General features: G+C 66.0%; 53 protein-coding genes and 1 riboswitch (1 of these 54 running past the window's edge). Of the genes, 31 read left to right on the top strand and 22 right to left on the bottom strand.

Annotated elements, in window-relative coordinates:
- The 3 genes from rfaE1 to cysM form a co-directional block, all read left to right on the top strand.
- A protein-coding gene (rfaE1, locus tag ACI48D_RS19595; protein ID WP_435572926.1) for a D-glycero-beta-D-manno-heptose-7-phosphate kinase crosses the window boundary here: on the top strand, window positions 1–10 show its end. It extends 995 nt beyond the left edge of the window; 10 of the gene's 1005 nt are visible here — the last part of the coding sequence; its start codon lies beyond the left edge, outside the window; the stop codon is at window positions 8–10.
- Between the two features lie 107 nt (window positions 11–117).
- Window positions 118–528, top strand: coding sequence for a ComEA family DNA-binding protein (locus ACI48D_RS19590; protein WP_435572925.1), 411 nt, complete (start codon window positions 118–120; stop codon window positions 526–528).
- Window positions 529–710: 182 nt separating this feature from the next.
- Window positions 711–1613 carry a cysteine synthase CysM gene (cysM, locus tag ACI48D_RS19585; RefSeq protein WP_435572924.1) on the top strand — a complete coding sequence of 301 codons (903 nt, stop codon included), beginning with the start codon at window positions 711–713 and terminating at the stop codon, window positions 1611–1613.
- A 141-nt stretch (window positions 1614–1754) separates the two neighbouring features.
- Here the strand turns inward: cysM and ACI48D_RS19580 are convergent, their stop codons facing one another.
- The 5 genes from ACI48D_RS19580 to ACI48D_RS19560 form a co-directional block, all read right to left on the bottom strand.
- Window positions 1755–2099, bottom strand: coding sequence for a hypothetical protein (locus ACI48D_RS19580; protein WP_082439473.1), 345 nt, complete (start codon window positions 2097–2099; stop codon window positions 1755–1757).
- 447 nt (window positions 2100–2546) lie between these two features.
- The gene (mltB, locus tag ACI48D_RS19575; protein WP_435572923.1) at window positions 2547–3710 is read right to left on the bottom strand and encodes a lytic murein transglycosylase B; all 1164 of its coding nucleotides are present in this window, start codon (window positions 3708–3710) and stop codon (window positions 2547–2549) included.
- The gene (locus ACI48D_RS19570) at window positions 3707–5740 is read right to left on the bottom strand and encodes a transglutaminaseTgpA domain-containing protein (RefSeq protein ID WP_435572922.1); all 2034 of its coding nucleotides are present in this window, start codon (window positions 5738–5740) and stop codon (window positions 3707–3709) included. The genes mltB and ACI48D_RS19570 overlap by 4 nt, the downstream gene beginning before the upstream one ends.
- Window positions 5737–6750 carry a DUF58 domain-containing protein gene (locus ACI48D_RS19565; protein WP_435572921.1) on the bottom strand — a complete coding sequence of 338 codons (1014 nt, stop codon included), beginning with the start codon at window positions 6748–6750 and terminating at the stop codon, window positions 5737–5739. The genes ACI48D_RS19570 and ACI48D_RS19565 overlap by 4 nt, the downstream gene beginning before the upstream one ends.
- 30 nt (window positions 6751–6780) lie before the next feature.
- The gene (locus ACI48D_RS19560; RefSeq protein WP_435572920.1) at window positions 6781–7701 is read right to left on the bottom strand and encodes an AAA family ATPase; all 921 of its coding nucleotides are present in this window, start codon (window positions 7699–7701) and stop codon (window positions 6781–6783) included.
- A gap of 119 nt (window positions 7702–7820) precedes the next feature.
- Here ACI48D_RS19560 and ACI48D_RS19555 point away from each other — a divergent pair, with 119 nt between their 5' ends.
- The 3 genes from ACI48D_RS19555 to ylqF all read left to right on the top strand — a co-directional run bounded on the left by ACI48D_RS19555 (window position 7821) and on the right by ylqF (window position 10536).
- A complete protein-coding gene (locus tag ACI48D_RS19555) occupies window positions 7821–8750 on the top strand; it encodes a histone deacetylase family protein (protein WP_435572919.1) in 930 nt (309 codons plus the stop codon).
- Between the two features lie 190 nt (window positions 8751–8940).
- On the top strand, window positions 8941–9558 hold the full coding sequence (locus ACI48D_RS19550) for a hypothetical protein (RefSeq protein ID WP_435572918.1): 618 nt from the start codon (window positions 8941–8943) through the stop codon (window positions 9556–9558).
- Window positions 9559–9588: 30 nt separating this feature from the next.
- The gene (gene ylqF / locus ACI48D_RS19545) at window positions 9589–10536 is read left to right on the top strand and encodes a ribosome biogenesis GTPase YlqF (RefSeq protein WP_435572917.1); all 948 of its coding nucleotides are present in this window, start codon (window positions 9589–9591) and stop codon (window positions 10534–10536) included.
- A 45-nt stretch (window positions 10537–10581) separates the two neighbouring features.
- On the opposite strand, the gene ACI48D_RS19540 is transcribed toward ylqF, so the two are convergent.
- The 3 genes from ACI48D_RS19540 to ACI48D_RS19530 all read right to left on the bottom strand — a co-directional run bounded on the left by ACI48D_RS19540 (window position 10582) and on the right by ACI48D_RS19530 (window position 14607).
- Complete coding sequence (locus ACI48D_RS19540; RefSeq protein WP_435572916.1) at window positions 10582–11394, bottom strand: DODA-type extradiol aromatic ring-opening family dioxygenase; 813 nt, start codon at window positions 11392–11394, stop codon at window positions 10582–10584.
- Between the two features lie 67 nt (window positions 11395–11461).
- Window positions 11462–12394 carry a hypothetical protein gene (locus ACI48D_RS19535; protein ID WP_435572914.1) on the bottom strand — a complete coding sequence of 311 codons (933 nt, stop codon included), beginning with the start codon at window positions 12392–12394 and terminating at the stop codon, window positions 11462–11464.
- The gene (locus ACI48D_RS19530; protein WP_435572913.1) at window positions 12391–14607 is read right to left on the bottom strand and encodes a M1 family metallopeptidase; all 2217 of its coding nucleotides are present in this window, start codon (window positions 14605–14607) and stop codon (window positions 12391–12393) included. The genes ACI48D_RS19535 and ACI48D_RS19530 overlap by 4 nt, the downstream gene beginning before the upstream one ends.
- Before the next feature lie 125 nt (window positions 14608–14732).
- Window positions 14733–14971: riboswitch (cobalamin riboswitch) on the top strand.
- Window positions 14972–15057: 86 nt separating this feature from the next.
- On the opposite strand from ACI48D_RS19530, the gene ACI48D_RS19525 reads away from it, so the two are divergent.
- The 4 genes from ACI48D_RS19525 to ACI48D_RS19510 all read left to right on the top strand — a co-directional run bounded on the left by ACI48D_RS19525 (window position 15058) and on the right by ACI48D_RS19510 (window position 18947).
- Window positions 15058–17016 (top strand): TonB-dependent receptor, encoded by a 1959-nt coding sequence (locus tag ACI48D_RS19525; RefSeq protein WP_435572912.1) that lies wholly within the window; start codon window positions 15058–15060, stop codon window positions 17014–17016.
- Between the two features lie 170 nt (window positions 17017–17186).
- Window positions 17187–17849 carry a thiol:disulfide interchange protein DsbA/DsbL gene (locus ACI48D_RS19520; RefSeq protein ID WP_435572911.1) on the top strand — a complete coding sequence of 221 codons (663 nt, stop codon included), beginning with the start codon at window positions 17187–17189 and terminating at the stop codon, window positions 17847–17849.
- Window positions 17846–18175 carry a hypothetical protein gene (locus ACI48D_RS19515; RefSeq protein WP_435572910.1) on the top strand — a complete coding sequence of 110 codons (330 nt, stop codon included), beginning with the start codon at window positions 17846–17848 and terminating at the stop codon, window positions 18173–18175. Before ACI48D_RS19520 ends, ACI48D_RS19515 begins: the two co-directional genes overlap by 4 nt.
- A gap of 100 nt (window positions 18176–18275) precedes the next feature.
- Window positions 18276–18947, top strand: a complete 672-nt coding sequence (locus ACI48D_RS19510) for a thiol:disulfide interchange protein DsbA/DsbL (RefSeq protein ID WP_435572909.1) — start codon at window positions 18276–18278, stop codon at window positions 18945–18947.
- Between the two features lie 4 nt (window positions 18948–18951).
- Here the strand turns inward: ACI48D_RS19510 and ACI48D_RS19505 are convergent, their stop codons facing one another.
- Window positions 18952–20298 carry an ATP-binding protein gene (locus ACI48D_RS19505; RefSeq protein ID WP_435572908.1) on the bottom strand — a complete coding sequence of 449 codons (1347 nt, stop codon included), beginning with the start codon at window positions 20296–20298 and terminating at the stop codon, window positions 18952–18954.
- Window positions 20299–20596: 298 nt separating this feature from the next.
- On the opposite strand from ACI48D_RS19505, the gene ACI48D_RS19500 reads away from it, so the two are divergent.
- Window positions 20597–21466 carry a MipA/OmpV family protein gene (locus tag ACI48D_RS19500; protein WP_435572907.1) on the top strand — a complete coding sequence of 290 codons (870 nt, stop codon included), beginning with the start codon at window positions 20597–20599 and terminating at the stop codon, window positions 21464–21466.
- Window positions 21467–21572: 106 nt separating this feature from the next.
- On the opposite strand, the gene ACI48D_RS19495 is transcribed toward ACI48D_RS19500, so the two are convergent.
- A complete protein-coding gene (locus ACI48D_RS19495) occupies window positions 21573–21713 on the bottom strand; it encodes a hypothetical protein (protein WP_435572906.1) in 141 nt (46 codons plus the stop codon).
- Between the two features lie 73 nt (window positions 21714–21786).
- Window positions 21787–22194 (bottom strand): hypothetical protein, encoded by a 408-nt coding sequence (locus tag ACI48D_RS19490; RefSeq protein ID WP_435572905.1) that lies wholly within the window; start codon window positions 22192–22194, stop codon window positions 21787–21789.
- Between ACI48D_RS19490 and ACI48D_RS19485 the strand changes: the two genes are divergently transcribed.
- Complete coding sequence (locus ACI48D_RS19485) at window positions 22169–22927, top strand: SDR family oxidoreductase (RefSeq protein ID WP_435572904.1); 759 nt, start codon at window positions 22169–22171, stop codon at window positions 22925–22927. The genes ACI48D_RS19490 and ACI48D_RS19485 overlap by 26 nt on opposite strands.
- Here ACI48D_RS19485 and ACI48D_RS19480 read toward each other — a convergent pair whose 3' ends face one another.
- The 9 genes from ACI48D_RS19480 to xseA form a co-directional block, all read right to left on the bottom strand.
- On the bottom strand, window positions 22928–23617 hold the full coding sequence (locus ACI48D_RS19480; protein ID WP_435572903.1) for a response regulator: 690 nt from the start codon (window positions 23615–23617) through the stop codon (window positions 22928–22930).
- Between the two features lie 276 nt (window positions 23618–23893).
- Window positions 23894–24610, bottom strand: coding sequence for an arsenical resistance protein ArsH (arsH, locus tag ACI48D_RS19475; protein ID WP_435572902.1), 717 nt, complete (start codon window positions 24608–24610; stop codon window positions 23894–23896).
- Between the two features lie 2 nt (window positions 24611–24612).
- Entirely contained in the window at window positions 24613–25905 is a 1293-nt protein-coding gene (locus tag ACI48D_RS19470) for an arsenic transporter (protein ID WP_435572901.1), read from the bottom strand.
- A gap of 9 nt (window positions 25906–25914) precedes the next feature.
- A complete protein-coding gene (locus ACI48D_RS19465; protein ID WP_435572900.1) occupies window positions 25915–26394 on the bottom strand; it encodes an arsenate reductase ArsC in 480 nt (159 codons plus the stop codon).
- A gap of 9 nt (window positions 26395–26403) precedes the next feature.
- Complete coding sequence (locus ACI48D_RS19460) at window positions 26404–26748, bottom strand: ArsR/SmtB family transcription factor (RefSeq protein WP_435572899.1); 345 nt, start codon at window positions 26746–26748, stop codon at window positions 26404–26406.
- 126 nt (window positions 26749–26874) lie between these two features.
- Window positions 26875–27810, bottom strand: a complete 936-nt coding sequence (locus ACI48D_RS19455; RefSeq protein ID WP_435572898.1) for a copper resistance D family protein — start codon at window positions 27808–27810, stop codon at window positions 26875–26877.
- The gene (gene copC, locus ACI48D_RS19450; RefSeq protein WP_435572897.1) at window positions 27810–28175 is read right to left on the bottom strand and encodes a copper homeostasis periplasmic binding protein CopC; all 366 of its coding nucleotides are present in this window, start codon (window positions 28173–28175) and stop codon (window positions 27810–27812) included. The genes ACI48D_RS19455 and copC overlap by 1 nt, the downstream gene beginning before the upstream one ends.
- Window positions 28176–28267: 92 nt before the next feature.
- Entirely contained in the window at window positions 28268–28846 is a 579-nt protein-coding gene (locus ACI48D_RS19445; protein WP_435572896.1) for a superoxide dismutase, read from the bottom strand.
- A gap of 105 nt (window positions 28847–28951) precedes the next feature.
- Window positions 28952–30313: an exodeoxyribonuclease VII large subunit gene (gene xseA, locus ACI48D_RS19440; RefSeq protein ID WP_435572895.1), complete on the bottom strand. Its 1362-nt coding sequence runs from the start codon at window positions 30311–30313 to the stop codon at window positions 28952–28954.
- Between the two features lie 1239 nt (window positions 30314–31552).
- On the opposite strand from xseA, the gene ACI48D_RS19435 reads away from it, so the two are divergent.
- The 7 genes from ACI48D_RS19435 to ACI48D_RS19405 all read left to right on the top strand — a co-directional run bounded on the left by ACI48D_RS19435 (window position 31553) and on the right by ACI48D_RS19405 (window position 37788).
- Entirely contained in the window at window positions 31553–32158 is a 606-nt protein-coding gene (locus tag ACI48D_RS19435; RefSeq protein ID WP_435572894.1) for a MotA/TolQ/ExbB proton channel family protein, read from the top strand.
- Window positions 32158–32610 (top strand): ExbD/TolR family protein, encoded by a 453-nt coding sequence (locus tag ACI48D_RS19430; protein ID WP_435572998.1) that lies wholly within the window; start codon window positions 32158–32160, stop codon window positions 32608–32610. Before ACI48D_RS19435 ends, ACI48D_RS19430 begins: the two co-directional genes overlap by 1 nt.
- A gap of 66 nt (window positions 32611–32676) precedes the next feature.
- Window positions 32677–33708, top strand: a complete 1032-nt coding sequence (gene lpxK / locus ACI48D_RS19425) for a tetraacyldisaccharide 4'-kinase (protein ID WP_435572893.1) — start codon at window positions 32677–32679, stop codon at window positions 33706–33708.
- Window positions 33689–33862, top strand: coding sequence for a Trm112 family protein (locus tag ACI48D_RS19420; RefSeq protein WP_435572892.1), 174 nt, complete (start codon window positions 33689–33691; stop codon window positions 33860–33862). Before lpxK ends, ACI48D_RS19420 begins: the two co-directional genes overlap by 20 nt.
- Before the next feature lie 7 nt (window positions 33863–33869).
- Window positions 33870–34622, top strand: a complete 753-nt coding sequence (kdsB, locus tag ACI48D_RS19415) for a 3-deoxy-manno-octulosonate cytidylyltransferase (RefSeq protein WP_435572890.1) — start codon at window positions 33870–33872, stop codon at window positions 34620–34622.
- A 148-nt stretch (window positions 34623–34770) separates the two neighbouring features.
- On the top strand, window positions 34771–35427 hold the full coding sequence (adk, locus tag ACI48D_RS19410) for an adenylate kinase (RefSeq protein ID WP_435572889.1): 657 nt from the start codon (window positions 34771–34773) through the stop codon (window positions 35425–35427).
- Window positions 35428–35613: 186 nt separating this feature from the next.
- Window positions 35614–37788: a sodium-translocating pyrophosphatase gene (locus ACI48D_RS19405; RefSeq protein WP_435572888.1), complete on the top strand. Its 2175-nt coding sequence runs from the start codon at window positions 35614–35616 to the stop codon at window positions 37786–37788.
- Window positions 37789–37842: 54 nt separating this feature from the next.
- Here the strand turns inward: ACI48D_RS19405 and ACI48D_RS19400 are convergent, their stop codons facing one another.
- Window positions 37843–38379, bottom strand: coding sequence for a DsbA family protein (locus ACI48D_RS19400; RefSeq protein ID WP_435572887.1), 537 nt, complete (start codon window positions 38377–38379; stop codon window positions 37843–37845).
- Window positions 38380–38505: 126 nt separating this feature from the next.
- Complete coding sequence (locus ACI48D_RS19395; protein WP_435572886.1) at window positions 38506–39804, bottom strand: acetyl-CoA hydrolase/transferase family protein; 1299 nt, start codon at window positions 39802–39804, stop codon at window positions 38506–38508.
- Between the two features lie 140 nt (window positions 39805–39944).
- Here ACI48D_RS19395 and ACI48D_RS19390 point away from each other — a divergent pair, with 140 nt between their 5' ends.
- The 12 genes from ACI48D_RS19390 to ACI48D_RS19335 all read left to right on the top strand — a co-directional run bounded on the left by ACI48D_RS19390 (window position 39945) and on the right by ACI48D_RS19335 (window position 56622).
- Window positions 39945–40331 carry a VOC family protein gene (locus tag ACI48D_RS19390; protein ID WP_435572885.1) on the top strand — a complete coding sequence of 129 codons (387 nt, stop codon included), beginning with the start codon at window positions 39945–39947 and terminating at the stop codon, window positions 40329–40331.
- 85 nt (window positions 40332–40416) lie between these two features.
- Complete coding sequence (locus ACI48D_RS19385; protein WP_435572884.1) at window positions 40417–41205, top strand: hypothetical protein; 789 nt, start codon at window positions 40417–40419, stop codon at window positions 41203–41205.
- 196 nt (window positions 41206–41401) lie between these two features.
- Window positions 41402–42169 (top strand): 3-hydroxyacyl-CoA dehydrogenase, encoded by a 768-nt coding sequence (locus ACI48D_RS19380; RefSeq protein ID WP_435572883.1) that lies wholly within the window; start codon window positions 41402–41404, stop codon window positions 42167–42169.
- 104 nt (window positions 42170–42273) lie between these two features.
- Window positions 42274–44049: a gamma-glutamyltransferase gene (gene ggt / locus ACI48D_RS19375; protein WP_435572882.1), complete on the top strand. Its 1776-nt coding sequence runs from the start codon at window positions 42274–42276 to the stop codon at window positions 44047–44049.
- Between the two features lie 117 nt (window positions 44050–44166).
- Window positions 44167–48468 (top strand): two-component regulator propeller domain-containing protein, encoded by a 4302-nt coding sequence (locus tag ACI48D_RS19370; RefSeq protein WP_435572881.1) that lies wholly within the window; start codon window positions 44167–44169, stop codon window positions 48466–48468.
- 65 nt (window positions 48469–48533) lie between these two features.
- On the top strand, window positions 48534–49238 hold the full coding sequence (locus ACI48D_RS19365) for a response regulator (protein WP_435572880.1): 705 nt from the start codon (window positions 48534–48536) through the stop codon (window positions 49236–49238).
- A 111-nt stretch (window positions 49239–49349) separates the two neighbouring features.
- Window positions 49350–51452: an ATP-binding protein gene (locus ACI48D_RS19360; RefSeq protein ID WP_435572879.1), complete on the top strand. Its 2103-nt coding sequence runs from the start codon at window positions 49350–49352 to the stop codon at window positions 51450–51452.
- A gap of 25 nt (window positions 51453–51477) precedes the next feature.
- Window positions 51478–52068 carry a hypothetical protein gene (locus tag ACI48D_RS19355; protein WP_435572878.1) on the top strand — a complete coding sequence of 197 codons (591 nt, stop codon included), beginning with the start codon at window positions 51478–51480 and terminating at the stop codon, window positions 52066–52068.
- Between the two features lie 365 nt (window positions 52069–52433).
- Complete coding sequence (locus ACI48D_RS19350) at window positions 52434–53564, top strand: GNAT family N-acetyltransferase (protein WP_435572877.1); 1131 nt, start codon at window positions 52434–52436, stop codon at window positions 53562–53564.
- On the top strand, window positions 53561–54655 hold the full coding sequence (locus ACI48D_RS19345) for a GNAT family N-acetyltransferase (protein WP_435572876.1): 1095 nt from the start codon (window positions 53561–53563) through the stop codon (window positions 54653–54655). The genes ACI48D_RS19350 and ACI48D_RS19345 overlap by 4 nt, the downstream gene beginning before the upstream one ends.
- A 4-nt stretch (window positions 54656–54659) precedes the next feature.
- Window positions 54660–55889 carry a glycosyltransferase family 4 protein gene (locus ACI48D_RS19340; protein ID WP_435572875.1) on the top strand — a complete coding sequence of 410 codons (1230 nt, stop codon included), beginning with the start codon at window positions 54660–54662 and terminating at the stop codon, window positions 55887–55889.
- Window positions 55867–56622 carry a WecB/TagA/CpsF family glycosyltransferase gene (locus ACI48D_RS19335; RefSeq protein WP_435572874.1) on the top strand — a complete coding sequence of 252 codons (756 nt, stop codon included), beginning with the start codon at window positions 55867–55869 and terminating at the stop codon, window positions 56620–56622. Before ACI48D_RS19340 ends, ACI48D_RS19335 begins: the two co-directional genes overlap by 23 nt.
- Window positions 56623–56888: the final 266 nt, after the last annotated feature.

Genomic DNA, 56888 nt, shown 5'->3' with positions numbered 1-56888 from the left:
GCACGGCTGAGCGCTTGATCTTTTGTAAGCGCCGGACGTCAACGTCCGGCGCGCTGGTCCGTTAATACAGATGGGTGGCACCTGCCGCCCCATAATCCAACCAACGGAGATAAGCAGATGATCAAGAAACTGTTCCTCGCAATCGCTGCGCTGGCGGCATCGATGGGCATGGCATTCGCCCAGGTCGACGTCAACAAGGCCGATGCCGCAGCGCTGGATTCGGTGAAGGGCGTCGGCCCCGCCATGTCGAAGACCATCATCGCCGAGCGCGCCAAGGGCGAATTCAAGGACTGGGCCGATTTCGAGAAGCGCGTGAAGGGCGTGGGCGAGAAGCGCGCCGCCAAGCTGTCCGAAGCCGGCCTGCAGGTGAACGGCAAGTCGAAGGAAGGTGCGCCAATGGCCGCGGCTTCCGGCGCGCATTCGACCACGCCTTCCGGTGCGGCCAAGGGCAAGACCGAAGACAAGGCCGCGAAGCCGGCCAAGGCAGGCAAATCGGACGCGCATCCGAAGGCAGCAGCTGCCAGCTGATGCGTAGGGTGGGCACCATGTGCCCACGCGTGACGTTCGCGTTTTGCCAGCGTCACGCGTGGGCGGAGGGCCGCCCACCCTACATTGCCATAGATCATGTTCTGCCGATCCCGTCCAATACGCCATATTGCAACTCGGATTAGAATGGTGTTTTGAGATCGCGAGAAAGCAGAAGCAAACCTATGGCATACAAGACCATCCAGGACACGATCGGCAACACCCCATTGGTGCAGCTGGTCCGCATCCCGGGCGCGGACGCCGCGGCCCGCAATAACGTCATCCTTGGCAAGCTCGAAGGCAACAACCCGGCCGGCTCAGTAAAGGACCGCGCCGCGATGGCGATGCTGCGCGGCGCCGAGGAACGCGGCCGGATCAAGCCGGGCGATACCCTGATCGAAGCGACCAGCGGCAATACCGGCATCGCGCTGGCGATGGCGGCTGCGATCCGCGGCTACAAGATGCTCCTGCTCATGCCGGACAACCTGTCGATCGAGCGCCGCCAGAGCATGGCAGCCTACGGCGCCCAGATCATCCTGACTCCGAAGACCGGCGGCATGGAGTATGCGCGCGACCTCGCCGAGCAGATGCAGAAGGACGGCAAGGGCATCATCCTGGACCAGTTCGCCAACGAGGACAACCCGCGCGCCCACTACGAGACCACCGGTCCCGAAATCTGGCGCGACACCGATGGCCGCGTCACCCACTTCGTCAGCGCGATGGGCACGACCGGCACCATCATGGGCGTATCGCACTACCTGAAGGAGCGGAACGAGGCGATCCGCATCATCGGAGCCCAGCCGGAAGAAGGGTCGTCCATTCCCGGCATCCGCAAGTGGCCCGAAGCCTACCTGCCGAAGATCTTCGACCGCGCGCGCGTCGACCAGGTCGAGAACGTGACCCAGGCTGCGGCGGAACAGATGGCGCGTCGGCTAGCGGCCGAGGAAGGGATTTTCTGCGGTATTTCCGCGGCCGGGGCCTGCGAAATCGCCTTGCGCATTTCGCAGACCGTCGAGAATGCGACGATCGTGTTCGTCGTCTGCGACCGCGGTGATCGTTATCTGTCGACGGGTGTGTTCCCCGCCTGATTTCTTGAATGTCTTGCTCCCGGCGCGAAGTTTGGGCGCTGGGTGTCTCCCCTCACGAGGACGACCTGGTGCAGATGCAGTTGTCGATACTGATGACGGTGCGGCGGCACGTTCTGCCGCCGTCCGTAGTCGCGCCCACGCTTATTCTGCGCCGGCGCCGGCGTTGTTGTCCTTGTCTTTCGGCTTGAACTGCTTGTCGCTGATGCGGAATTTCGCACGGCGGTCGCCCATCAGGTAGCGCAGGTCGCGGATCGACAGGTCGCTGACTTCGTGCATGCGGATCAGCAGCGAAGCGCCGACCGGCAGGCGATGGTGGCGGATCTTCGAGATGACCGGCGGTGCCACTTCCAACGCGCGCGACAGGGCTGCGTCGTTCTTCAGGCGCAGGTTCTCGATCAGGGTGTCGAGCAGGCGGTTCGGGTTGTACTGCAGCAGTTCGTCATTCTCCGAATCGCTGTTCATATCAATGCCGACTTGGTTCGTCATGATGTCAATATTCCTATTTTTGGGTTGAAGGAGCTCGCTGGCGGCTTTGTTCTAAAACAAGGTTTCGAAAATATCTACTAAATTATACAACTAATTTCCAATTTAGTACTTAAGAGCAATAAGGTTCAGGCGTGTCTGCTCGGTTCGTTGTCCTGCTGCAACAATAGCCACAATGCAATTCTCTCACAAACTCACTAAAAAATTAATTGCTTTTTATTTAAACTTAAGTGTAAGGCAATTCTCGATGCGCTGCTGTACGTTTCCAAACGGAATGACGAAAAGCCAAGAATGGTGGGGGTATCGGGATGAAAGGTCTGTTTCCCCGCAGAACTAACCTGAGGAAATCAATATACCCCCGGGGGTATGTGCTTGTCAGTACGGCATTAACTCAGCAGTAACACTATTACGGGGTTACAAAGAGATACAAAGTTTCTAGCCGATCAAGCCTTAGAGGCCGCGCGCCAAGTGCACCGCACGGCCCAGTTCGACCACTGACATGGCATAGAAATAACTTCGATTGTATTTAGTGATAGCAAAGAAGTTAGCATTCGCTACCCAGTACTCGGCCGGATTGGCACCGTTCTGCAGATCGATCAGGCCGTACTGGCGCTGTTCCGGCAGGGAAGTGCGGGTCACGATGCCGGCGCCCTGCAGCTCAGATGGCTGCCAGCGCGCCTCCAGGCCGCCCAGCAGCGGCTGCCAGGCCAGGCTCGGCGCGACGTCCGCCGGGAACACGGAAGGCCCGGTGGCGTTGCGGTCCCAGCCGTGCGCAACCAGGAAATTTGCCACGCTGCCGATCGCGTCGGCGGCCGAGTTGCGCAGGTCGACGATGCCGTCGCCGTCGAAGTCGACGCCGTATTTCAGGATATTCCCGGGCATGAACTGGGGCATGCCGACCGCGCCGGCGAAGGACCCCAGCAGCGAGAACGGATCGATGTTTTCCTTGCGCGCCAGCAGCAGCGTGTTTTCCAGTTCGCTGCGGAAGAAGGCCATGCGGTCGAGCCGGTTCGGCGCTTCCGGATAGGCGAAGGCGAGGGTGGTCAGCACGTCCACCACGCGGAAGCGTCCGGTGTCGCGGCCGTAGATGGTCTCGACGCCGATGATGCCGACGATGATCTCGGCCGGCACGCCGTACAGCGCCTCGGCGCGCTCCAGCAGGGCCGCGTTCTCGTTCCAGAAGCGGACTCCGGCATTGATGCGGATCGGCTCGATGAAACGCTCGCTGTAGGCTTGCCAGTTCTTCGGCTTGCCCGGCGGCGCCGGCTTGACCAGTTGGACCGCGGAATCGATGAAGCGGGTCTTCGCCACCAATGCGTCGAGCTCGGCACGGTCGAAGCCCTGGCGGTTCACCATCTCGTCCTCGAAATCGCGCACCGCCTGCCATTCGCCGAAGTTGACCTGCTCGCCGTCGTAGTCGATGCGCGGACGCACGGGAGCGGCTGCCGCTACGGCTTGCGCGGCCTTGTCCTTGGCGGCCTTGGCTTTCGTCGCCTTGCCGGCCTTGGCGGTCTTTGCGGCCTTGGCGTGGTGGAGCGAGGAGGCGGCGGCGGCGTGGGACGCTTGCCCGGTGCCGATGGCGAAGGCAAGCAACAGCGGAACAAAGGATTTCATCGAACTCGGGACAGCAACTCTTTCAGGATAGTCGGCAGGCCGGCGCCATGCGGCTGTGGCTGCGTTGGCGGTGCGTAGCGCCAGGCACTGTAGCGACGCAGGAATTCGGCCGCGGCGGCCTTCGGCTCGGGGGCCAGGGCGGCACCAGCGACGCGTGCGGCGTAAGCCGTCGGCCCTTCGTCCGGCGCACGCGGCAGGCCCAGTTGGCCGAGGCGTTGGCACAAGGCCGAGTATAGCCGATCGACCGGGTCCTCCCGGCCTTGCCGCGACAATTTTCTTGCCAGCAGCAACACTGCGCAGGCGAGCGCGAACAGGGCCGCGCTGCGCCAGCTGAACAGCTTGTCCTGCAGGCTTTCCATCAATGCATGCTGGCGCTGCGGCGTGTAGTTCAGCACCCACTGGTTCCAGCCGTTGTTGGCGGCGCCGATCGCATACCGGACCCTGGCCAGCAGCGAATCCGGGTCCGGCTGCAGCAGCCGCCCCAGTCCCTCGAAGCCGAACGGCGCCGGCGCCGGCAGCGCGCGCGCCAGGCCGCGCTGCACGCGGTCCGGCGAGACCGCGGCGGTCGGATCGATCCGCACCCAGCCCTGCCGCGGCAGCCAGACCTCGCTCCAGGCATGGGCGTCGGACTGGCGCACGGTGAAATAGCCGTCGATCGGGTTCAGCTCGCCGCCCTGGTAGCCGGTCACCACGCGCGCCGGGATGCCGGCCGCGCGCATCAGGAACACGAAGGCGCCGGCATAGTGCTCGCAGAATCCGGAGCGGGTGTCGTACAGGAATTCGTCGACGGCTTCTGCTCCCAGCAGCGGCGGTTCCAGCGTATAGGAATAGCCGCCGGTGGCGAACTGGCGCAGCACCGCCTGCACCCGCCGCATCGGCTCCGGATAGTCCTGGCGCAGGCGCCGGCCGGCCGCCAGCGCCTTCAGGTTGCGGCCGTAGGGCAGCAGCAGCCATTCGAAGGCATTGTCCAGGGTGTCGCCGGCCTGCAGGCTGAAGTCCACGTAGGAAGCGAGGTCGTAGCGGATCCGCTCGCGCACCGGAGCGGAGGCCTGCAGTTCCAGTTCCGGGCTTGCGCCGGCGGTTCCGCTCGACAGCTGCGGCAGTGCGCCCGGCATCTCGAGCGCGAACAGCCAGCGCGTGTTCGACGGCTCCATGGTGATCTGGTAGCGCCGCGCTTCGCCGCGTACCGACAGCGACACCGCCTGCGGGGCCTTGCGGCCGCGGTAGGGGCGCGGCATCAGGCGGCTCCAGGTGCGGCCGTCGTAGGCGCCCAGCACCGGTCCGCGCCAGTACAGCTGCGGCTGGGCGGGCGGCGGGCCGTCGAATTTCACGCGGAAGGCCGGCGCGTCCGACTGCGCCAGAGTCGAGACCTGGCCCGGCGCCATCGTATCGGACAGGCCGCTGCGGGCGCCATGGGCATCGTCGGGCAGGCCCCACAGCGGTCCGTCTATGCGCGGGAACAGCACGAAGCCCAGGGCCGCGAGCGGCGCCGCCAGCGCCAGGATCTTCGCCCCCATCAGCAGGCGCGAGCGCAAGGGCGGCACCGCGCCGGTGAGCTGGAACGACAACTGGGTGGTGAGCAGGGCCACGATCGAGGCCAGCATCAGCAGGGCGGTGCCGATGCTTTGCGAGTAGAAGAAATTCGTCAGCACCAGGAAGAAGCACAGGAACACCACCACGAACAGGTCGCGCCGCGCATGCATCTCCAGCATCTTGAAGGCCACCAGCAGCACCAGCATGGCGACCCCCGCATCGCGGCCGAGCAGCGTGTGGTAGGTGTGCAGTACGCCCGCCATCGCGACCACCGCCAGCGGCACCAGCACCAGGTTGGCCGGCATGCGCCGCCCCAGCAGGGTCAGCAGGGCGCGCCAGGCCAGCGTGGCGCCGCACAGCAGCGTCACCCACAGCGGCAGGTGGGCGGTATGCGGCAGCAGCACCAGCACCGTGCTGGCCAGCAGCAGCAGGGTGTCCTGCTTGTCGCGCGAGAGCGGGGACGAGAAGCGCGGCAGGGGGAGACGGGAGGCTTTCATCGGTCCTCGCCGGCGCCGCCGTACAGCGCAAGGGCTTCCAGGCAGGCCGCCTGGTGGGCCGGGCCGAGCGCCGCCTCGATGCTCTGCCGGCCGAGGCGCAGCGCATAGGGCAGGGCGCGCAGCTCCGCCTCCAGCACCCAGCGCGCCAGGCGCGACAGTTTCGATTCCAGGTCGAGCCGGGGCGGCAGCGCGTCCAGGTCGAGCACCAGCTCGTCGAGCGCGCCGCCTTCGAACTGCTTGGTCACCAGCTGGCCGCCGAGCGAGGGGTCGAGGCGCGCGATGTGGCGCCAGGCCAGCTGGCGCAAGGGGTCGCCCGGCTGGTAGCTGCGCACGCCGGCGAAATCGTCGCTGCCGGCGCTGCCGATGCCGTCCGGGCTCGGGTAGCCGCTGACCGGCAGCGGCGGCGCGTCCTGCTCGGGGAAGGGGTAGACCAGCGCGCGGCTGTCCGGCTGCCAGTAGCTCCAGGCGTTGAACAGGCCGAGTGGGAAGCGGGTCGCCAGGCGCACGCGCGGCGCCTGCATCCAGCCGCGCCGGCTGCTGGCGCCGGACAGCACCACGGTGGCGCCACCGCCCGCCGGCACGTCGACCGCATGGCGCGGGTCCTGCGCGGTATCGACGTCGACCCAGACCGCGAACCGGCTGAGCCGTGTGCGGTTGGCCAGCAGCAGCTCGAACGGCGCCTCCTCGCCCGCGAACACGGCGCTGGCACGGCCCGGGCGCAGGTGCAGGTGGGCCAGGTTGCGGTAGGTATAGAACATGTCGACCAGCCCGCAGGCGGCGGCCACGAAGGTCAGGCCGAAGCCCAGGCCCAGGTCGTAGTTGACCGAGCCGATCAGCAGCGCCAGCAGCAGGGCGCCGAAGCCGAGGCCGGCGCGGGTCGGCAGGACATACACGCGGCGCTGGTTCAGCTCCACTTCGCCGCGGTCGCGCGCGGTGCTGCGCTCGCGCCAGGTGCTGCGCCGTCCGCGCAGCCAGCCGAACACCCGGGCGCCGAGCGGCAGTCTGGCCACGGCCACGGTCCTCATCTCATGCTCGCCATCTCAGACCGGCACCAGCTTCTGCAGCTGCAGCACCAGGTCGCGGCTGGCGCTGCCGCCGCCGATCGCCGACTTCAGCGGCCGCAGGCGGTGCGCGCACACCGGCACCAGCAGGGTCTGGACGTCTTCCGGGATCACGTGGTCGCGTCCTTCCAGCGCGGCCCAGGCGCGCGCCGCCTGCAGCAGGGCCAGGGTGGCGCGCGGCGACAGCCCTTCGGCAAACAGTTTGCCCGAGCGCGATTCCTGGGCCAGGGCCTGCAGGTAATCGATGAGCGGGCTCGAAGCGTGGATCGCGCGCAGCGAGCGCTGCGCATCCAGCAGCTCTTCGGGCCGCATCACCGGTTGCAGGGTTTTCAGCATCGCGCGCCGGTCCTCGCCCATCAGGAGGGCGCGCTCGGCGCTGGCGTCGGGATAGCCGAGCGACAGGCACATCAGGAAGCGGTCGAGCTGGGACTCGGGCAGCGGGAAGGTGCCGATCTGGTGCGCCGGATTCTGGGTCGCGATCACGAAGAAGGGTTCCGGCAGGGCGCGCGTGACACCGTCGGCCGTGACCTGGCGCTCCTCCATCGCTTCCAGCAGCCCGGACTGGGTCTTGGGCGTGGCGCGGTTGATCTCGTCGGCCAGCAGCACCTGGGTGAAGATGGGGCCGGGATGGAACACGAAGCCGTTCTTCTCGCGCTCATACACCGAGATGCCGGCCACATCCGCCGGCAGCAGGTCGCTGGTGAACTGCACGCGGTTGAACTGCAGCCCCAGCGTCAGCGCCAGCGCATGCGCCAGCGTGGTCTTGCCGACCCCGGGCACGTCGTCGATCAGCAGGTGGCCGCCGGCCAGCAGGCAGGTGAGGGCGAGGCGGACCTGCTGGTCCTTGCCCACCACGATTCTCCCGACCTGGCGTGCGGCTGAATGCAATTGTTTGAACATGAATGGCTTTTTCTCGTTGCGCCTGGGCGCATGGTAGATTAGCGCTATCGGCAATTTTTTCGGCCTTTCGATTCTATGCGAGAACGCCGATCCCATGTGATACGGATGAGCGCAGCACAATGAGTACAGCAATCTACAGCCACCCCGACTGTTCCCTGCACGAGATGGGCGACTGGCATCCCGAGACGCCGGCGCGGCTGCAGGCGATCGAGGACCAGCTGATCCTGGCGCGCCTGGACGGTCTGGTCGAACGCCGCGACGGCGCGCCGGCCGATACGGCGGCGATCCTGCGCAACCACAGCCAGGGCGCGCTCGACCTGGTGCGCGACAACCTGCCGGGCGCCGGCGAACACTATCCGCTCGACGGCGACACCCTGCTGTGCAAGGACAGCTACCGGGCCGCCCTGCGCGCCGCCGGCCTCGCGCTGGCCGCCACCGACGACGTGATCGCGGGTGCCGTCGACAATGCCTTCTGTGCGATCCGCCCGCCCGGCCACCACGCGCGTCCCGGCGAGCCGATGGGCTTCTGCCTGTTCAACAACGTCGCCATCGCCGTCCGCCACGCGCTCGAGGTGCACGGACTGGAACGGGTCGCCATCGTCGACTTCGATGTCCACCACGGCAATGGCACCGACGAAGCCTTCCACGACGACCCGCGCGTGCTGATGGCCAGCTTCTTCCAGCATCCCTTCTATCCGTACAGCGAGCCGACCCCGGTCACCGCCACCAGCGTGAACATCCCGGTGCCGGCCTACAGCGGCGGCGAGGTGGTGCGCAAGCTGGTGCAGGAACAATGGCTGCCGGCCCTGCATGCACACCGCCCGCAGATGATCTTCATCTCGGCCGGCTTCGACGCCCACAAGGAAGACGAGCTGGGCGGCATGGCACTGGTCGAGGCGGACTACGCGTGGATCACCCACCGGCTGGTCGAGGTCGCCCGCCTGTACGCCGGGGGGCGCATCGTCAGCTGCCTGGAAGGCGGCTACAACCTGTCGGCCCTGGGGCGCAGCGTAGCCGCGCACGTCAAGGCGCTGGCGGAGCTGGATTGAGATAACGTGTCCCCTGCGCCGGTCGAGTGAACCGACGCAACGCAGCCATATCTAACCTCGACGATAAACAGGACTGGGGTTCGCCAGGGACGTCAAACTGGCGGGCAAGGAGCTGCAGGCCTTCGACCCGGGCCAGCCGCTGCCGCCGAGCGAATGTGAGCCAAAGCCGGTTGCGCGGTAGAATGTGCCAATGGCAGATTCGATGTTCAGCTACGACAAGCAGGACTTGTTGGCCGCACTCGCGGCATTCCCGCCGACGGCGCGGCTGGCCTGCGCCACTGCGGCCGCGACCCGGCTCATGCCCGCCTGCGAGCGCTTCGCGGCCCTCCACGCGCCGGCGACCCAGGGCCGCGCGCGCGAGATCGTCGCCGAGCTGTGGCAGTGCATCCTGGCGCACGACCCCGACCAGCAGCCCTGGCCGGCGGTGCTGGACGAGGTCATGCGGATGATTCCCGGAAAAGAGGCCGAAGGCGGGTTGCTGACGCAGATGGCCGAGGACGGACTGGCTTCGCTGGCCTACGCGATCCGCTGCCTGCTGGTGGACGAGCCCAGCCAGGCCGAATCGGCGGTCGGGCGCGAGTACGATGCCACCGACCAGGCCGCCATCAGGATCACCGGCGTGGTTCCGAACACGCCGAAAAAGGAAGCCAGGCTGCTGGCCCACCCCTTGATCCAGCGCGCACTCGGGCGCCAGCAGCAGGACCTGGCCCTGCTGCGGCAGGGCGACTTTGCGGAGCTGCTGCGCCAGGCAGTGGCGAACCCGACCTTCACCGAACAGGAGCTCACCAGCTTCTCCAGCGTAAAATAGCGCCTTGTACGCAGATTATTGAGAGTAAGCATGTCGATTCAATGGTTCCCGGGCCACATGGCCGCGGCCCGCAAGCAGGCCGCGGAGCAGATGGAAAACACCGATGTGGTCATCGAGGTCCTGGACGCGCGCCTGCCGCAGGCGAGCAGCAACCCGATGGTCGAGCAATTGCGCAAGTTCCGCCAGCGCCCCTGCCTGAAGGTCCTGAACAAGACCGACCTGGCCGACCCGGTGGCGACCGCCGCCTGGGCCGCCTGGTATGACGCCCAGGAAGGCGTGACGGCCTATCCGATGACGACCAAGAAGCCGTCCGACGTGGCGCGCATTCCCGAGCTGTGCAAGACGCTGGCACCGCACCGCGGGGTGCCGACCAAGCCGCTGCGCATCATGATCATGGGCATACCGAACGTCGGCAAGTCGACCCTGATGAACGCGCTGCTGAAGAAGCGCGTGGCCAAGGTCGGCGACGAGCCGGCCGTCACCAAGGCCCAGCAGAAGATCTACCTGGACAAGTTTACGGTGCTGGTCGATACTCCCGGCATGCTGTGGCCGAAGATTGCGATGGAAAGCGACGGCCTGATGCTGGCCGCCAGCCATGCGGTCGGCACCAATGCCGTGATCGAGGAAGAAGTGGCCGAGTTCCTGGGCACGCTGCTGCTAGAACGCTACCCGCAACTCCTGAGCGCCCGCTACGGCTTCAAGACGGAGGGCATGGACGGGGTCGGTGTGATCGAGGGCGTGGCCGCGCGCCGTGGCTTCCGCGTGCGCGGCGGCGACTACGACTACGAAAAGGCGGCCCACGTGCTGCTGCAGGACTATCGCCAGGGCGCGCTGGGCCGCATCAGCCTGGAGACGCCGGAAACCCGCGCGGCGGCGCTGGAAAAGCACCGCATCGAGATGGAAGAGAAGGCGCGCATCGCGGCCGAGAAGGCGGCGCAAAAGGCCGAGGAAGCGGCGCGCGGCAAGCGCGGTACGTGAGGGAACCTCGAGCAAGCTACCGCGCGTTGCTCGAGGCCCCGTTACTTAAGCGGTTTGCCCGAACCTGAAACTCGATACCGTCAGCGCCCCGAAGAACGCGTCCTCGTGATACACGCAGGCCGCCGGTTCCTGCTCGGCCGCACCCAGCGCCACCCACAACGGCACCAGATGATCCTCCCGCGGATGCGCATGGCGCGCATAGGGCGCCTCGCTCCAGTGCAGCAGCGCCTGTTCGCGGTCGCTCGGGGACAGTTCCAGCAGCACGTGCTGCAGCCAGGTGTCGAAGGCGTGCGAGGCCAGCGCGCCGCCGGGGCCGAACTGGCGCAGGTTGTGGAAGGACAGGCCGCTGCCGACGATCAGCACGCCCTCGTCGCGCAGCGGCGCCAGCGCGCGTCCGGCGGCCAGGTGCGCGGCCGGATCGTAGCCGTGGCGGATCGACAGCTGCACCACAGGCATGTCGGCTTCCGGATAGACCGGGTAGAGCATCGAGAAGGTACCGTGGTCGAGGCCGCGCTCCGGGTCCAGCCCGGCCGGCTGGCCGGCGGCGGTGAGCAAGTCCGCCACGCGGGCGGCCAGTTGCGGGTTGCCCGGCGCAGGATAACTGATCTGGTAGGTGTGCGGCGGGAAGCCGCCGTAGTCGTAGATCATGGCGGGCGCCGTGCCGCTCGAGACCATGAACTGATCGGTCTCCCAGTGGCTGGTCACCACCAGCACGGCTTTCGGGCGGCTGCCCGCCTGGCGCCGCATGTCGACTAGCGAGGCTTCGAGCTTGTCGTAGGCGCCGCCGTACTGGTCCTTCATCCAGGGCCACGGGCCGCCGCCGTGCGAGACGAAATAGGTGGGCAGGCGTGTGGACATGGCGGCTCCTCGGCGGATATTGAAACGGCCATGGTAGCCGATCCTCGCCCGCCGCGTGCAAAGCAGCTTATTGCGGCCGCGCCCTCACCAGCGCCATCATCGCGAACAGCCGCGCGCTGCGCATCCAGCCCAGCACCAGCACCGTCAACTGGGTCAGCAGGAAGGCGGCGGCGGTGCCGCCCGCGCCCAGCGCCGGCACCTGCACGCGCGCCAGCACCAGCAGGCCGGCCAGCAGCAGGCCGATACCGGTGACCGCCACGTACACGCCCAGCAGCGAGAACGGACGGCGCAGCATCAGCCGCACGCCGCCCCACCAGGCCACGATGGCCGAGCGGCGCCGGCGTTCGTTGGCCAGCAGGGCGCGGCCGGCGTCGATGGTGGCGTGGACCAGCACGAACACGGCCAGCGAGACGATCATCGCGATGTGCAAAGCGCGGTCGGCATCGCTTTCCAGGATCGCGCGCTCGGCCGTCTTGCCGGCGATCTTGAAGGCGAGGCCGGCGGCGATGCCGACCACTACCAGCGGCACCACGCTCCACACCATCATCCGGAACATGCGCGCGTATTCCTGGGCGCCGCCGGCCAGCAGGTCGATGAAGCCGGGACGGCGGCTAGCCCGCGCCGCGTAGATCGTCATCCCGGCCAGCAGCGGCGACAGCAGCAGGGTCAGCGCCAGCGCGACCATGCCGCCGCTGCCGATGGCGGGAGCGAAGCGCTCGCGCGCACTGCTTAGCAGGTCGGCGATGGCGAGCATGTCGAGCTTGTCCGCCAGCTGGGCCGCGTAGACCGAGTGGTCGAGGTTCGCGCCCAGCATCTGCCACACCGGCAGGCTGGCGGCCAGGGTCGGCAGCAGGAGCAGCACGGCCCACCACAGCAGCAGGCGCCACTGCAGCGCGGCGCGCATGGCCCCTAGAAGCGGGCGCAAGCCGCTGCGGCGGCGCACGCGGGTGTTCTGCGGTGCCAGGGAAGGGGAGTCGAGGGTCTGGTCGATGCTCATCATACGGTCGCGATCAGGGTGAGGAGGTATTCGATGAAGGCGGCGACGTCCATGCCCCAGCGGCGCGAGGCGCGGGCGTCGGGCTTGAGTGTCCGGCTGTCGTCCAGCTTGCTGACGTCGAGGTAGTGCAGGCGCTGCGGGTCGAGTTCGGCCGAGACGGCGCGCGCCGGCCTGGTCCAGCTGAACTTGCGCCAGGACTCGGTGCCGTCCCAGCGCACGGTTTCCGCACTGCCGTCGGCGAATTTCACGAGCACGGTCTGCGGCACCGCGGCGCCGTAGCGGCGCACCAGCACCTCGGTGCGGAAGGGGTAGGGACCCAGGCCTTCCTTCGCCTTCGGATGCGCCTTCTTCCATGCCTCGCGCTCCTTCTCGATGCGCTTGTCGAGGTCGGCCTGCTTGTCCTCGACCCAGCTGCTGCCCACCTGGCGCGTTCCCGGCAACGGCAGCTGTTCGCGGCTGCTGAAATCGGCGATGCGGTCGTCGACCTTGGTCACCGCATAGACCTGCTGGGCGAACACGGAGTCGACCGCGGCGCGCTGGCCGGTGACGTCGGCCAGGGTCTCGCGCAGGTCGGCGGTGCTCGGATGGCGGAACTTCCAGCGCCGGTAGTATTCCTTGAAGGCGCGTTCGATCGGCTCCTTGCCGACCCGCGCTTCGAGGTCGCGCATCAGGGTCGCGGTGCGGCTGTAGACCGGGCCGATGCCTTGCAGGCGGTCATAGGCGTTCTGGCCGGGCGCATCGGCGGGATCGCCGCGCGGAGTGCCCATGCGCTCGGCGGCGAAGGCCTGGAAGCCGGGGGAAAAGCCGAGCTTGCGGGTGAGCGGGGTGCCGGCGAAGACCTGCTGCCCGCGGTCGCGGACCATGCGCAGGTCCCAGTACTCGTTCAGGCCTTCGTCGAGTACCGGTTCCTCGAACTCGTTGGTGGCCAGCAGGCCGTAGAAGTAGCCATGCCCGAATTCGTGGATGGTCACGAAGTCGAGCAGGTACTGGTTGGCGGTGCCCGGCTCGACCTGCGCATAGCCTTCGGCGGTGAAGAAGGTCGGGTATTCCATGCCGCCCGCTTCTTCCGCGTTGTAGGGCGGGATCACGACCGTGAGCGTCTTGTAGGGGTAGGGGCCGAGCGTGTTCGAGAAGTAGCTCAGCGAATCCTTGGCCGCCTTCATGGCCGGCGCCGCGCTCGCCGCATACTCCGGGGGATACAGCACGGTGACGGTGACCTGCGGGCTGCTCCGGCCGGTCCAGGTCTCGACCATCGGCTTGGCGGAGCGCTTGTCGGCGGTCCAGGCGAAGTCGTGGACGTCGCCCTGCACGTAGCGGTGGGTCAGCATGCCCTTGTTCTCGACCGGCGCTCCCTGCGGCTCGCCGGTGGCGCCGACCGTGTACTCCTTCGGCACCGTCAGGCGCACGTCGAAGCTGCCGAAGTCGGCGTAGAACTCGGAGTTCAGGTGCATTTCGTGGGCGTTCCAGCGCGGCGCCGTGGCCCCGCGTTCGCCCGGCAGTTCCAGTACCCCGATCTTGGGAAACCACTGGCCGACCAGGTGGAAGCTACCGAAGTAACCGGTGCGCGCGATCACCCGCGGCAGCTGGGTGTGGAAGTCGATGTCGAAGGTGGTCGAGGCGCCTGGCGCGACCGCGGCCGGCAGGTCGAAGCGCACCACGGTGTGGTCCGTGGCCGGGCCGTTGTCGGGGTGGACGAAAGTCCAGGGCACGCTGGCCTCGCCCTGGGTCACGCTGCGTAGAAGCATGTGGCCCCATTCGCCATCCTTGATGTCGACGCCGGAGCGGAACCCGGACCCGCGCTCGCGCTTCTCGGTAAAGAAGGTGCTGCCCGTGCCTTCGAAGGCATTCATGTAGAGGTGCAGGTAGACGCTCTTCACCGGCACGCTGCTCCTGTTGCGCCAGGTGAGTTTTTCGCGGCCCGTCACCGTGTGCTTGACGGGGTCGAGGGTGGCGTCGATGTCGTAGTGGACGACCCGGTCCGACAGCGTCGATTCGCTCCCGGTGCGGGCGCCGCCCCAGGCGTTCGGGCTGCTGGGCACGTTCACCGCCGCGGCATGCGGCGCCGCCAGGGCAATGCCGTCGAGGGAAGGCGCGGGCGCGCTGGACGCGGCCGCTGCGCCGCCCGGTTCGGCGAGCAGCTCGGCGGTGACCGCCACCCCCGCCGCCAGCAGGGCGGCGAGCGCGCACCTACGCAGTACTGTGGAACCCAATCTCATGCAGGACCCCCAAAAATTTGGAATTGAATTTTGTTAAGTTGTATTTGTGTTCACACTATATGCGAAAATACTGTCAGAAAACCCATACAAGCCTACAAATTGGCAAGGGATGTTGCTTAATAGGTTTATAATTTGCCGGTTCTGGTGCCCGCACGCGGCTTCAATCGCGTGCAGTTAAACGGGAAACACGGAGCGCAGGTGCCCCCGGCACCGCGCCAACGTGTGCTGCCCCCGCAACGGTAAACAAGCGTCGCCTTCACGGCGACTGGCCGCCTCTAAAACCACTGTGTGCTGTCACTGCGCATAGGAAGGTGGGGCGGTCTGTCTTGCGAGCCCGGATACCGGCCAGGACAGGTGGAAGCGGGCGCATCGCCGCGCTTCCGTGACGAGCCGGTGTGCGGGGACGCGCGCCGGCCTAACGCTCGAACACTGCTCGAACACGATTAATCGATGAATTCCTTGAAGCCGCTTGCGCTGGCCTGCGCCACCTCTATTGCCACCGCGTTTTCCATTCCGGTTGCCGCCCATGCCGACGAGGCCGCCCCGGCCACCGTCGTGATCACGGGTTCGCGCTTTCCCAGCGCCGAATCCCTGGAGCCGATCGGCGCCACCGTCATCACCCGCGACGAGATCCGCCAGGCCGGCGTGAACGACGTCAACCAGGCGATCCGCAAGATCGGCGGCGTGTTCGGGCGCCAGAGCCTGGACTCCTCGCCCGACTTCGCGCTCGACTTGCGCGGCTTCGGCACCAACAGCGCCCAGAACATGGTGATCATGGTCGACGGCGTCCGCCTGAACGAGAACGAGCTGAGCAATTCCGTGTTGTCGACCATTCCGATCGACACGGTCGAGCGCATCGAGATCGTGCGCGGCGGCAGCAGCGTGCTGTACGGCGAGGGCGCGACCGGCGGCGTGATCCAGATCGTGACGCGCAAGGATGCCCGTCATGCACAGCCGGGCACACACGGCTCGGTGTTCGCCGAAGCCGGCCAGTTCAGGGAGCGCGACCTGCGCGCGCAGCTGGCGCACGTGGCCGGCCCGATCAGCGCCGACGTTGCCGTGGCGCGCCAGGACAACGCCAACTACCGCGCCAACAACGCCTTCACGCAAAATAGCGTCTCGGCCGGCCTGCAGCTCGCGTACACGGGCGGCCGCGCCGGCGTGCGCGTGGAGAGCGCGCGCCAGGATGCGCGCCTGCCGGGCTCGCTGACCCTGGCCCAGTTCGAGGCCGATCCGCGCCAGACCCGGACCCCGAAAGACTTCGGCTCGCTCGACACCGACCGCGTGAACGCCTTCGCCGAATACCGTCTCGGCGCGGTCGACCTGGCGGCCGAGCTGTCGCACCGCGAGCGCGACGCCGAGTCGAACTATTATTTCGGCCCGAGCGCTTCGGTGATGAAGTACAAGGGCCGCCAGAACCAGTTCTCGCCGCGCGCCCGCTGGCTGCACGACATCGGCGCCGGCATGCTGAACGAGCTGGTCACCGGCATCGACGTGATCGACTGGAAGCGCAAGACCACATCGAGCTTCTCGCTGGCCGACGCCAGCCAGAAATCAAAGGCCTTCTACGTGCGCGACGAGCTGCGCTTCGACCCGGCCCACGACGGCCGCGTGGCGCTGGGCGCGCGCCGCGAGATCTTCGACAAGGACTACGTCGACGCGATCATGGGAGGCACGCCGGACAACGGGGCGCAGGCCCAGAACGCTTGGGAAGCCCAGGGCAGCTACCGCGTGCTGCCGCAGCTGACCCTGAGCGCGCGCGGCGGACAGAGCTACCGCGTGGCCAACGTCGACGAGAACAGCTTCCGCACCAGTCTGAGCCTGCTGAAGGTGCAGACCTCGCACGACCTGGAGCTGGGCGCAAGCTGGGGTGATGATGCGCGCAAGGTGACTGCGCGCGCGTTCCGCCACAAGCTCGACAACGAGATCTTCTACGATCCGACCGCCTTCGCCAACACCAACCTCGACCCGACCCGCCGCGAAGGCATCGAGATCGATGCCGAGGCACAGTTGGCGCCGGCCTGGCGCGCCACCGCCCACCTGCAGCACGTGAACGCCACCTTCACCTCCGGCCCGAACGCCGGCCGCGAGATGGTGCTGGTGCCAAAGAACGTGCTCACGGCGCGCCTGGCCTGGCTGCCGGGCAACGGCCAGAGCGCAGATGTCGGCGCGCAGTGGGTCGACCGCCAGCGTTACGGCAGCGACTTCGACAATTCCTGCGCCGCGCGCATGCCGTCCTATGTAACCTTCGACGCGCGCTACGCCGTCAGGCTGGGGCCGTGGGAGCTGGCCGCGTCGGGCCTGAACCTGGCCGACCGCCGCTACTTCAGCAACGCCTTCGGCTGCCGCTCGGGCATCTACCCGAGCGACGGCCGCCAGCTGAAGCTGTCAGCCCGCTATGACTTTTAAGTAAATCAAACCGGGGTCAGAGCCCGAATTTGGGTAATTGCCCAAATTCGGGCTCTGACCCCGGTGTAACAAGCGGTAAGCAGTGCAAAAAATAAGCCCGGACTAAGGCTGGCCGGCGAAAAAGTGGTAATCTCGCGGTCGTTTGCACAACCAATTCGAGAAGGATTCTTATGCGTTCCCTGCGTTTTGCCCTGCTTGCCGCCAGCCTCGTCGCCAGCACCGCCTTCGCCTCGCCGACCGACCCGAAGAACGGCGTCGAATACGTGACGCTCGCTCAGCCGCAGCCGGTGCAGGCTGCCGGCAAGAAGGTCGAGGTGATCGAGTTCTTCATGTACCACTGCCCGCACTGCAACGCGCTGGAACCGCAGTTCGAACAGTGGGTCAAAAAGCAGGGTGACAACATCGTCCTGAAGCGCGTGCACCTGCCGTTCAGCGGCCCCAACGATCCAGAAGCCCATCTGTACCTGACGCTGGAAGCGCTGGGCAAGGTCGACGAGATGCATGCCAAGGTGTTCAAGGCCATCCACCAGGACCGCATCCGCATGAAGGACGATGCGACGGTCATCGACTGGGTATCGAAGAACGGCATCGACCGTGCGACCTTCACGAACGCCTGGAATTCCTTCGGCGTGATGACCAAGCTGCGCCGCCTGCCGCAAATCGTGAACGAGTACAAGGTCGATGGCGCGCCGACCATCGTCATCGACGGCAAGTACCAGACCTCGCCGGCCACGGTCTACAATTCGGTGAAGTCGAGCAACGAACCCCAGCTGTTCCAGGCAACCCTGCAGGTGATGGACGCACTGGTCGCAAAGGCAGCCAAAACGAAATGAGCGATGCGGAAGGCAAGATCCTGAAGATCTACGACAAGTCCAAGCCGGAAGACGAGGACTTGCACGACACCAGCTATTACCTCCACTGGGCCTGGGCCATCGTGGCGGTGCTCGTCGGCGTGGTCTTCTGGCTCTGCCTCGCCCTGGTGAATGCCGAGAACCAGCGCTATGCCCTGATGACGAACAAGTGTGCGGACCCCTTGTTCAAAGGGGAGGTCGACCGGCGTTGCCTGCTGACCGTGCGCTCGCGCGACCACTGGTGGGAACACCTGTGGTACGGCGCCAGCCACGTCAAGCCGGAGGCACCCGACGCCCGCCGCCGCTGATTCTCCAGGACCATGAATCCCGCCACTTCGGCGGGATTTTTTTTGCCTCAAAGAATGCTAAGCTAGGCATTGTCGATTAATTATTCACGAGGAATTTCCCATGCGTCTACTGCGCCTTGCGGCCGCCTGCCTGCTCGCCACCGCCGCCATCGCCGCTCCCGCGCTTGCTTCGCCAGCGAACCCGCAGAACGGCGTCGACTACACGACCCTGGCCCAGCCCCAGCCGGTGCAGGCGGCCGGCAAGAAGGTCGAGGTGATCGAGTTCTTCATGTACCACTGCCCGGTGTGCAATGGCCTGGAACCGGGCTTCGAGGAATGGGTGAAAAAGCAGGGCGACCGCATCCAGGTGCGCCGCATCCACATGCCATACACCGGGCCGAACGATCCGGAAGCCCACCTGTACCTGACGCTGGAAGCGCTGGGCAAGCTCGACGAGATGCACGCCAAGGTGTTCCATGCCGTGCACCAGCAGCGCATTCGCCTGAACAAGGACGACGCCATCATCGACTGGGTCTCGAAGAACGGCATCGACCGCGCGACTTTCCTGAATGCCTGGAACTCGTTCGGCGTGCTGACCCGCATGCGCCAGCTGGACAGGGTGCTCAGCGCCTACAAGGTCGAGTCGGTGCCAACCCTGGTCATCGACGGCCGCTACATGACCTCGCCGTCGACCGTCAACGCCACCCTGAAGACGAACAACCCGCAGGAAATGTTCCAGGCCACGCTGCAGGTGGCCGACGCCCTGGTCGCCAAGGCGGCGGCGTCGAAGTAAGCGCCTAGGGAGCGATCACGCCGTCCGGCAGGCGGATCGCAAAGCGCGCTCCGCCCAGCGGCGAGCGCTCCACGCGCAGGGTGCCGCCGTGCAGCCTGACCGCCTTGCGTGCGATCGACAGCCCGAGGCCGAAGCCGCCGGTGGCGCGGTCGCGGCTGCGGTCGAGCCGGTAGAAGGCTTCGAAGATGCGTTCCCGTTCCTCCTCGGGAATGCCGGGGCCGTCGTCGTCGACCAGGATTTCGAGCAGGCCGCCATCGCGGCGCGCCCTCAGGACCACCGTTTGCACCGCGTATTTCTGGGCATTGCGCAGCAGGTTGCCGACCGCGCGCGACAGCAGGCGACGGTCGCCGTCGACGCTGCCCAGCATGGCGCCGAGTTCGAGCTGCAGCGTGGCCGGGCGCGGATGCAGTCCGTCGGCGCATGCGCGCAGCACCGGCTCGACCTCGAACAGTGCGCGCTGCGGCTCGGTGGCGTTGTCCAGCTTGCTCATCGAGAGCAGTTCGTTCACCAGTTCGTTCAGCTCGGCCAGGTCGCCGTGCATTGCGCCTATGCGCTTGGCCAACCTGGGGTTGCCGGCCGCCGGAGCGCCGGCCGCCGGAGCGCCGGGCGGATCTGCCAGCAGCTCGAGTGCAAATTGCAGGCGCGCGATCGGGGTGCGCAATTCGTGCGACACCGAGTGCAGCAGGTTCTTCTGCGATTCCAAGAGCCCCTGGATGCGCTCGGCCATCGCATTGATGCGCCCGGCCAACGGATAGGCGGCATCGGACGGTTTCATGGCGGCGCGCGCCGACAGCTTGCCCGCGCCAAACTCGTCCGCCACCCGCGACAGCATCTGCAAGCCCTGCCAGTGCGAGCGCGACCACAGCGCGATCGGCACCAGCAGCGCCAGCGCGACCACGACGTAGCGCACCACTTCCATCAGCAGCGCCTGACCGAGGTCGATCGGCAGGCCGGAGGCGCTGATTGCGTCCTCGTTGCTGCCGATATAGCGGTCGCCGCCCAGGTCGACGCGCCGCAACAGGGTCTTGCGGCCGGGGTCGAGCACGATCTCGCCGCGCTCGAAGGCCGCCAGCGCGCCGCGCGGCAGGGCGGCGCGGGCCTGGTCGAGCGGGATCAGGTCGAAATGCGCCTTGGATACCTCGCGTACCTTGTTCAGGCGAACCAGCCATTCGTCGGCGGGCGCCTGGTCCACATAGTGTTCGAGCAGGAAGATCTGGGCCGAGGCCTGGCGCCGCGCGATGTCGTCCAGCGGATCGCCGTACAGGCGCGCGAACACGAAATACACGACGAAGGTCGCTGCCGTGATCGATAGCATGACCAGGATGAAGAAGCGGAAGAACAGACGGTTCACGCCGCCGCCCCGATACGCCGGTAACTACCGGTTACATGGAAAAGGTTCGACTTGCTCATGGTCGGGATTGTATAGGAGCAATGATCATAAAGTTTATGTTTTACAAATTGAAGACAAAACTTCGACATGTCGAGGGGGATTGGCTTGCCGGCCCTGCGTACGATGGGTACTCATCAGGTTTTTCCGTTTGGCCCACCTGAGCCGCGAGTGAGGGTGGGCTCTTTTTATTCGCCAGGAGAAATGGGAGGAAGAAAGACAAGCACGTAGAATATTGTCTTTCAGAATCTTTACTCCGCATATGAACAAGCTTCTTCCTCCCGTCTTGAGCGCCGGCGTATTGGCTGCCTTGCTGGCCGGCGGCATTGCCCGGGCCCAAACTCCGGCCGTCAATCCGATGCCGGACGGCAGCCGCGACATGTACGTGGGGCTGGGCGTACAGTCGGCGCCGCGCTACGAGGGAGCGGGAAGCCGCAAGCTGTCCGCATTGCCGGTGCTTCAGGTCGAATGGAGCAAGGGCATCTTCATTTCCGGGATGAGCGCAGGCATGCACCTGTCGAAGTCGCCCACTGTCGAATACGGACCGCTGCTGGCGCTCAAGCCCGGCCGCGACGAGTCCGGCACCGGCATCGTCATCGACGGCGTGAACGGCGTGGCAGGGCTGGCGCCCAAGCTGGGCGGGCAAATGCTGCTGATGTCGGGGCGCCTGGACGGTATGGATGAGATCGGTGCGCGCCTGCAGGCCGGAGGCTTCTACAATGTCTACCTGAGCCCGCAGTGGCGCCTGACCTCCAGCCTGCTGGCCGGCGCCGGCAGGGACCATGACGGCGCGCGCCTGGAGCTGGGCGTGCAGCGCCTGGCCCTGGCCGCCGGCGAGCGCCATCGGGTATCGCTGACGGCCGGGCTGGGCGTGGTCAACCGCCAGTACAACGAAAGCTATTTCGGCGTCAGCGCGGCGGAAAGCCTGCGCAGCCGCTTCCGCGCCTACGAGCCGGGCGGCGGCCTGCAGGATGTGCAGGTGGGCGCGCGCTGGAACTGGGTCCTGGGCCCGTCCTGGATGCTGACCTCGAGCCTGCAGGCCAAACGCCTGCTGGGCGACGCCAGCCATAGCCCGCTTGCCGAGCGGTCCACCAACCTGACGGTTTCGACCGCCTTCGCTTATCGATTCTGACGATGCGTCCCGCCCGACAATTCATTGCATCCCTTGCCCTGCTGCTGGCGGCCGGTTCGGCCGGCGCGCAGGCGCACGACGGGGACGCCGTGAGTTACCGGGACGCCTACCGGACCATGGTCGTGTTCGAGAAGTACGGCGGCCCGAAGAACATGCTGGTGAGCCAGTTGCAGGTGCTGCCCAGGGAGCGCGGCGCCCCTGGCGACGGGCTGCAACTGGCCTTGAACGGCAAGTCGACCCAGCTCAACCTGCCGCTCGACCCGCTGGGCCGCACCGTGTTCCCGCTGCAGAAGGCCGCCTACGACGAGAACGCCGCGCTGTCACTGAACCGCAAGGGCGGCTTCACGCTGCGTCCGCAGGTGTCGATCGCGGTGCGCCCCGACGGCGTGTACGACGTGGCCGACCTGCGCGCCGCCTGCGCCCAGGCGCTGGCCTTCGCGCGCTGGGTCGACGTGTCCCAGCGCGCGCACCAGTGCGCCGCGGTGCGCTTCGTGTTCCCGAAGAAGGCCGAGGGCGGGGCCCGTCTGCGCCGGCCGGACGGTCCCGAACAGCCGCTGCCGCTGGCGAACGGCGAGGCCGACGACGGCTTCGCGGCCGTCACCTGGCGCTTCGCGGCCGGCGCCGAGCACGGTCAGGTCGCCACTTTCAATGCGCCGCTGGCGATCCTTCCCATCTTCGAATCGCCGCGCTATCCTTGGGCGCATGAGCGAACAGACCGGCAAGACCATCCTGATAACCGGCGCCAGCCGCGGCATCGGCGCCGCCTGCGCGCTGCTGGCTGCCGGGCGCGGCTACCGTGTCGTGATCAACTACCGCAGCGACGGCGGCGCCGCCGACGGCATCGTGCGCGCCATCGAGGAGGCCGGCGGCAGTGCCTTCGCGGTGGGCGCCGACGTGTCGCGCGAAGACGAGGTGCTGCGCATGTTCGCCGGGATCGACGCGCGCTGCGGCCGCCTCGACGCCCTCGTCAACAACGCCGGCATCCTGGCGCGCCAGATGCGGGTCGACCAGATGGATGCGGCGCGCATCGGGCGCATCCTGGCCACCAACGTCACCGGCAGCTTCCTGTGCGCGCGCGAAGCGGTGCTGCGCATGTCGACCAGGCGCGGCGGCCGCGGCGGCGCGATCGTCAACGTCTCCTCGCGCGCCGGCGTGCTGGGCGCGGCCGGGGAATACGTCGACTATGCGGCATCGAAGGCGGCGCTGGACGCGCTGACGATCGGGCTGGCGAAGGAAACGGCGGACGAGGGCATTCGCGTGAACGGCGTGCGGCCCGGCCTGATCGATACGGAGATGCACGCCAGCGGCGGCGAAGCGGGACGCATCGAGCGCCTGAAATCGTCGGTGCCGATGGGACGGGGCGGGGAAGCGATTGAAGTGGCGCGGGCCATCCTGTGGCTGCTGTCGGACGAAGCGTCCTATACCACCGGCAGCTTCATCGACGTCTCGGGAGGCCGTTGATCAATTCCAGGCCGAGGGCGAGAACAGGTAGCCTTCGCCCCACACGGTCTTGATCTTTTCCGACAGGTTGTCGTCGAACTTCTTGCGCAGCTTGGAGATGCAGTTGTCGATGCTGCGGTCCAGGCCGTCGAATTCGATGCCGCGCATCTTCTTGAGCAGTTCGTCACGCGACAGCACCCGTCCGGCCGCCTCGGCCAGCACCAGCAGCAGCTTGTATTCGGTATTGCTGAGTACGCAGGGCTGGCCGCGCCAGCTGACGCTGCGGTCCTTGCTCATGATGCGCAAGGCGCCAAACTCCAGCACGCGGGTGTCGAGCGCCGCCGCCTTGGCCTGGGTGCGGCGCAGCAGGGCGCGCAGGCGCGCCAGCAGCACACGCGGCTGGACCGGCTTGTTGACGAAGTCGTCCGCGCCCTGTTCCAGGCCCGAGACTTCATCGTAGGTGTCTTCGCGCGCCGTCAGGATCAGGATCGGCACCTCGGAAAGCTCGCGGATCTGGCGGCACACGACCATGCCGTCCATGCCGGGCAGCATCAGGTCGAGCACGACGATATCGGGCGCGCCCTGCTTGAAATGGTCGAGCGCGGTGTCGCCGCGCGTGGCGAGCTCGACCGAGAATTCATAGCCGGACAGGTATTCCGTGACCAGTTCCGCCAGGCGCGGATCGTCTTCGACCAACAGTACGCGATACATGATGTTCTCCTTGACCCGTCATTGTATAAGAGCAAGTATCAAAGAGCACATTTGCTGGCCTAAATGGACAAATCGATACAATTTCACGACAAATGGGGCCGGTCAAAGAAATCCGCCGAAGCGGATTTTTGCGGGCGTGATTTGTGACTGGGAGTCACAAATACGGTGGCTCAGCCTATTTTCGGGTCCTTCTTGGAATACTCGCCATAGACGCGGTTCATCGCCGTTGCTGGAGCGCACCAAGTTGGCGCGTCAGGAAGGGGGACAGGCGAACTCTTACAGCTTCTCGATCTGCCGGTCGATCGCCTTGCGGGCGCGTTCGTTGCGCTCGCTGTAGCGGTCCGTCAGGTAGTCGGTACGGCCGCGCATGAGCAGGGTCAGCTTGTACAGCTCTTCCATGACGTCGACCACCCGGTCGTAGTAGGCGGATGGACGCATGCGGCCGGCCTCGTCGAATTCCTTATAGGCCATCGGCACCGAGGATTGGTTCGGGATCGTGAACATGCGCATCCAGCGCCCCAGCAGGCGCAGGGTGTTCACCACGTTGAACGATTGTGAACCGCCGCAGACCTGCATCACCGCCAGCGTGCGCCCCTGGCTTGGCCGGATCGCGCCCATTTCCAGCGGAATCCAGTCGATCTGGTTCTTCATCACCGCCGTGATCGCGCCATGGCGCTCCGGGCTGCACCATACCTGGCCTTCCGACCACAGGCACAGCTCGCGCAATTCGACCACCTTCGGATGGGTCTCGGGCACGCTGCCGGCCATCGGCAGCTCCATCGGATCGAAGATTCTGACCTCGGCGCCGAAGTGTTCCAGGATGCGCGCGGCTTCCCAGGTCAGGAAGCGGCTGAAGGAGCGTTCGCGCAGCGAGCCGTACAGCATCAGAATGCGCGGCGGGTGCGTGATGGCTTGCGCGGGTTCGAGCTTGGCCCTGGTCGGCAGGTCCAGCAGCTCGGGCTTGATGTTGGGGAGGTTCGGGATCTTGTCCATGTTCAGCTCAATCGTACGGCAAGTGCGCCCAGGGTTACCAGGAGAATCGGGAAGGTCAGCATGATACCGATCCGGAAGTAGTCAGCCCACGAGATCCGGATATTCTTCGTCGACAGTACGTGCAGCCATAACAGGGTGGCGAGGCTGCCGATCGGCGTGATCTTGGGGCCGAGGTCGGCGCCGATGACGTTCGCGTACACCATCGCTTCGCGCACCACGCCCTGGGCCGAGCTCGCGTCGATGGCCAGGGCGCCGACCAGCACGGTCGGCATATTGTTCATGATGGACGACAGGATGGCGGTGATGAAGCCGGTGCCGAGTGCGGCGCCCCAGATGCCCGCCTTGCCTTCGAACGCGGCGCAGCGGTCGAGCACGGCGGTCAGGTAAGCGGTCAGGCCGGCGTTGCGCAAGCCGTAGACCACCAGGTACATCCCCAGCGAGAACACGACCACCTGCCAGGGCGCTCCGCGCAGCACTTCCCGGGTCGAGATCCGGTGGCCGCGCGCGGCCACCGCGAGCAGGAGGATGGCACCGGCCGCGGCAACGGCACTGATCGGGATACCGACCTCGTCGAGCCAGAAGAAGCCGGCGAGCAGCAGCGCCAGCACCCACCAGCCGGTCAGGAAGGTCGCACGGTCATGGATGGCCTCTTCAGGGCGCTTGAGCTGGGCCAGGTCGTAGTCGGCGGGGATGTCCTTGCGGAAGAAGCAGACCAGCGCAGCCAGCGTGGCGGCCACCGATACCAGGTTCACCGGCAGCATGACCGCGGCATAACGGGCGAAGCCGATGCCGAAGTAGTCGGCCGAGACGATATTGACGAGGTTCGACACGACCAGCGGCAGGCTGGCGGTGTCGGCAATGAAGCCGGCCGCCATCACGAAGGCGAGCGTGGCCCTCGGCGAAAAACGCAGGGCGGCCAGCATGGCGATGACGATCGGCGTCAGGATCAGCGCGGCGCCATCGTTCGCGAACAGTGCGGCAACCGCGGCACCCAGCAGGACCAGCATCACGAACAGGCGCCGGCCATTGCCTCCGCCCCAGCGCGCCACGTGCAGCGCGGCCCATTCGAAGAAACCGGCCTTGTCGAGCAACAGGCTGATGATGATCACGGCGACGAAGGCACCGGTGGCATTCCAGACGATGTGCCAGACCGTCGGGATGTCGTTGAGGTGGATGACGCCGGTGAGCAGGGCGACGGCGGCACCGATCGAGGCGCTCCAGCCGATGCCCAGCCCGCGCGGCTGCCAGATGACGAAGCTAAGGGTTGCCAGGAAAATGAGAACGGCGGTCAGCACAAGAGTCCTTCAGGCTTCGATACGGCCGATGCGATCGAGCTCGGCCTTGAGCCTGGCGCGATCGGCTGCCAGTTCGTCCAGCGGCAGGGCCAGGAAGGCTGCGATGCGCGCGCGCAGGATCGCATACGCTTTCTCGAAGGCGGCACCGATGGCTTCCTCGGTGCCGACGACATGGCTCGGATCGTCCACGCCCCAGTGCGTGCGCAGGACCGGGCCGAGATAGGCCGGACAGGTTTCGCCCGCGGCGCTGGCGCAGACGGTGACCACGATGTCGGGCGTCACCGGCAACTCGTCCCAGGACTTGCTGTAGTAGCCCCCGGTCGGGATGCCTTTGGCGGCCAGCAGGGCGAGCGCCCGTTCGTTCAGTTTGCCGGTGGGCTGGCTGCCGGCGCTGATGGCATGCCAGCCGCCTGGAGCCAGGCGATTGAAGACGGCTTCGCTGATGAGCGAGCGGCAGGAGTTGCCGGTGCAGAGGAAAAGGACGTTCATGGTAAGCGTTCAGGAGCCGCAGGTGGAGGTGCCCGGTTCGCACGCCGGGCTGGCGGTCGAAGCGCAGGGATTGCCGCCGCAGCAGTTTTCAGTAAGGAAGCCCAGCAAGGCGTTCATGGTGCCGAACTGCGCGGCATAGATGAGGAACCGGCCTTCCTGGCGCGGCGCGATGAGGTGCGCGTTGGACAGCTCTTTCAGGTGGAACGAGAGCGAGGAGGGCGGCATGCCAAGTGCCTCCGCAATCTTGCTGGCGGCAAGGCCGTTGGGACCGGCTTGCACGAGCAGCCGGAAAATTGCCAGCCGCGAGTCCTGGGCGAGGGCCGCGAGGGCGCCGACTGCGGTTTTGTTTTCCATAGAGGTTCCAGCCATTGATTCGACGTTTCTAGTATAGTCGAATTGTTTCTCGAGATGCAATAATAAATTGTCTGGCAGGAAACCCTTGATCCGGAGGCGGCCGACCCATGTGGCCGGCTGCCGGCATTACATCTGTTCGCCCGGTGGCGAGGTCGATGCCAGCCAGGCCGCCACCACCACGACCGCCAGCAGTACCAGAGCTTCGATCCGGAGGATGTGCCTGAACCGTACTGGCAAAAGCGCCGCTGCGGCCTTGCCTGCGGACTCACGCGCGAGCCAGGGCGGCATCACGAAAAAGCGATTGAACCCGCCCAGCATCGCTGCAACTGCCACGAGCAGGAGCTTTGCCACCAGCGTGTTGCCGTAGGGGGTGCCGAACAAGTTGCCAAATCCGCCCAGGCTGCGCCAACTCGCATACAGGCCGGTGATAAAAATACCGGTCAGGGCGAAGCTTGCGGAGCTGGACAAAGACGCCACGTAAGCCGCCCGCGCGCGCCTGTCGGCAGCGCTCATGTTGCCGCTTGCCCTCAGCATCACTGCTCCGGAAAGCATCACTTCCCCAACCCACAGGCTGATCAGACCCAAGTGGATCCAGTCGGACAGCAGGTGCACGCTGAAGTCGCCTTCGCTTGACGCATGGCTGACCATGCTCCGCGTGTACCAGAACACGGTCAGCGCCGCCAGGGTCAGCAGCGCCGGCCCCGCACTTCGGCCCCGGATGAAGCTTCCCGCAGCGGCAACGGCCAGCCCGACCATTCCGATGGACCACGCGAGCCCAAGGTGAGTCGAGGTCAGCATCGACCACGTGGCCGTGGCCGCGTCGGTGACCGGGACCTCGGCCATCGCTGCCGATTCAAGCCACAGCAGCACGAGGTTGGCGGCCAACCCGAACATGACCCCGCCGAGTGCAGCGTTGCGGACGGGCTGGCGCCGCGCTGCCGCCCAGCCGGATGCGTCGCGACCGAGCCGCAAGCGGCAGACGGTCGCACCGGTGAGTATGGCGATCGCCAGGTTCAGCAGGGCAGTGACAAGGTGCTGGGCAGTTTCCAGGCCCGGCCCCATCACTTGAGCTTGAAGGTGAGCTCACCCTTCACTTTATGGCCGTCGTGGCTCATCGTAGCCCACTGGATGTGGTATTCGCCAGCGGACAGTGGCGGCAGCGGAGCCGTCATCACGGTAGGGTCCGCCTTGTCGACGGTAGTTGCCGTGACCGGGATCTGTTTGTTCTGAGGGCCTGTCAGCTTGATCTTGCTGAACGCCGGCTCCAGCGCTTCGTTGAATTTCAGGCGGACTTGTTTCGGTGCGCTGTCGAGCGTGCCGCCTGCCCGGGGATCGGACGACTGCAGTGTGGCGTGCGCGAAAGCGGAGGAGCTCACTGTACTTGCGAGCGCAAAGGTGATTATGGCCAGAAAGCGTTCGATAGACATGTTTGCTCCTGTTCGTGAGGTTTGTCGTGGCGCAAACGGAAACAGCCCGCATGAGCGGGCTGTGAGCAGGCCAGAAGCTGTTCCAGACGCGATTACGCGAAGTTCTGGTTCACGAAGTCCCAGTTGACGATGTTCCACCAGCTCTCGACGAACTTCGGACGCGCGTTGCGGTAGTCGATGTAGTAGGCGTGCTCCCAGACGTCGCAGGTCAGCAGGGCCTTGTTGTCGGTGGTCAGCGGGGTGCCGGCGTTCGAGGTGTTGACGATGTCGACGCTGCCGTCGGTCTTCTTCACCAGCCAGGTCCAGCCCGAACCGAAGTTGCCCACGGCCGACTTCTGGAACTCTTCCTTGAACTTGTCGAACGAGCCCCACTTGGCATTGATCGCGTCGGCGACCGGGCCGGTCGGCGCGCCGCCGCCGTTCGGTTTCATGCAGTTCCAGAAGAAGGTGTGGTTCCACACCTGGGCGGAATTGTTGAACACGCCGCCCTGCGATTTCTTGATGATTTCTTCCAGGGGCATGTTCTCAAACTCGGTGCCCTTGATCAGATTGTTCAGGTTGGTCACGTAAGCCTGGTGATGCTTGCCGTAGTGGTATTCCAGCGTTTCAGCCGACATGGTCGGTTGAAGGGCATCCTTGGCGTACGGCAGCGGCGGCAGAGTATGTTCCATGTCTTATTCCTTGATTGGTTGGAAACGGGTCGTTCTTCCGAAACGGTCGTTATTCTAAACCGGATGCGCAAACGTTGCTTGTTTGCTTCCAATACGCATCTTTCTTCATTCCAGCAAATCCTGCACGCTCGCCACGCCGACCTCGGCGCTGCCCTGGGCCAGCCGCACCGTGATGATGTCGCGCGGCTTGATCTGTCCGGGCGAATGCAGCACCTTGCCCTTGGCGTTGCTGACGATCGCATAGCCGCGCTCGAGCGTGCGCTGCGGATTCAGCAGTTCCAGCTGGGCGGACAGCGCGCCGAACGCCTCGCGCTGCTGGCGCAGCCGGCTCGCCATGCTGGCCACCAGCTGGCGCCGCTCGGAAGCCAGCAGGGTGCGTAGCGAGCGCACGTCCGGCAGATGGCGCGCCCAGCGTTGCTGCAGCTGAGCCAGCAGCACGCCGTTGCGGTTGACCGGCGCCCGCACCGCATGCGTCAGACTGCTGGCCATGCCCAGGAGTTTCAGGCGCTGGTGGGCGATCCGGTCCAAGGGGCTGATCATCCGGCGGCTGAGGCTGTCGAGGCTCTGGTTGGCCTCGGACAGGATGCGTTCCATCGCGCGCCGCAGGTCGTCCGCATCCGCTTCCAGCGAGCTCATCCATTCGTCGCGTGCGGTGGCGGCCAGCTCGGCGGCGGCGGTCGGGGTGGCGGCACGCAGGTCGGCGGCAAAGTCGGCGATGGTGAAGTCGGTTTCGTGGCCGACGCCCGAGATCACGGGCATGGACGCCGCATTGATCGCGCGCGCCACCACTTCTTCGTTAAAACTCCACAAGTCCTCGATCGAGCCGCCGCCGCGGCAAACCAGCAGCACGTCGACCTCACGCCGGCTCGAAGCGGTGGCGATGGCGTCCGCGATCTTCCCGGCCGCGCCCTGGCCCTGCACCGGCGCCGGGTAGAGCACCACGCGCACGTGCGGCGCACGGCGCCCGAGCGCGGTGAGCACGTCGCGCAGGGCCGCCGCCTGCAGGCTGGTGACGATGCCGATCGCGCGCGTGAACAGCGGCAGCGGGCGCTTGCGTTCCTGGTCGAACAGGCCTTCGCTGCCGAGCCGCTCCTTCAGGCGCATGAAGGCTTCATACAGGGCGCCGACGCCGGCGCGGCGGATCGCCTCGACGTTGATCTGGTAGTCGCCGCGCGCACCGTACAGGGTGACCAGGGCCCGTACCTCGACCTTGTCGCCTTCGCGCGGCGTGAAGCCGGCATACTGGGCGCGGCCGCGGAACATCACGGCACGCACCTGGGCCGCATCGTCCTTCAGCGTGAAGTACCAGTGGCCGGAAGCCGCCCGGGTAAAGTTCGAGATCTCACCGCCGATCCACACCAGCGGAAACGAGCGCTCCAGCAGGCGTGCGACCTGCTGGTTGAGCGCGGTGACGGTGAGGACGGGCGGGGCGGCATAGGCCGGATCGGCATCGAGCGGGGTAAGCATATGGATGAGCTAAATAAACTGTCCACAAAAATATGGCAGCGTTTGAGCGCCAAAAAATCTGCGGTAGTACAACAGATAGTTTTTGTAAACGATTGATTTTTAATGGTTATTCTTGCTGCCTGATTTCGATGCAGAAACAAAATTTCCTTACGGATCAAGGGCTTGTCACGCTGTGCCGGCACTTGGCCACAATCTTATCCACAGAATCTGTGAGGAAGTGGACAAGTGGCCCAGCTATCCCGGCTGCGTAAAAATCAGGCATGCATATGTTTTCTTAGGGCAATCAAGCACTTAGCCGGCCATTCGGCGCATTGCGCACATTGTTTTCCACAATTTATGTGCACAGCTGGCGACCACCTGGCCGCCCCTGAAGGGAAAAGCAGGAACGGTGCATAAGTCGGGTACTGCCTAAAAATGCTGCAGGGCTAGTTTTTCCTTTAAATTCAAGTACTTTGATATGGATCAAGCCCCTTGCTCACAATCTTTTCCACAAAATTTGTGAAGAAGAGTCAGGCGACCATCATGGCCTCGTTGAGCCGGCCGGCATCGGAAGCCTCGTCCGCCAATCAGGGATGGGACTATACCAGCCTTGGGGTGTTCCTTGCGGCTTGCGCAAGCCGGGCGCGGAGGCATGCGATGCTTAAATTTTGAGCTTGCATATCTTTTCCCTTTGGATTCAGTTACTTGCACCTTACCCACCGAGCTTGCTCACATTGTTTTCCACAGTTTATGTGCAAAGCCGGGCGGGCTTGGGGGTAACTCATCCTGCCTAAAAAAAGGGCTCGTTCATTTTTCGCTTATAAATCAAGGGGTTCGGCGCTACAGCGTGCGCTTGCGCACAATTTTGTCCACAAAAAATGTGCAGAAGCGAGCCCAACACAAACAGCAAAACCCCTACGCTGGCTGCTAAAATTTTCATCGGGGAAATTTAGATTATAAGAATCAATGACTTACTGTAAGGAAGGTATATTCCACACAAATTTATCCACAGAAATTGTGGGCAAGTCGGATACGCCCCGCATGGGGTTGTTGCGGTAAGGAAATCCTTTCTTAGGGCTGCTGTCTTTTTACGCATGGAAAAATATCCTTTAAGAATCAAGGAGCTTTCCTGTCAAAAATGCGCTTGCACACACTTTTATCCACAGAAAGTGTGCAGAACTCTACTTGCCGCAAAGACTGCAACACGTTACATTGCGCAATTCGTTTCTGTCTTGTTTTTTATCCATCCAGGAGTTCCTTTTGCTCGCCATTCTTCAAGCCGCCGGCTGGCCCATCTGGCTGTTGCTGATTGCCTCGATCATCGCACTGGCACTGATCGTCGAACGCCTGATCTACCTGCGCCGTGAAAAAATCCTTCCGCGCCAGCTGCTCGGCGAAGTCATCCAGGTGTATCGCAGCGGCAAGGTCACGCCGGACATCATCAACAAGTTGGAAACCAACTCCCCGCTGGGCGCCGTGCTGGCCGCGGCGCTACGCAACGTCGACGCCCCGCGCGACGTGATGAAGGAGTCGATCGAAGAGGCGGGCAGGGGCGTGGCTCATGTGCTGGAGCGTTTCCTGACCACCCTGGGCACGATCGCCTCGCTGGCGCCGCTGATGGGCCTGTTCGGCACCGTGGTCGGCATGATCGAGATCTTCGGCGCCCAGAATGCGTCCGGCACGAACCCGGCCCAGCTGGCGCACGGCATCTCGGTGGCCCTGTATAACACCGGCTTCGGCCTGGCGATCGCGATGCCGGCCCTGGTGTTCTACCGCCACTTCCGCGCCCTGGTCGACAGCTTCATCATGGATATGGAGTTGCAGGCCGTGAAATTCGTCGACGTCGTCCACGGTGCCCGCAAATGATGGACTTTCGCCGCGGCCGCAAGCGCGAGGATCCGGAGATCAACCTGATCCCGTTCATCGACGTGCTGCTGGTGGTGCTGATCTTCCTGATGGTCACCACCACCTACAGCAAGTTTACCGAGCTGCAGATCACCCTGCCGACCGCCGACGCCGAGAAGGCGATCGACAAGCCCTTCGAGATCAACGTCACCGTCGATGCGAAAGGGAACTACACGGTGAATAAGGTGCCGGTGTCCTTCCACGGCGTGGCCGGCCTGGCCGAAGACCTGAAGCGCGCCGCCACCACGGGCCCGGACGGCCAAGCGCTGTCCACCCCGGCCAAGGACCCGGTGATCATCGTCAACGCCGACCAGTTCGCCATGCACCAGATGGTCATCAACGTGCTCGAGGCGGCGCGGCTGGCGGGTTACGACAAGCTGACGTTCGCGGCGCAGAGCGGCGGGCAGAAATAACAGGGCCGTCGTTCCCGCGCAGGCGGGAACTTGGGTCCCCGCCTGCGCGGGGACGACGGTAATAACATGGCATCCTCCCTCGAATCCACACTCACCCGCGCCTGGCTGCGGCGCGGCCCGCTGGCCCTGGCGCTGTGGCCGCTGTCGCTGCTGTTCCGCCTGCTGGCGGCGCTGCGCGTCCTGCTGTTCCGTACCGGGGTATTGACATCCGAACGCCTGCCCGTGCCCGTCATCGTGGTCGGCAATATCTTCATCGGCGGCACCGGTAAAACGCCGCTGACCATCTGGCTGGTCGAGCAGCTGCGCGCCGCCGGCCTGCAACCCGGGGTGATCTCGCGCGGCCATGGCGGCGCTGCCGATGCCGGTCCGCGCGAGGTGCTGCGGGACTCCCGCGCGCGCGAGGTCGGCGACGAGCCGCTGCTGATCGCCGCCCGTACCGGCTGCCCGGTGGTGGTCGGACGCCGCCGCCTTGACGCCGGCCGCCTCCTGCTCGAACGCCATCCCGAGGTCGACGTGCTGGTCACCGACGACGGCCTCCAGCATTACGCCCTGCGGCGCGACGTCGAGCTGGTGCTGTTCGACGGCCGCGGGGTCGGCAATGGCTGGACCTTGCCGGCGGGGCCGCTGCGCGAACCGCCCTCGCGCCGGCGCGATTTCACGGTCGTGAACACGCCCGAGCTCACGCCGCTGCTGGCGGCAAGCGTGGGTGGCCGGCCCTACCGGATGCAGTTGGCGGGCGAGTATGCCGAGCAGCTGTGCGACCCGAAGCGGCGCGTGCCACTGCGCGATCTCGCCGGCGAGCCCATCGTGGCCGCGGCCGGGATCGGCAATCCGGGGCGCTTCTTCGCGATGCTGAAGGCGGCCGGCCTGGCGATCCGCGAGCTGCCGCTGCCGGACCACCACGACTTCCTGGACGACCCGTTCCGGGACCTGAATGCCGGCCTCATCCTGATTACCGAGAAGGATGCAGTAAAATGTCGGCAACTTGAACATCTGAACAACGACCCGCGCCTGTGGGTCGTCCCGGTCAGCGCGCAGATCGATGCTGCGCTGGCCGCTCAAATCGTGGAGAAATGTCGTGGACGCCCGACTGCTTGATATCCTGGTCTGCCCCCTGTGCAAGGGACCGCTCGAATATGACAAGAAAGCGCAGGAGCTGATCTGCCGCCCGGACCGCCTGGCCTATCCGATCCGCGACGGCATCCCGATCATGTGGGCCGACCAGGCCCGCAAGGTCGAGCCGGCGATCTGATCATCCGATGAGCTTCATCGTCATCATCCCGGCGCGCCTGGCCTCGACCCGGCTGCCGAACAAGCCGCTGGCCGACCTGGGCGGCAAGCCGATGGTGGTGCGCGTGGCCGAGCGCGCGCGTGAATCCGGCGCCGCGCGCATCGTCGTCGCCACCGACCATGCCGACATCCTTGCCGCCTGCGCCGCGCACGGCATCGAAGCCTGCATGACCCGGGCCGATCATCCGTCCGGCACCGACCGTATCGCCGAAGTCGCGCGCGCCCTCGGCCTGCCCGGCGACGCCGTGGTGGTCAACCTGCAGGGCGACGAGCCGCTGATCGACCCGGCCCTGCTGGCGGCCTGCGCGGCCCGCATCGGGCAGGGCGTGCCGATGGCCACCTGCGCACATCCGCTGCACGACGCGCTCGACGCCTTCAACCCGAACGTGGTCAAGGTCGTCCTGGACAAGCTCGGGCGCGCCCTGTACTTCTCGCGCGCCACGATTCCCTGGCACCGCGATGCTTTCGCGCAAAACCGCGACCAATTGCCGGCCGGCTATGCCCCGCTGCGCCACATCGGTTTGTATGCCTACAGCAACACTTTCCTGCAGCAGTACCCGCAGCTGGAACCGTCGCCGCTGGAAACGATCGAAGCGCTGGAACAGCTGCGTGTGCTCTGGCATGGCGTCCCGATCGCGGTGCATGTCACCGACAGCGCCCCGGCGGCCGGGGTCGATACGCCGGAAGACCTGGAGCGGGTACGCACTTACTTCGCGTCTTGATCCGGGTGGAAACATCGCGGTGGCCGGTCTGTGCCACCTCAAGCAAGCCCTGCGATCGCTCCCTGGCAGTGGCGTTGGGTGCTGCTTTTGTGGTAACTTCCGGATATAGCTAGTCAAATATGCATCACCACCTTTTAGGAAACCCTTCATGCGTCTCATTCTTTTAGGAGCCCCCGGTGCCGGTAAGGGCACCCAGGCAAATTTCATTAAAGAAAAATACAACATCCCCCAGATTTCCACCGGCGACATGCTGCGTGCGGCCATCAAGGCCGGCACCGAGCTGGGCATGGCGGCGAAGAAAGTGATGGATGCGGGCCAGCTGGTGTCGGACGACATCATCATCGGCCTGGTGAAGGAGCGTCTGAAAGAGGCCGATTGCGCCAACGGCTACCTGTTCGACGGCTTCCCGCGCACCATCGCGCAGGCCGACGCCATGAAGGAAAGCGGCGTCAACATCGACTACGTGCTGGAAATCGACGTGCCGGACGAGATGATCGTCGAGCGCATGACCGGCCGCCGCACCCACCAGCCGTCGGGCCGCGTGTACCACGTCAAGTTCAATCCGCCAAAGGCCGAGGGCCTGGACGACGTCACCGGCGAGCCGCTGGTGCAGCGTGACGACGACCAGGAAGAGACCGTCAAGAAGCGCCTGGCGGTGTACCATACCCAGACCGAAGTGCTGCTCGGCTACTACAACAAGTGGGCGCAATCGGGCCTGCCGGGCGCGCCGAAGTACCGCAAGATCTCGGGCGTGGGCCCGGTCGAGCAGGTGCGCGACGCCGCGTTCGCCGCGCTGGCCGAGTAAGCTGGCCAAATAAGGCAGCGGCCGCCGCGGGCCGCCAGAGTTTTCCGGGCGCGCGTCACGCATCGTGCGCGCCGCCCGTTGGCTCCGGATGACATGTCGCCATCCGTCCAGTATCAGGATCAACGTTTCGCAGTATGCAGCACAACGTGCAGCTTGTTACTTGATCGAAGGACGAGGGGAGACGATATGGCATCCACACAGCTGGGCTTCGCCGTCGTATGCGGCGTCATCGCAGTACTTTACGGGCTGTGGTCGCGCAGCTGGGTCCTCCAGCAGGATCCCGGTAACGGCCGCATGCAGGAAATCGCGCTGGCCATCCAGCAGGGCGCGTCGGCCTACCTGGCGCGCCAGTACCGTACCATCGCGATCGTCGGCATCGTCCTGCTGGTCGCCATCTTCTTCCTCCTCGGCGGACTGACCGCGGCCGGCTTCCTGGCCGGGGCGCTGCTGTCCGGCGCCTGCGGTTTCATCGGCATGAACGTCTCGGTGCGCGCCAACGTGCGTACCGCCCAGGCCGCGTCACGCGGGCTGGACCAGGCCCTGCACGTCGCCTTCCGCGGTGGCGCCATCACCGGCATGCTGGTGGTCGGGCTGGGACTGCTCGGGGTGTCGCTGTTCTACTGGTTCCTGGTGGCGCGCGCCGACCCGTCGCTGTCGCCGCACGACACCATCCAGCCACTGGTCGGGCTGGCCTTCGGCGCCTCCCTGATCTCGATCTTCGCGCGCCTGGGCGGGGGCATCTTCACCAAGGGCGCCGACGTCGGCGCCGACCTGGTCGGCAAGGTCGAGGCCGGCATTCCCGAGGACGATCCGCGCAACCCCGCCGTCATCGCCGACAACGTGGGCGACAACGTCGGCGACTGCGCCGGCATGGCGGCCGACCTGTTCGAGACCTATGTCGTGACCCTGGTGGCGACCATGTTGCTGGGGTCGCTCATGGTGCCGGCGATGGGCGGTACCGCGGTCATCTATCCGATGCTGCTGGGCGCGGTGTCGATCATTTCCTCGATCATCGGCTGTTCGCTGGTCAAGAACCGGCCGGGGCACAAGATCATGTCGGCCCTGTACACGGGACTGTGGTGGTCGGCCGGGCTGTCGCTGATCGGCTTCGCCGTGATTACCTGGCTGGTCTGGCCGGACGACGCCATGCGCTGGCGCATGCTGGGCTGTGCTTTGGTCGGCATCCTGCTGACCGGATCGATGGTCTACATTACTGAGTACTACACCGGCACCGAGTTCCGTCCGGTGCAGCACATCGCCGAGGCCTCGACTACCGGCCACGGCACCAACATCATCGCCGGCCTGGGCGTGTCGATGAAGGCGACCGCCTACCCGGTGCTGGCGGTTTGCGCCGCGATCCTGCTGGCCTTTGCGATGGCCGGGCTGTACGGCATCGCGATCGCCGCCACCGCCATGCTGTCGATGGCCGGGATCATCGTCGCGCTGGACGCCTACGGCCCGATCACCGACAACGCCGGCGGCATCGCCGAGATGAGCGGCCTGCCGGACAGCGTGCGTGCCGTCACCGATCCGCTCGATGCGGTCGGCAACACCACCAAGGCCGTGACCAAGGGCTATGCGATCGGCTCGGCCGGGCTGGCGGCACTGGTGCTGTTCGCCGACTACACGCATGCGCTGGAGGCGGGCGGCGCCCGCATCAGCTTCGATCTCTCGAATCCGATGGTGATCGTCGGCCTGTTCATCGGCGGCCTGGTGCCCTATCTGTTCGGGGCGCTGGCGATGGAAGCGGTGGGGCGGGCCGCCGGCGCGGTCGTGGTCGAAGTGCGGCGCCAGTTCCGCGACATCGTCGGCATCATGGCCGGCACCGGCAAGCCCGAATACGACAAGGCCGTCGACATGCTGACCGCCTCGGCAATCCGCGAGATGGTGCTGCCGTCGCTGCTGCCGGTGGTGGTGCCGGTGGCAGTCGGCATGCTGCTGGGCCCCGTGGCCCTGGGCGGCATGCTGATGGGGACCATCGTCACCGGCCTGTTCGTGGCGATCTCGATGACCACCGGCGGAGGCGCCTGGGACAACGCCAAGAAATACATCGAGGACAACCACTACGGCGGCAAGGGGTCGGACGCGCACAAGGCGGCCGTCACCGGCGACACGGTGGGCGATCCCTACAAGGACACGGCCGGGCCGGCGGTGAACCCGCTGATCAAGATCATCAACATCGTCGCGCTGCTGCTGGTCCCGCTGCTGCCGGCGGGTGGGGGATGGCTGGCGGTGACGGAGCCGCACATGATGCAAAGCCCGCCACCAATCTCGGCCCCGGCCGTGGCCGTGTCCACGCCAGCGGCTGCCAGGGTGGGCGCGGCCGGCGTAGGCAGCTCCACGCATCCGCCGGCCCGGTGAGAGTGGCAGCGCTGCCCACCTAAGGCGTGAGCAGCGCACTGCCCGCGACCGCCATCAGCGCTCCTGCGCCTCCTGAAGCGCCTGCCTCAAGGATTCGCGATCGGAATCTCCCTGGTGGCGTACGCCGTTGATGAAGAAACTCGGCGTGCGGCCGGCGCCGTCGTGGTGGGCACGTTCCAGGTCGCGCTGCACCCGTGGGCGATGGCGCCGCTCCGTCACGTCGGCCCGAAAACGTTCGAGGTCGAGGTCCAGGCTTTCCGCCAGTACCACCAGGTCCTGCTTGTCCATGACCTGGCGCTGCTGTTCGAACAGGATGTCGTGCATGTCCCAGAACTTGCCTTGGGCGGCCGCGGCCTCGGCCGCTTCGGCGGCCAGTTCGGCCAGCGGGTGGAAGTCGGCCAGCGGCAGGTGACGGTACACCAGGCGAATCCCACCGGACTGCGCGCCCACCTCGTCCGCCAGTTCGCTCAGCGCGGCGTGGGCCCGCGCGCAGTAGGGGCATTGGAAGTCGCCATATTCGATCAGCGTCAGCGCCGCATCCTGTGGGCCCCGCACGTGCTCGTCCGGGCCGATCTCGTCTACTCGGTTCATCGTTCCTCCTGTGTTCGCGATGGCCGCATCATGGCATGCGCGCCGGATCGCCGCCGCGAGTTTCGGGAAGGAACCAATCGAGCTTCTACAAACCGCATCCCTTGCCGTGAGCGGTTTTTGGAAGCTCTAGAAGACACACATCTTGTCGGCCTCCTCGCGCAGCCAGGGACGGAAGTCCGGGTGCGCGATCGCGATCAGTGCCTGAGCGCGCTGCTTGGCCGACTTGCCGCGCAGCTGGGCCACGCCCCATTCGGTGACGACGTAGTTGACGTCGTTCTTGCTGGTAGTCGCATGGGTGCCGGGCGAGAGTATCGGGACGATGCGCGACACCGTGCCGTCCTTCGCGGTCGAGGGCAGCACGATGAAGGACTTGCCGCCGCGCGAGCGATTCGCCGCGCGCACGAAGTCGACCTGGCCGCCGGTGCCGGAATAGGGCAGGTGGCCGATGCTCTCGCTGCCGCACTGGCCGAGCAGGTCGACCTGCAGGCTGGCATTGATCGACACCAGCTTGTCGTTCTGGCCGGCCACATAAGGGTCGTTGGTAAAGTTCGACGGGTGCATCTCCAGCATCGGATTCTGGTGCATGAAGTCGTACAGCTTGCGCGAGCCGAGCGCGAAGGTGGCGACCATCTTGCCCGGCAACAGGGTCTTCCTGCTGTTGTTGACGGCGCCGGATTCGACCAGCTTGAGGATGCCGTCGCCGATCATCTCGGTGTGGATGCCGAGGTCGCGCTTGCCCGTCAACTGCATCACCACGGCGTCCGGGATGCCGCCGTAGCCGATCTGCAGGGTCGACCCGTCCTCGATGTGTTCGGCCACCAGCGCGCCGATCGCTTCCTGCACCGGGCCGATCTTCGGCAGGCCGACTTCCAGGATCGGGTCGTCGTTCTCGACCAGGGCCGTCACCTGCGAGATGTGGACGTGGCATTGGCCATGCGTGAAGGGCACGTTAGTGTTCACTTCGAGCACCACCACGCGCGCCTTGGCGACCGCCGCCATCGTGTAGTCGGTGCCCAGGCTGAGCGCGAACCAGCCGTGCGGGCTCATCGGTGATGCCATCGCGAACACGACGTCGGCCGGCATCAGGCCGCGTTCGATCAGCGCCGGGATCTCGGAAAAATAGTTGGGGATGAAGTCGCACCAGCCGCCCTGGCCGCCGGTGCGCGAGGCGCCGCCGAAGAACAGCGAGGCGTGGCGCACGTGGTCACGGCATTCGCGCTCGAAGTAGCCGTACTTGCGCATCGCCAGGATCTGCGCGACCTTGATGTCGGCAAAGCGCCGGTGCTGCTCGGACAGCGCGTGCAGCAGGGTAGGGGGCTCGCCGACCCCGGTCGGCACGATGATCATGTCACCGTCGAGCAAGTGATCGAGGGCGTCGAGGGCGCTGCCGCGTTTCGACTGGTACATCTGCTGCAGATTCTGCATTGCGGTCTCCTGTCGTTATCGTCGTCTTGATGCTGTACTCCGGTCCAGCATAGCAGCGTAATCGCGCAAGCTGACTGGAAATTGACAGCCTATGCTAGAGTAAAACAGTTTTAAACCGACAACTTTTTTGGATGGCATGTATGAAGCGCGTCACCGGCATCGGCGGTATCTTCTTTAACGCGCAGGACCCGGTGAGGCTGCGCGCCTGGTACAAGCGGCACCTCGGCATCGACGTGATGGACTGGGGCGGCACCGCCTTCCCCTGGACCGACGACGAGGGCAAGCCGGCCGGCGGCATGACCGTCTGGTCGATCAACGCATCCGACACCACCCTCTATGCGCCGAGTACCGCGCCCTTCATGATCAACTACCGGGTCGCCGACCTGGCCGCGCTGCTGCAGGCCCTGCGAGACGAGGGTTGCCAGGTGCTCGACAAGAGCGAAGACGGCGAATATGGCAAGTTCGGCTGGGTCATCGACCCTGAAGGCAACAAGGTCGAGCTGTGGGAGCCGCCGCCGGGCCAGTGAGGCCAATCAGCCGGACCGGGGCAGCCGCGCGCCGGCCCGGACCGGCGCGGCCGATAATGCACTCATCCAGCTATCGGGGTGAGCCATGAAACAGATCGGATCGTTCGGCGCCATGGCGCTGTCCGCGCTGCTTGCCGGCATGGTTCCGGCAGCACAGGCAAGTCAGGCGCAGGTCCAGCCGCAGGTGCAGAGCCCGCAGCAGGCGCAGCAGGCACAGCAGGCCCGGGAGCAAGCCGAATCCTACCTGCGCAAGGAGGAAAGCGCCGCCACCGGGCGCCGGAACCAAAGCACGGAGCGGGCCAACCAGGATGCCGGCGTGGCCGACGAAGCGGCCGGCCACAGCGATGCCGCCCGGCCCGCGCGGTCGACCGACCCGAATGCCGCCGCTGCCGGCGACAAAAGCGCCCGCCCGGCCGGCAGCACGCAGCCGCCGCTCAGCTATGGCCCGGTCCTCGGCCCGCGCCAGCCGCAATCCACGAATCCGGCGCGCAAGGATCCGGCCGAGGTGCATGACGAGACCGACAGCCTGACGCGCGATGCGCCGCAGCAGCAGTCGCAAGCTTCCCGGCAGAAGCAGAAACAGTCGAAGCAGGCCCAGCGCCGGCGCGAAGCCTGGCAGCCGGCCGGGCCGCTGGCCCCGCGCCCGCTGGACAGCGGCGAAGCGGCGGCCATCGGCTATGGCGCCGTCCCGGTCCCGGTGCCGGCCCAGGCGCCGCAGCCGGTCGTGCCTAGCCTGGCACCCCTGAATTCCTGCGTCGGGAACGCCTGCCGCGACGCCGCCGGCGGCACCTACAATCTCGGCCCGACCGGCACCGGCGTCAGCAGCAGTGGGCGCCTGTGCAGCAGCAACGGCACCACCGTGCAATGCTTTTAGCCATGGTATTTGTGCCGGAAGCTCGCTACAATCCAGGAGTTGACGTTTACGTAAACGTTATTTGGCGCGTCTAACAAACCCGCAGGGCAAGGGATGCGGCCTCCCGACGCATCGCCGTACGCCAGTACGGCGAGACGATGCAACGCCGCCATGGGGGTTGTTAGGCGCTCTTCATTCAAGCCTGGAGGAGACACCAATGCAGATTCAAGACAACATATTCATCGTGACCGGCGGTGCGTCGGGCCTGGGCGCGGCCACCGCGCGCATGATCGTGGAAGCCGGCGGCAAGGTCGTGCTGGCCGACGTGCAGGCGGAAGCCGGCGCGAAGCTGGCCGCCGAACTGGGCGCGGCGAACGCCCGCTTCGTGAAGTGCGACGTGACCTCGGAAGCGGACGGGCTGGCCGTGGTCGAAGCCGCCGCCTCGATGGGGACCCTGCGCGGCCTGGTCAACTGCGCCGGCGTGGCGCCCGCCATCAAGACCGTCGGCAAGGACGGCCCGCACCCGCTCGACGCCTTCCAGCGCGCCATCAACATCAACCTGGTCGGCACCTTCAATATGTGCCGCCTGGCGGCCGACGCGATGGGCAAGACGGAGGCCCTGGAGCACGGCGAGCGTGGCGTGATCATCAACACCGCCTCGGTCGCGGCCTTCGACGGCCAGATCGGCCAGGCCGCCTACGGCGCCTCGAAGGCCGGCGTGGCCGGCATGACGCTGCCGATGGCGCGCGACCTGTCGCGCAGCGGCATCCGCGTGATGACCATCGCCCCCGGCATCTTCGAAACCCCGATGCTGATGGGCATGCCGCAGGAAGTGCGCGATGCGCTGGGCAAGATGGTGCCCTTCCCGCAGCGCCTCGGCATGCCTGGCGAATACGCCCACCTGGCGAAGACCATCATCGAAAACACCATGCTCAACGGCGAAACGATCCGCCTGGACGGCGCGATTCGCATGCAGCCAAAGTAAGATCTTGTGAGCAAATTGCTCATTTGATGTAGGATGCTCCGTGATATCGGGCGTGCAGGTCGGCAACAACGATGGCCGCACGCCTGTTTTTTTCCGGAGATCCGATGAAGTTGAAACTGTTTGCCCTCGCGGCCGTCCTGGCCAGCGTCCAACTCCCCGTTCTTGCCCAGGATTTACTCCAGCGCGCCCCCGAAGCCGCCACCGGCTACCAGGAAAAAGCCGGCTGGGCCGCCCGCAACACCATGGTGGCGGCCGCCAATCCGCTCGCGGTCGAGGCCGGCTACGAGATGCTGAAGCAGGGCGGCAGCGCGATCGACGCGGGCATCGCCACCCAGCTGGTGCTGACCCTGGTCGAGCCGCAGTCTTCGGGCATCGGCGGCGGCGCCTTCCTGATGTATTACGACGGCAAGAAGGTGCAAGCCTTCGACGGCCGCGAGACCGCCCCCTCGAAGGCCGACGAGCACCTGTTCCAGCATCCGGACGGCACCCCGCTGTCGCGCCTCGAGGGCATCGTCGGCGGCCGCTCGACCGGCGCGCCCGGCGTGCTGCGCATGCTGGAGCTGGCGCACCGCCAGCACGGCAAGCTGCCCTGGAAGACCCTGTTCGGGCCGGCGATCCGCCTGTCCGAGAACGGTTTCGCGGTCAGCCCGCGCCTGAACGGCCTGCTGGCATGGGACCCGCATATCCGCAAGGACCCGACCGCGCGCGCCTATTTCTACGGCCCGGACGGCAAGCCCTGGCCGGTCGGCCACATCCTGAAGAACCCGGAGCTGGCGCGCACCCTGCGCGAGATCGCCGAGGGCGGCGCCGATGTCTTCTACAAGGGCCGCATCGCACGCGACATCGAAGCCAAGGTCAAGAGCCACCCGACCAATCCGGGCCTGCTCACCGCCGCCGACATCGCCGCCTATAGCCCGAAGCTGCGCGAACCGGTCTGCAACGACTACCGCGCCTGGACGGTGTGCGGGATGCCGCCGCCGTCCTCGGGCGGCATCGCCGTGGCGCAGATGCTGGGCATGCTCGAGACCCGCGACATGAAGGCGCTCGCGCCCACCAACGGCATCCCGGGTGCGGACGCGGTGCACGTGTTCTCGGAAGTCGGGCGCCTGGCCTATGCCGACCGCGACCGTTACGCCGCCGACACCGACTTCGTGCCGCTGCCGGGCCGCGGCATTCCGGCCCTGCTGGACAAGCACTATCTCGCCAAGCGCGCCAGCCTGATCGGGCCGCGCTCGATGGGCAAGGCCGAGGCCGGCAACCCGCCGGGCGTCGAAACCGCCTGGAACTGGGGCCTGGACAATTCGATCGAGGCGCATTCGACGTCGCACCTCGTTGCGGTGGACAAGTACGGCGCCGGCCTGTCGATGACCACCAGCGTCGAGGATGCCTTCGGCTCGCGCCAGATGGTCGACGGTTTCATCCTCAACAACCAGCTGACCGACTTTTCCTTCGATTCGCGTGACGCCAGCGGACCGATCGCCAACCGGGTCGAGCCGGGCAAGCGCCCGCGCAGCGCGATGAGCCCGACCATCGTCTTCGACAAGAAGACCGGTCGCTTCGTCGAGGCGATCGGCTCGCCGGGCGGCCCGCTGATCATCAACTACGTGGCGAAAGTCCTGGTCGGCACCCTCGACTGGGGCCTGAACATGCAGGAGGCGATCGCGTTGCCGAATTTCGGCAGCCGCAACGGTCCGACCGAGCTGGAAGCGGGGCGCTTCCCGGCCGCGGAAATCGAACAGCTGAAGGCGCGCGGCCACGTGCTCCGCATCGGCGAGCAGAATTCCGGGCTGCACGGCATCGAACGCATGGAGATCCACGGCGTGCCGCTGTGGTTCGGCGGCGCCGATCCGCGTCGCGAAGGTGTGGCAAAAGGCGACTAAAACGATAGCAAAAATGTATTTATTCCACCTGGCAGGGGCAGACTTTGCTACTCTTGCCCGGTGGATATTAAACATGGATTAGTCGGGCGCCCGCTGCGGCGCCTGTGGACGCTGTCGATGCTTGCGCTGCTGCTGCTGGCGCTGGCCTGCCTGCCGGGCGGGACGGCGTTCGCCGCGCCGACCCCGACGCTGCGCTTCGAGCACCTGTCGGTGGAGGAGGGCCTGGCCCAGGAATCGGTGCTGGCGATCGTCCAGGACCTCGACGGTTTCATGTGGTTCGGCACCCAGTCGGGCCTGTCGCGCTACGACGGCTACCGCTACACCAACTTCCGCAACGTGGTCGGCGACCCGAAGTCGCTGGTCAACAACTGGGTGCGCGTGCTCCACGTCGACCGCAAGGGCCGGCTGTGGATCGGCACCGACGGCGGCCTCGCCCTCTACCATCCCGAAAGCGCCAGCTTCTCGAATTTCCAGCCCGACGAGCCGGCCAAGCGCGGCAACGGCAACCGCCGCATCGGCGCCATCATCGACGACGGCAAGGAAGGCCTGTGGCTGGCCACCGGCGACGGCCTGCAACACTTCGACATCGCCACCGGCCGCTTCGCGACCTGGCACCACGTGCCCGGCGTGGACGAGAGCCTGGCCTCGGACAAGCTGTCTTCGCTGGCGCTGGACACGGGCGGCCGGCTGTGGGTCGGCACATCCAACGGCCTGGACAGCCTGGGGCCGGACCTGATGCGCTTCACCCACCATCCATCTGCGCGGGGCGGCAAGTTCGACGTCATCCAGGCCCTGCTGTTCGACGCCAGCCAGCGGCTGTGGATCGGCAGCGTGGGCGGACTGGAACGCCGCGCGCCCGGCGCCGGCGACAAGGGGCAGGAGGGGGCGGAGCCGGCGGTCCGTTTCGGCGAGGCGGACGGCATGCCCGAGGGAGAGATCAGCACGCTGTACCAGGATGCCCAGCGCCAGGTCTGGGTCGGCAGCCACGACCGCGGCCTGTTCCGCTGGCTACCGGCCGCCGGCCGCTTCGAGCACCATCCGCACCGCATCACCGACCATTACAGCCTCGGCGACAACCAGGTCTCGGCGCTGTACGGCGACCGCGTCGGCACCTTCTGGGTCGGCACCTGGTATGGCGGCGTGTCGCGCGCCGACCTCGGCGGCGGCGGTTTCGCGCGCATCGTGCGCGGCCCCGACCTGCCGATCACCCTCAACGACAACAAGGTGCGCGGCATTGCCTTCGATGCCGGCGGCAAGCTGTGGCTGGCCAGTAACGGCGGCCTGCACCATTTCGATCCGGCCACCGGGCAGGAAAAGACCTGGCGGCTGGCCGCGGGCGAGGCCGGCACCTCGGGCGACGCGATGGCCACCGCGGTCGCCGTGGACCAGGACGGCACGCTGTGGATCGGCGCCCGCAACGGCCTGGCCCACCTGGACCCGAAGAGCGGCCGCCTGACGCGGCAGGTGCTGGCTGGCGGCGATGTCGACGCCAACTTCGTGCGCAACCTGATGGTGGCGCGCGACGGCGTGCTGTGGATCGCCAGCCGCGGCGGCCTGCACAAGCGGGAGCCCAGGACCGGCAAGATCACCACCTACCAGCACAATCCGGCGGTCGGGGCCAGCCTGGCCGACAACGTGGTGCGGCCGATGCTGGAAGACCGCCAGGGCCGGCTGTGGATCGGCACCTTCGACGGCCTCGACCTGCTCGACCGCGCGACCGGCAGGTTCCGCCACTTCCGCCACGATCCGGGCGATGCCACTAGCCTCAGCCACGACGAAGTCCACTACCTGATGGAAGACCACAACGGCACCCTGTGGGTCGGCACCGCGGTCGGCCTGAACAAGATGGTGGTGGGCCGCGACGGCACCCCGCGCTTCCAGCGCTACACCAGCAACGACGGCATGAGCGACGACGCGGTGGCGGCGATGCTGGAAGACCAGGACGGCCGGATCTGGGTCAGCACATCGAGCAATATCGCGCGCCTGGACCCGGCCAGCGGCAGCTGGCGCAACTACGACGCCGCCGACGGCACCATCGAGGGCGCGTATTTCGACGCCTCGGCGCTGCGCACGCCCGACGGCACTCTCTACTTTGGCGGCAACAACGGCATCACCGCCTTCCATCCGCGCGCCCTGCACGACAACCTGATCGCGCCGCGCGCCGTGATCACCGGCCTGCAGATCTTCGGCGAGCCGGTGCAGAAGCGCCATCCGGGCCTGGCTTCCTGGCCGATCGAGCGCGCCGCCGGGATCACGCTGCCGGCCTCGGATTCGGTGTTCTCGCTGGAGTTCTCGGCGCTGCACTTCGCGGCGCCGCAGCGCAACCGCTTCGTCTACCGCCTGGCCGGCTTCGACCAGGACTGGATCACGGTCGACGCCGGCAAGCGCTTCGCCACCTACACCAACCTCGATCCTGGCACTTACGTGTTCCAGGTGCGCGCCGCCAACAAGGACGGGGTCTGGAGCGACGCCCCGGCCAGCTTCGAGATCAAGGTGCTGCCGCCATACTGGAAGACCTGGTGGTTCCGCGGGCTGGTCGTGCTGCTGGTGGCCGGCATCGGCTACGGCATCTTCCGCATCCGCGTGGACGGGCTGCGGCGCCAGAAGGAACTGCTCGAGCACCAGGTCAGCGCGCGCACCGAGCGCATCGAGCAGCAGAACCGCCTGCTGGAGCGCCAGACCGCCGAGCTGCGCGAGCAGCAGCGCCAGGTGCGCCGCCGTACCGACGAGCTGGCACGCGCCAACGGCGCCCTGCAGGAAAACGAGGAGCGCCTGTACCTGGCCAAGCAGCGCGCCGAGGACGCCACGCGCCAGAAATCCGAATTCCTGGCCAATATGAGCCACGAGATGCGCACCCCGTTGGCCGGGGTGATCGGCATGCTCGGCTTCGCCCTGCGCGACGGCCTGCTGCGCGACTCGACCCGCGAGCAGATCCTGCGCGGCCAGGCCAACGCCCAGTCGCTGCTGGCGATCATCAACGACCTGCTGGATTTCTCGAAGATCGAGGCCGGCAAGCTGACCATCGAGAACATCGACTTCGCCCTCGACGAGAGCATCGGGCACGTGGTCACCCTGTTCGAGGAGCAGGCCGGCGCCCACAGCGTGGGCTTCGCGGTCCGCCTGGACAAGGACTTGCCGCGCTTCGTGGTCGGCGATCCGACCCGCCTGCGCCAGGTCCTGGTCAACCTGGTCGGCAACGCCTTCAAGTTCACCGGGAGCGGCACCGTGACCGTGCGGGTCGAGCGCCGCCCGGATGACCAGGTCGATCTACTGAAGCGCAACATGATCCGCTTCTCGGTCGAAGACACCGGCATCGGCATCGAGCCTGACGCGCTGCCGCGCCTGTTCCAGAAGTTCGAACAAGCCGATGCCACCACGACCCGGCGCTACGGCGGCACCGGGCTCGGCCTCGCAATCTGCCGCCAGCTGGTCGAGCTGATGGGCGGCACCATCGGCGCCGCCAGCACGCCCGGCCTGGGTTCCACCTTCAGCTTCGTGCTGCCGCTGGCCGACGGCGTGCAGCCGCCGATGCTGGCGCAGGTGCCGCGCGAGCCGCATACCCACCGCCTGCGCGTGCTGTGCGCCGAGGATTACCCGACCAACCAGATCATCGTGCGCATGATGCTGGAAGAGCTGGGCCACCAGGTCGACGTGGTCGAGAACGGCCAGCTGGCGGTGACGGCCTGCGCGCGCAGCCGCTACGACCTGGTCCTGATGGACGGCCGCATGCCCGAGATGGACGGCGCCACCGCCACGCGCCTGATCCGCGCCGGCGGCCCGCCCGGCGCGCTGGTGCTGGACCAGCACCTGATGATCGTGGCACTGACCGCCAACGCCAGCGAGGAAGACCGCTCGCGCTACCTGGCCTGCGGCATGGACGCCTTCCTCGCCAAGCCGATCGACGAGGCCGAGCTGCACTTTCACCTGAGCCGCGCGATCGAGCGCCAGCTGCGGCGCGGCGTGGAACTGCAGCCGCTGCTGCTGCCCGAAGCCCGCATGCCCGCGGACAGCCCCGCGACGGCGGTCCCGCCGAGCACAGCCGACCTGGACGCCATGTTCGGCGTGTTTACCGGTCCGCCCCCGCTTGCCGGCCCGTCGCCGGCACCGACGGCGGGCGCGGCGGCCAATGTCGGGCGCCGCGTCGGCGACCTGAAGGGCCGGATGCGCGCCGCCTTCGCCGCCGACCTGCCGCGCCGCCGCAGCGAGCTCGACACGGCCCTGGCGGTTGGCGACGCCGAGGCCTGCGGCCGCCTGCTGCACGGCATGCGCGGCAGCGCCGGCTACCTGGGCGAAGCCGAACTGGACCAGCTGTGCGGCGAACTCGAGCGGGAAGCCGACGGCGGCCGCCTGGAGCTGGTACGGGCTCGCCTGCCGGACCTGCTGGGCCTGCTGATACGTTTCGAAGAAACCACGGCGTGAATCGTGCGCCCCCGAGGGCTATGTATAATTTGCTTCATGACAATAGTTCGAATGGCGGTGGCGCGATGAAAGTCCTGGTGGTCGACGATGATGTGGTGTCGCGCATGATGCTGATGCACATGATCGACAGCGCCGGCAACTATGACGTGCTGGAAGCGGAGGATGGCGAAGAGGCCTGGCGCCAGCTGGACGCCGGCGCCCGTCCGGCGCTGCTGTTCTGCGACCTGCGCATGCCGCGCCTGTCCGGCATGGAGCTGCTGGCGCGGGTCAAGGCCGACGAGCGCTTCGCCAGCCTGCCGTTCGTGCTGGTCTCGGCCGCCGCCGACAGCGCCACCATGGAGCGGGCGATTGGCCTCGGCGCCGACGGCTACATCGTCAAGCCTTTCGACGACGACAAGGTGCGCGGCTATCTGTCCAGCCTGGCCAAGGGCGGCGGCAGCCCGGATGAAAGCCCCGAGCTCACCATGCGCCGGCTCGGCATCGACGCCACCCGCCTGCTGCTCTACCTGGGCGGCCTGCAGCGCCAGCTGGCGGGCGCCGGCGCCGACCTCGAACGCCTCCTCGGCGCCGGCCAGGCAGACGCGGCCCGCGCCCATCTGGAGCGCCTGGCCGAAGGCTGCCGCACGCTCGGCCTGCCGGGCGCCGCCGCGGCGCTGGAGACCCGCGCCGCCTTGCCCTTGCCGGCCGCGGGAACGATCCGCGAGCTCGACGCCGCCTGCACCGCCGTGCTGCGCCAGACCGACGCGACGCGCCGCCTGGCGCCCATGTAAGGCGCGTTACCGCACAGAGCGAATTGGTGCTCTGTGCCAATTGCGCGCCGTCCGGCAAATGTTTCTCATTAAAATACCCCGGATGAGTGCATTATTTATACGGACAGTGCGGTGAGTGCCCCTCTCGGCTTCCTCGCGGGCGGCGGCCTGATGGGAGAGCGTATCGCCGCGCACGACTGGTCGGCAACGACGCTCGGGCCCATCGACGCCTGGCCCGCGGCCCTGCGCACGACGCTGAGCACGGTGCTCAATTCCAAGTTCCCGAACTTCCTGTGCTGGGGGCCGGAGCTCATCAGCTTTCATAACGACGCCTATACCCCGCTGCTCGGCACCAAGACCGCGCTGGGCCGGCCGTTCCGCGCGGTCTGGAGCGAGGCCTGGGACACGGTCGGCCCGATCGCCGAGCGCGCCCTGGCCGGCGAAGCCAGTTATTTCGAAGACTTGCCGGTGACGACCGAACGCTACGGCTATCCGGAGCAGCAGTCCTATACCTTTTCCTACAGTCCGGTGCGCGACGAGAATGGCAGCGTGGGCGGGATCCTGTGCACGGTGTTCGAGACCACCGGCAAGGTCCGCGCGATCGACGAACTGCGGCACCTGAACGAGAGCCTGAGCCACCAGGTGGCCGCGCATGCCGTCGACCGCGACCGCCTGTGGCGCATCTCGCCGGACGTGATGGCGGCGGCCTCGCTGGCGACCGGGCGCTTCCTGACCGTCAACCCGGCCTTCACCGAACACTTCGGCTGGAGCGCGGAAGAGGCGACCACCCGTCCGTTCATGGAGATGGTGCATCCGGACGACCGCGACGACGTGGCGCGCCACATGCGGATCCTGGCCGAGGGCGCGCCGCTGGTCGGCTACCAGACCCGGGTGCTGCACAAGGACGGCTCGCACCGGTGGGTGCAGTGGACGATCTCGCCGGAAGGGGAGCTGCTGTACGGCGTGGCGCGCGACATCACGGCCGAGAAACACCAGGCCGACGCCCTGCGCCAGGCCGAGGATGCGCTGCGCCAGTCGCAGAAGATGGAGGCGGTGGGCCAGCTGACCGGCGGCCTGGCGCACGACTTCAACAACATGCTGGCCGGCGTCGCCGGCCACCTCGAACTGATGAAGCTGCGCCTGCGCATGGGCCAGACCGCTGACCTGCCGACGCGCATCGACGCCGCCCTCGGCGTGACCCAGCGCGCGGCCGCGCTGACGCACCGCCTGTTGGCTTTTTCGCGCCGCCAGGCGCTCGACCCGAAGCCGACCAGCGTGAACGCCCTGGTGATGTCGATGAACGACCTGGTCAAGCGATCGGCGGGACCGTCGGTCACCCTGCGCACGCGCCTGCAGGCGGCGCTGTGGACCACGTTGTGCGACCCGAACCAGCTCGAGAGCGCGCTGCTGAACCTGGCCAACAATGCGCGCGACGCCATGCCGGAAGGCGGCGTGATCGTCATCGAGACCGAGAACGCGGTGATCGCGCCGCTGCAGGCGGGCCGCTACGGCGATCTCAAACCCGGCGAGTACGTGCTGGTGACGGTGCGCGACAGCGGCGCCGGCATGCCGCCGGACGTGCTGGCGCGCGCCTTCGACCCATTCTTCACGACCAAGCCGATGGGGCAGGGCACGGGCCTCGGCCTGTCGATGGTGTACGGCTTTGCGCGCCAGTCGGGCGGCCAGGTCCGCATCGACTCGGCGCCGGGGCAGGGCACCGAGGTGCGCATGCTGCTGCCGCGCCTGGTTGCCGAAGCGCCGGCTCCCTCGACGCCCGATGGCGATGCGCCGCTGCCGGCGCCGAACCGCAAGGGCATGGTGCTGGTGGTCGACGACGAGGCCGACATCCGCACCGTGATGGCCGAAGTCCTGCGCCTGCAGGGCTACACGGTGCTGGAAGCGGCCGACGCGCCGCAGGCCCTGCGCCAGCTGCAGGAGCGCGGGCGCGGCGGCCGCCCGGACATGCTGGTGACCGACGTCGGCCTGCCGAACGGCATGAACGGCCGCCAGCTGGCCGACCAGGTGCGGATGCTGTGGCCGCAGATCCCGGTGCTGCTGGTGACCGGCTATGCGGAGAGCACGGTGATGCGCAACGAAACCCTGCCGGCGCAGATGGAGCTGCTGACCAAGCCCTTCGCCATGGCCGCCCTGGTCGAGAAGGTCGGCAACATGCTGGCGCCGACTGCCGCCGGCGCAGGCGCGAACAGCGGCGCGGCCGACGAGGTACCGGCCTGATTGCTCGGTACGCACGCTTCCCCACATGCTCACCGAACCTCACGCCGGCCCGGCCGGACGCAGCATCCTGTTCTCCGGCCCGATGGTGCGCGCGCTGCTGGCCGGCACCAAGACGCAAACGCGGCGCGCCCAGCACCGCGCGCCCGGATCCGCACGCAAGCGTTTCGGCCAGCCCGGCGACCGCCTGTGGGTGCGCGAGACCTTCTTCGCCTTCGGACGCTGGGAGACCCGCTTCAATGCCGGCAAGGGCCGCGAGGAGCGGTATTTCGTCGACATGACGCGGGAATCCGGCCTGGCCTGGCGCTACGAGGCGGACGAGGGGGCCGGCGCCGATCCGCACGCCCGCCGCGAAGCGGGCGCGGCACCGGCCTGGCATAAACGGCCGGCGTTGTTCATGCCGCGCGCTGCGAGCCGGATCGTGCTGGAGATTGTCGGGGTGCGGGTCGAGCGGCTGCAGGAGATCAGCCCGGGAGATGCGCTGGCGGAGGGGATCGTGCCGGGTACGCTGGACGATCCGGTGCAGGCCTATCGCGGCGTGTGGGAGCGGATCAACGGGGACGGCAGCTGGGAGGCGAATCCGCTGGTATGGGTGGTGGAATTCCGGCAGGTCCACTAAGCTCCCCATCGTTACCGGCGCTGCCGGCAAAGTACCGGCCTGAAGTCGGATTTGCGCATGCCATCACCCTGGAATCATCGCTTACCTCCCCGGTTTTCCTGGCGAATTCGGATCGGCCTTTGCAAGGCGTCGCTGCACGAATAAAGTCGCGGCGGGTGAAATCCTTATTTTTAGTCGGACTGTTTTTGATATATATCAAACATTCTGCCTATTTCCCTTGTGGTTTTCTGCTTTACGGCAGTGCCTGATTCTGCCGTTGCTCCGTTGCTCACGGAGCTTTGATCTATATCAATCGCTGATGAACTCGCCTCCGCGACCCAATCCGGGTAGCTACTATAAATACATGGCTAAACGGAAAATCAGGTATGGAACTTCATATGCAATGGCAACTCGGTTCTGGAACCTGCGATGACGCTGGGCGTAATACATCGGTGCAGATTCAGTGCCACGAAAACGGCATACCCGAATATATTTCCGATGAGATCGACCGGGAATATGCGGCCTTACATGCATCGGTATTGCAGATGCGTCTGACCGGAAATCTTAACGGCCCCGTGTGGAGCTATATTTCCCTGAGCAAGGGTGAAATTCGGAGCACGCTTCTTTTCCAGATCGAAGGAAATGTGGTCAGGGTTCTCAACCAGCAAATGAGAATTGCGGCGGCAGACGTCAGCTTGTTCGTGCAAAACATCTTCGAGCGGTTTTCCGAAATAACGCGGATCGTATTTTTTGGCCTCCACATGGACAGGCTTGATCTTGCCTATCCTTATCAGCGCTTCTTCTGTGCCGAAGACATCGTGATACCGTTTTTCGACACGGCCGACGCTTATATGGCGCAGGTCGGCAAGGAGACACGCAAAAATATCCGGCGACGGAGCGCAGCACTTGCTTTGCGGCACCCTCGCTATCGCTACGAGGTGCGCGAAGGAGCTGACATCAATGAAGACCTGGTAGCGCTTGTCATCGCCTTCAACCGCGCACGGATGGTGCAGAAGGGCAAGGAATCGACGTACCGGGACGAGGATAGTCGGAGACTGGCCTTGCTGGCGATGCGTGGGGGGCTGGCCGGTGTCGTGTCCATCGACGACAAGATCGCTGCAGCGAGTGTCTGCTGCCGGGTCGGCAACGGCTATTACATGCTGGCCTCCGGTCATGACTGTGCCTATGACGAGTTCAGCCTCGGACTGTTGTGCTGCCACTGGACCGCTGCGCAGTGCATACGGCGTGGCGCCAGCGAAGTGAACCTGATGGGCGGCCGCCTGCATTACAAATATTGCTTGCTTGGGAAATCGCGAAAATACGACCGCCTGGAGGTATATCGCTCCTATGCGGCTTCGATGCGGCATCTCCCTACGCTGATTGACACGGCAGTTCGCGGTCACGTGTTGCAAACGCGCTTCGCCTTGCTGGATTGCGAGTTCAAGGATGGTGTCGCCGCGAAAACTGTCGCCCGGGCCATCCGCGCTTGGCGGGCCTTCAAGTCGGAGGTCTTGTGAATACCGGCCCGGTTCGCTCGTGTTCATCGCCGGTCGGGACCCCGGACATCAGTTTTTATGAGAACGAGGTGCCGCCGTTTGCCCGTCAACAAATGGAGCATCTGTACCAGAACACGTTTTCTTCTACCTTTGCGGAGCATGTCGGCGAAGCGGCGACGAATACCTACGTCGTGCGGGAAGGTTCGGCGGTCCGCACGATTTTCCTGTTCCAGGTAAAGGGCCGCCATGTCGTCGTCCTGAATTCGGCAATTCCGCTCGAAACCTCGGAGATAGAGCAGTTCGTTGCGTCTGTCTTCGCACGTTATGGCAGCGTGCAGGCAATCAAGTTCGTGTCCGTCGAGACGGACATTTCAGGATTCCTGTTTCCTTATCAACAGCTCCGGGCCTCGGAAGATTTCATACTGAGCCTGCCGGCGACCGTAGAGGCCTATTGGGAACGCCTGGGAACCTCATCGGCTACCACCCTGCGCCGAAAGCAGAGGAAGCTGGAGCGGGAAAGCGCCGGATTCAGCTTCACTATCCATGAGCATGGCGCCAACATGGATAGGGTGATCACAGACATCATCCGGCTCAAGACGAATGGAAAGGATCCTGCTGCGCGGCTGGATGAAGCACAACAGGCGTGGCTGCGGGAAGTCGTCGGCACGCACGGTTTCGTCGGCGTCATCTGTGCGAACGGCCGTGTTTGCGCGGGAGCCATCTGCACGCGGGTCGGCAGGAACTATTTCATGCATGTGGTCGCCCATGACCCCGACTTCGATGCCTATAGCCCAGGCGTGGTGTGTATCTACCTGACGGTCTGCGCGGCCATCTTACGCGGAGGCAGGGAATTCCATTTTCTCTGGGGACCGAGCGTCTGGAAGAGGCGGCTCAGGAGTGTCCAGCACGAACTGAACGATATCGTGGTCTACCGATCCCGGATGGATGCGGTGCGGTGCGCAAGAACCGCCTTGCTCGGCTGGCAGCGGGCCTGCTGGCGCCGTCTCAAGCTGGGCCTGCTCGCTGCCGCCGCGCCGGAGCGGCCGAGCGCCCGGATCGCAAAGCCCTTGCTGGACCAATGGTATCGGCTGAAGCGCAACACGCCAAGGTGAGCGTATGAGAATCCTGTTCGTCCATAACGCTTACCAGCAGGCTGGAGGGGAGGACGCCGTCGTCCGGGCCGAGGTTGCATTATTGCGCCGCCATGGTCATGAGGTCAGAACCTACTGGCGCAGCAATGACGAGCTGCTCGATGCAGGGCACGCGAGGGCAGGACTGTCGGCAATCTGGTCGCGGCGGACAGCGCAAGACATCGAGAACATCTGCGCGCTATTCGCGCCGGACGTCATCCACGTCCACAACACGTTTTTCGTGGTCTCTCCTTCGGTGTATTGGGCGGCCGCACGCTACGGGGCCGCGCTTGTCCAGACCCTGCACAATTTCCGGCTGTTGTGCCCACAGGGTACCTTCCTGCGCAACGGCAAGGTATGCGAAGACTGCCTCAACAAAAAGCCCTGGCGTGCCGTGACCAGACGATGCTACCGGGGCTCGGCGCTGCAGTCGTCGCTGCTTGCCGGGGTGACGAGCGCGCACGCGATGATCGGTACCTACCGGCGCCAGGTCACGCGCTACATCGCCTTGAGCGGATTCGCCCGCGGCCGCTTCATCGAAGGCGGACTGCCCGCGGCCAGCATCCGCATCAAACCGAATTTCGTCAACGTCAGCGTTGCGCCGGGCCGGAACACGGCCAGGCGCGGGGGATTATTCGTCGGCCGTCTGTCGGTGGAGAAAGGCATCGAGGTGCTGCTGGACGCAATGCGCATCCTGGACGATGCCGATATCCGCATTGTCGGCGACGGTCCATGCGCGGGCGCGGTCGCGACGCAGGTCGGCGACGCCCACCTCGGATTGCTGGCAAGCGATGAGGTTGCCGCACAAATGCGGTCGGCAGCTTTCCTGGTATTGCCGAGCACAGGTCATGAACAGATGCCGATGACGGTGCTGGAGGCATTTGCACATGGCTTGCCGGTCATCGCCAGTCGCCTCGGTGCGATGGCGGACATCGTTCGCGATGGCGTAACCGGACTGCTGGCCGAGCCGGGTAATCCAGCGGACCTTGCAGCAAAGATCGACTGGGCAAGGGCGCATCCCGAGCGCTTGCAAGCGATGGGTGAAGCGGCCCGTGCCGATTACGAAAGCAAGTACACGGCTTCGATCAACTACCAACTTCTAATGGATATCTATGAAGACGCTATCGCCGCTACGCGTGGAAGAGGGCATCCTGCGCAAGGGAGAAAGAATCCTCGGTACCTGGATCGATGCCTTGGCCTGGGACGAAGCGATTGAGCAGGTCGTGAAGTGGGGCTCGGCGCGTACGTCCCGCTACATCTGCATTTGCAACGTGCACTCCGTCGTCACGGCAACGCGCGACCAGGTATTCCAGCGCGCACTCGGCGGCGCCGACATGGCGACCTGCGACGGAGCGCCGATCGCGTGGGCTTTGCGGCGGCTCGGCTTTCCGGGCCAGGAAAGGATTGCCGGACCCGATTTGATGTGGCGCTACCTGCACAAGGCGAAAGCGCTCGGACATCGCGTCTATTTATATGGAAGCACCGAGACGACCCTGTCGAGGCTGGTCGAGCGCATTGCGCGTGACTTCCCGGGCATCGTCGTGGTCGGGATGCACTCGCCGCCATTCCATTCGCCAGCCTCTGACGACGAAGCCGCGGTGGCCGAAATCAACCGAAGCGGTCCCAACGTCGTGTTCGTCGGACTCGGCTGTCCGAAACAGGAAAAATGGATGGCGGCACATAGCGGCAACGTCAACGCATTGATGATCGGGGTCGGTGCCGCCTTCGACTATCACTCCGGCACCCTGAAACGCGCACCCTTGTGGCTGCAACGACATGGCCTGGAATGGCTCTACCGTCTCGCCTGCGAACCGCGCAGACTGATGCGCCGTTACCTGGTGACCAACAGCCTGTTCGTCGTCAGGATCGCCGCGCAGCTCATCTGCAGCAGGTGGACGCACCATAAGATGCGACACGATCCCGAAGTCCAGGAACAGTCGCGCCTTTGACCGCGCCGCCGAAAAGACCTGATGCCGTATGGTGCCGTGCCGCTCGCGCGTGCGGCCAGGACAGCCGAACAGGATTGTGCCCGAACATCCTTACCTGGGCCGGCCGTGTTCGCCGTGCGGCCTGGCGCGGGCGCGCATGGTCGAGTTCTGGTCCTGGCCGGACCAGGCCTTCCAGCCGGTGAAGCTGGTGGTGACACCGGCCGACCTGCCGTCCCAGTAGCGGCCGAACACGTTCACGTTGGTGCTGGTGTAGACGTTCGAGTTGA

It is taken from the genome of Massilia sp. LXY-6, from assembly GCF_051233485.1.
Taxonomy (GTDB): Bacteria; Pseudomonadota; Gammaproteobacteria; order Burkholderiales; family Burkholderiaceae_D; genus Telluria.
Note: the sequence above shows the minus strand (reverse complement) of the source record. Positions and strands in the feature narration are given on the sequence as shown.

Coding starts and splice junctions, on each gene's coding strand:
- ACI48D_RS19520 (WP_435572911.1), top strand. CDS start 17,187: ATGCGTTCCCTGCGTTTTGCCCTGCTTGCCGCCAGCCTCGTCGCCAGC.
- ACI48D_RS19535 (WP_435572914.1), bottom strand. CDS start 12,394: ATGATGAGCATCGACCAGACCCTCGACTCCCCTTCCCTGGCACCGCAG.
- ACI48D_RS19465 (WP_435572900.1), bottom strand. CDS start 26,394: ATGAACGTCCTTTTCCTCTGCACCGGCAACTCCTGCCGCTCGCTCATC.
- mltB (WP_435572923.1), bottom strand. CDS start 3,710: ATGAAATCCTTTGTTCCGCTGTTGCTTGCCTTCGCCATCGGCACCGGG.
- ACI48D_RS19390 (WP_435572885.1), top strand. CDS start 39,945: ATGAAGCGCGTCACCGGCATCGGCGGTATCTTCTTTAACGCGCAGGAC.
- ylqF (WP_435572917.1), top strand. CDS start 9,589: ATGTCGATTCAATGGTTCCCGGGCCACATGGCCGCGGCCCGCAAGCAG.
- ACI48D_RS19405 (WP_435572888.1), top strand. CDS start 35,614: ATGGCATCCACACAGCTGGGCTTCGCCGTCGTATGCGGCGTCATCGCA.
- ACI48D_RS19485 (WP_435572904.1), top strand. CDS start 22,169: ATGAGCGAACAGACCGGCAAGACCATCCTGATAACCGGCGCCAGCCGC.
- ACI48D_RS19550 (WP_435572918.1), top strand. CDS start 8,941: ATGGCAGATTCGATGTTCAGCTACGACAAGCAGGACTTGTTGGCCGCA.
- ACI48D_RS19350 (WP_435572877.1), top strand. CDS start 52,434: ATGGAACTTCATATGCAATGGCAACTCGGTTCTGGAACCTGCGATGAC.
- lpxK (WP_435572893.1), top strand. CDS start 32,677: ATGGCATCCTCCCTCGAATCCACACTCACCCGCGCCTGGCTGCGGCGC.
- ACI48D_RS19385 (WP_435572884.1), top strand. CDS start 40,417: ATGAAACAGATCGGATCGTTCGGCGCCATGGCGCTGTCCGCGCTGCTT.
- ACI48D_RS19500 (WP_435572907.1), top strand. CDS start 20,597: ATGAACAAGCTTCTTCCTCCCGTCTTGAGCGCCGGCGTATTGGCTGCC.
- ACI48D_RS19395 (WP_435572886.1), bottom strand. CDS start 39,804: ATGCAGAATCTGCAGCAGATGTACCAGTCGAAACGCGGCAGCGCCCTC.
- ggt (WP_435572882.1), top strand. CDS start 42,274: ATGAAGTTGAAACTGTTTGCCCTCGCGGCCGTCCTGGCCAGCGTCCAA.
- ACI48D_RS19355 (WP_435572878.1), top strand. CDS start 51,478: ATGCTCACCGAACCTCACGCCGGCCCGGCCGGACGCAGCATCCTGTTC.
- arsH (WP_435572902.1), bottom strand. CDS start 24,610: ATGGACAAGATCCCGAACCTCCCCAACATCAAGCCCGAGCTGCTGGAC.
- ACI48D_RS19380 (WP_435572883.1), top strand. CDS start 41,402: ATGCAGATTCAAGACAACATATTCATCGTGACCGGCGGTGCGTCGGGC.
- ACI48D_RS19490 (WP_435572905.1), bottom strand. CDS start 22,194: ATGGTCTTGCCGGTCTGTTCGCTCATGCGCCCAAGGATAGCGCGGCGA.
- ACI48D_RS19530 (WP_435572913.1), bottom strand. CDS start 14,607: ATGAGATTGGGTTCCACAGTACTGCGTAGGTGCGCGCTCGCCGCCCTG.
- ACI48D_RS19540 (WP_435572916.1), bottom strand. CDS start 11,394: ATGTCCACACGCCTGCCCACCTATTTCGTCTCGCACGGCGGCGGCCCG.
- ACI48D_RS19365 (WP_435572880.1), top strand. CDS start 48,534: ATGAAAGTCCTGGTGGTCGACGATGATGTGGTGTCGCGCATGATGCTG.
- ACI48D_RS19400 (WP_435572887.1), bottom strand. CDS start 38,379: ATGAACCGAGTAGACGAGATCGGCCCGGACGAGCACGTGCGGGGCCCA.
- kdsB (WP_435572890.1), top strand. CDS start 33,870: ATGAGCTTCATCGTCATCATCCCGGCGCGCCTGGCCTCGACCCGGCTG.
- adk (WP_435572889.1), top strand. CDS start 34,771: ATGCGTCTCATTCTTTTAGGAGCCCCCGGTGCCGGTAAGGGCACCCAG.
- ACI48D_RS19455 (WP_435572898.1), bottom strand. CDS start 27,810: ATGGGGCCGGGCCTGGAAACTGCCCAGCACCTTGTCACTGCCCTGCTG.
- ACI48D_RS19570 (WP_435572922.1), bottom strand. CDS start 5,740: ATGAAAGCCTCCCGTCTCCCCCTGCCGCGCTTCTCGTCCCCGCTCTCG.
- ACI48D_RS19555 (WP_435572919.1), top strand. CDS start 7,821: ATGAGTACAGCAATCTACAGCCACCCCGACTGTTCCCTGCACGAGATG.
- ACI48D_RS19560 (WP_435572920.1), bottom strand. CDS start 7,701: ATGTTCAAACAATTGCATTCAGCCGCACGCCAGGTCGGGAGAATCGTG.
- ACI48D_RS19460 (WP_435572899.1), bottom strand. CDS start 26,748: ATGGAAAACAAAACCGCAGTCGGCGCCCTCGCGGCCCTCGCCCAGGAC.
- ACI48D_RS19445 (WP_435572896.1), bottom strand. CDS start 28,846: ATGGAACATACTCTGCCGCCGCTGCCGTACGCCAAGGATGCCCTTCAA.
- ACI48D_RS19580 (WP_082439473.1), bottom strand. CDS start 2,099: ATGACGAACCAAGTCGGCATTGATATGAACAGCGATTCGGAGAATGAC.
- ACI48D_RS19515 (WP_435572910.1), top strand. CDS start 17,846: ATGAGCGATGCGGAAGGCAAGATCCTGAAGATCTACGACAAGTCCAAG.
- cysM (WP_435572924.1), top strand. CDS start 711: ATGGCATACAAGACCATCCAGGACACGATCGGCAACACCCCATTGGTG.
- ACI48D_RS19510 (WP_435572909.1), top strand. CDS start 18,276: ATGCGTCTACTGCGCCTTGCGGCCGCCTGCCTGCTCGCCACCGCCGCC.
- copC (WP_435572897.1), bottom strand. CDS start 28,175: ATGTCTATCGAACGCTTTCTGGCCATAATCACCTTTGCGCTCGCAAGT.
- ACI48D_RS19525 (WP_435572912.1), top strand. CDS start 15,058: ATGAATTCCTTGAAGCCGCTTGCGCTGGCCTGCGCCACCTCTATTGCC.
- ACI48D_RS19480 (WP_435572903.1), bottom strand. CDS start 23,617: ATGTATCGCGTACTGTTGGTCGAAGACGATCCGCGCCTGGCGGAACTG.
- ACI48D_RS19370 (WP_435572881.1), top strand. CDS start 44,167: ATGCTTGCGCTGCTGCTGCTGGCGCTGGCCTGCCTGCCGGGCGGGACG.
- xseA (WP_435572895.1), bottom strand. CDS start 30,313: ATGCTTACCCCGCTCGATGCCGATCCGGCCTATGCCGCCCCGCCCGTC.
- ACI48D_RS19340 (WP_435572875.1), top strand. CDS start 54,660: ATGAGAATCCTGTTCGTCCATAACGCTTACCAGCAGGCTGGAGGGGAG.
- ACI48D_RS19590 (WP_435572925.1), top strand. CDS start 118: ATGATCAAGAAACTGTTCCTCGCAATCGCTGCGCTGGCGGCATCGATG.
- ACI48D_RS19430 (WP_435572998.1), top strand. CDS start 32,158: ATGGACTTTCGCCGCGGCCGCAAGCGCGAGGATCCGGAGATCAACCTG.